General features: G+C 72.1%; 46 protein-coding genes. 19 read left to right on the top strand and 27 right to left on the bottom strand.

The genetic code is table 11. The features are described from left to right. Positions 1 to 159 precede the first annotated feature (159 nt). The 4 genes from P4R38_RS17575 to P4R38_RS17560 all read right to left on the bottom strand — a co-directional run bounded on the left by P4R38_RS17575 (position 160) and on the right by P4R38_RS17560 (position 3,975). Complete coding sequence (locus P4R38_RS17575) at positions 160 to 765, bottom strand: FMN reductase (protein ID WP_277193294.1); 606 nt, start codon at positions 763 to 765, stop codon at positions 160 to 162. Next, a complete protein-coding gene (locus tag P4R38_RS17570; RefSeq protein WP_277193295.1) occupies positions 762 to 1,910 on the bottom strand; it encodes an LLM class flavin-dependent oxidoreductase in 1,149 nt (382 codons plus the stop codon). The genes P4R38_RS17575 and P4R38_RS17570 overlap by 4 nt, the downstream gene beginning before the upstream one ends. Before the next feature lie 239 nt (positions 1,911 to 2,149). Continuing rightward, the gene (locus P4R38_RS17565) at positions 2,150 to 3,124 is read right to left on the bottom strand and encodes a pirin family protein (protein WP_277193293.1); all 975 of its coding nucleotides are present in this window, start codon (positions 3,122 to 3,124) and stop codon (positions 2,150 to 2,152) included. Between the two features lie 41 nt (positions 3,125 to 3,165). Beyond that, complete coding sequence (locus tag P4R38_RS17560; protein WP_277193292.1) at positions 3,166 to 3,975, bottom strand: DUF4190 domain-containing protein; 810 nt, start codon at positions 3,973 to 3,975, stop codon at positions 3,166 to 3,168. A 124-nt stretch (positions 3,976 to 4,099) separates the two neighbouring features. On the opposite strand from P4R38_RS17560, the gene P4R38_RS17555 reads away from it, so the two are divergent. Beyond that, the gene (locus P4R38_RS17555) at positions 4,100 to 4,423 is read left to right on the top strand and encodes a GNAT family N-acetyltransferase (RefSeq protein ID WP_277193291.1); all 324 of its coding nucleotides are present in this window, start codon (positions 4,100 to 4,102) and stop codon (positions 4,421 to 4,423) included. 163 nt (positions 4,424 to 4,586) lie between these two features. Here the strand turns inward: P4R38_RS17555 and P4R38_RS17550 are convergent, their stop codons facing one another. The 8 genes from P4R38_RS17550 to P4R38_RS17515 form a co-directional block, all read right to left on the bottom strand. Further along, a complete protein-coding gene (locus P4R38_RS17550) occupies positions 4,587 to 5,870 on the bottom strand; it encodes an RNA polymerase sigma factor (RefSeq protein ID WP_277193290.1) in 1,284 nt (427 codons plus the stop codon). Continuing rightward, entirely contained in the window at positions 5,867 to 6,256 is a 390-nt protein-coding gene (locus tag P4R38_RS17545; protein ID WP_275239154.1) for a YciI family protein, read from the bottom strand. Before P4R38_RS17545 ends, P4R38_RS17550 begins: the two co-directional genes overlap by 4 nt. A 123-nt stretch (positions 6,257 to 6,379) precedes the next feature. Beyond that, entirely contained in the window at positions 6,380 to 7,702 is a 1,323-nt protein-coding gene (locus tag P4R38_RS17540) for a lipase family protein (protein WP_277193289.1), read from the bottom strand. 157 nt (positions 7,703 to 7,859) lie between these two features. Next, positions 7,860 to 9,350, bottom strand: coding sequence for an FtsX-like permease family protein (locus P4R38_RS17535; RefSeq protein ID WP_277193288.1), 1,491 nt, complete (start codon positions 9,348 to 9,350; stop codon positions 7,860 to 7,862). Then, entirely contained in the window at positions 9,347 to 10,063 is a 717-nt protein-coding gene (locus P4R38_RS17530) for an ABC transporter ATP-binding protein (RefSeq protein WP_275239157.1), read from the bottom strand. Before P4R38_RS17530 ends, P4R38_RS17535 begins: the two co-directional genes overlap by 4 nt. Next, positions 10,060 to 10,596 carry a PadR family transcriptional regulator gene (locus P4R38_RS17525; protein ID WP_277193287.1) on the bottom strand — a complete coding sequence of 179 codons (537 nt, stop codon included), beginning with the start codon at positions 10,594 to 10,596 and terminating at the stop codon, positions 10,060 to 10,062. Before P4R38_RS17525 ends, P4R38_RS17530 begins: the two co-directional genes overlap by 4 nt. Before the next feature lie 385 nt (positions 10,597 to 10,981). Next, positions 10,982 to 13,165: a 3-hydroxyacyl-CoA dehydrogenase NAD-binding domain-containing protein gene (locus P4R38_RS17520; RefSeq protein ID WP_277193286.1), complete on the bottom strand. Its 2,184-nt coding sequence runs from the start codon at positions 13,163 to 13,165 to the stop codon at positions 10,982 to 10,984. Between the two features lie 235 nt (positions 13,166 to 13,400). Continuing rightward, a complete protein-coding gene (locus P4R38_RS17515; RefSeq protein ID WP_277193285.1) occupies positions 13,401 to 14,612 on the bottom strand; it encodes an acetyl-CoA C-acetyltransferase in 1,212 nt (403 codons plus the stop codon). A gap of 104 nt (positions 14,613 to 14,716) precedes the next feature. Between P4R38_RS17515 and P4R38_RS17510 the strand changes: the two genes are divergently transcribed. From P4R38_RS17510 to P4R38_RS17500, 3 genes are read left to right on the top strand one after another with little or no spacing between them, the layout of a single operon-like run. Continuing rightward, the gene (locus P4R38_RS17510) at positions 14,717 to 15,424 is read left to right on the top strand and encodes a TetR/AcrR family transcriptional regulator (RefSeq protein WP_277193284.1); all 708 of its coding nucleotides are present in this window, start codon (positions 14,717 to 14,719) and stop codon (positions 15,422 to 15,424) included. Continuing rightward, the gene (locus P4R38_RS17505; protein WP_275236574.1) at positions 15,424 to 16,302 is read left to right on the top strand and encodes a CoA transferase; all 879 of its coding nucleotides are present in this window, start codon (positions 15,424 to 15,426) and stop codon (positions 16,300 to 16,302) included. Before P4R38_RS17510 ends, P4R38_RS17505 begins: the two co-directional genes overlap by 1 nt. 3 nt (positions 16,303 to 16,305) lie before the next feature. After that, positions 16,306 to 17,463 carry an acyl-CoA dehydrogenase family protein gene (locus P4R38_RS17500; protein WP_277193283.1) on the top strand — a complete coding sequence of 386 codons (1,158 nt, stop codon included), beginning with the start codon at positions 16,306 to 16,308 and terminating at the stop codon, positions 17,461 to 17,463. Positions 17,464 to 17,475: 12 nt separating this feature from the next. Here the strand turns inward: P4R38_RS17500 and P4R38_RS17495 are convergent, their stop codons facing one another. Further along, positions 17,476 to 17,805, bottom strand: coding sequence for a nucleoside triphosphate pyrophosphohydrolase family protein (locus P4R38_RS17495; RefSeq protein WP_275236572.1), 330 nt, complete (start codon positions 17,803 to 17,805; stop codon positions 17,476 to 17,478). A gap of 92 nt (positions 17,806 to 17,897) precedes the next feature. On the opposite strand from P4R38_RS17495, the gene P4R38_RS17490 reads away from it, so the two are divergent. Beyond that, the gene (locus P4R38_RS17490) at positions 17,898 to 18,299 is read left to right on the top strand and encodes an MmcQ/YjbR family DNA-binding protein (protein ID WP_275236571.1); all 402 of its coding nucleotides are present in this window, start codon (positions 17,898 to 17,900) and stop codon (positions 18,297 to 18,299) included. Here the strand turns inward: P4R38_RS17490 and P4R38_RS17485 are convergent. Further along, positions 18,271 to 19,362 carry a lysylphosphatidylglycerol synthase domain-containing protein gene (locus P4R38_RS17485; protein ID WP_277193282.1) on the bottom strand — a complete coding sequence of 364 codons (1,092 nt, stop codon included), beginning with the start codon at positions 19,360 to 19,362 and terminating at the stop codon, positions 18,271 to 18,273. The genes P4R38_RS17490 and P4R38_RS17485 overlap by 29 nt on opposite strands. A 259-nt stretch (positions 19,363 to 19,621) precedes the next feature. Between P4R38_RS17485 and P4R38_RS17480 the strand changes: the two genes are divergently transcribed. Then, positions 19,622 to 20,029 (top strand): hypothetical protein, encoded by a 408-nt coding sequence (locus P4R38_RS17480; protein ID WP_277193281.1) that lies wholly within the window; start codon positions 19,622 to 19,624, stop codon positions 20,027 to 20,029. Between the two features lie 165 nt (positions 20,030 to 20,194). Here P4R38_RS17480 and P4R38_RS17475 read toward each other — a convergent pair whose 3' ends face one another. Further along, complete coding sequence (locus P4R38_RS17475; RefSeq protein ID WP_277193280.1) at positions 20,195 to 21,355, bottom strand: lysylphosphatidylglycerol synthase transmembrane domain-containing protein; 1,161 nt, start codon at positions 21,353 to 21,355, stop codon at positions 20,195 to 20,197. Between the two features lie 327 nt (positions 21,356 to 21,682). Between P4R38_RS17475 and P4R38_RS17470 the strand changes: the two genes are divergently transcribed. Beyond that, positions 21,683 to 23,143, top strand: a complete 1,461-nt coding sequence (locus P4R38_RS17470) for a UDP-N-acetylmuramoyl-L-alanyl-D-glutamate--2,6-diaminopimelate ligase (RefSeq protein ID WP_277193279.1) — start codon at positions 21,683 to 21,685, stop codon at positions 23,141 to 23,143. Between the two features lie 236 nt (positions 23,144 to 23,379). Here the strand turns inward: P4R38_RS17470 and P4R38_RS17465 are convergent, their stop codons facing one another. From P4R38_RS17465 to P4R38_RS17450, 4 genes are all read right to left on the bottom strand, one after another. After that, positions 23,380 to 23,913 carry a GNAT family N-acetyltransferase gene (locus P4R38_RS17465; RefSeq protein ID WP_277193278.1) on the bottom strand — a complete coding sequence of 178 codons (534 nt, stop codon included), beginning with the start codon at positions 23,911 to 23,913 and terminating at the stop codon, positions 23,380 to 23,382. 238 nt (positions 23,914 to 24,151) lie between these two features. Continuing rightward, the gene (locus P4R38_RS17460) at positions 24,152 to 25,147 is read right to left on the bottom strand and encodes an aldo/keto reductase (RefSeq protein ID WP_277193277.1); all 996 of its coding nucleotides are present in this window, start codon (positions 25,145 to 25,147) and stop codon (positions 24,152 to 24,154) included. A gap of 22 nt (positions 25,148 to 25,169) precedes the next feature. Further along, complete coding sequence (locus tag P4R38_RS17455) at positions 25,170 to 25,634, bottom strand: MerR family transcriptional regulator (protein WP_275239088.1); 465 nt, start codon at positions 25,632 to 25,634, stop codon at positions 25,170 to 25,172. A gap of 42 nt (positions 25,635 to 25,676) precedes the next feature. Next, the gene (locus P4R38_RS17450) at positions 25,677 to 26,687 is read right to left on the bottom strand and encodes an enoyl-CoA hydratase/isomerase family protein (protein WP_277193276.1); all 1,011 of its coding nucleotides are present in this window, start codon (positions 26,685 to 26,687) and stop codon (positions 25,677 to 25,679) included. A 40-nt stretch (positions 26,688 to 26,727) separates the two neighbouring features. Between P4R38_RS17450 and P4R38_RS17445 the strand changes: the two genes are divergently transcribed. The 5 genes from P4R38_RS17445 (at position 26,728) to P4R38_RS17425 (ending at position 31,370) form a co-directional block, all read left to right on the top strand. Beyond that, the gene (locus P4R38_RS17445) at positions 26,728 to 27,501 is read left to right on the top strand and encodes a glycerophosphodiester phosphodiesterase (RefSeq protein WP_277193275.1); all 774 of its coding nucleotides are present in this window, start codon (positions 26,728 to 26,730) and stop codon (positions 27,499 to 27,501) included. Between the two features lie 82 nt (positions 27,502 to 27,583). Beyond that, a complete protein-coding gene (locus tag P4R38_RS17440) occupies positions 27,584 to 28,021 on the top strand; it encodes an ATP-binding protein (protein WP_275239091.1) in 438 nt (145 codons plus the stop codon). 223 nt (positions 28,022 to 28,244) lie between these two features. After that, positions 28,245 to 29,120 carry a DUF5926 family protein gene (locus tag P4R38_RS17435; protein WP_277193274.1) on the top strand — a complete coding sequence of 292 codons (876 nt, stop codon included), beginning with the start codon at positions 28,245 to 28,247 and terminating at the stop codon, positions 29,118 to 29,120. A 1-nt stretch (position 29,121) separates the two neighbouring features. Then, the gene (locus tag P4R38_RS17430) at positions 29,122 to 29,811 is read left to right on the top strand and encodes a glycosyltransferase (protein WP_277193273.1); all 690 of its coding nucleotides are present in this window, start codon (positions 29,122 to 29,124) and stop codon (positions 29,809 to 29,811) included. After that, entirely contained in the window at positions 29,808 to 31,370 is a 1,563-nt protein-coding gene (locus P4R38_RS17425; protein WP_277193272.1) for a putative hexosyltransferase, read from the top strand. The genes P4R38_RS17430 and P4R38_RS17425 overlap by 4 nt, the downstream gene beginning before the upstream one ends. 216 nt (positions 31,371 to 31,586) lie before the next feature. Here P4R38_RS17425 and P4R38_RS17420 read toward each other — a convergent pair whose 3' ends face one another. Then, on the bottom strand, positions 31,587 to 33,635 hold the full coding sequence (locus P4R38_RS17420) for a hypothetical protein (RefSeq protein ID WP_277193271.1): 2,049 nt from the start codon (positions 33,633 to 33,635) through the stop codon (positions 31,587 to 31,589). Positions 33,636 to 33,934: 299 nt separating this feature from the next. On the opposite strand from P4R38_RS17420, the gene P4R38_RS17415 reads away from it, so the two are divergent. Beyond that, positions 33,935 to 35,218 (top strand): glycosyltransferase 87 family protein, encoded by a 1,284-nt coding sequence (locus P4R38_RS17415; protein WP_277193270.1) that lies wholly within the window; start codon positions 33,935 to 33,937, stop codon positions 35,216 to 35,218. On the opposite strand, the gene P4R38_RS17410 is transcribed toward P4R38_RS17415, so the two are convergent. Next, positions 35,106 to 37,232 (bottom strand): hypothetical protein, encoded by a 2,127-nt coding sequence (locus P4R38_RS17410; protein ID WP_277193269.1) that lies wholly within the window; start codon positions 37,230 to 37,232, stop codon positions 35,106 to 35,108. The genes P4R38_RS17415 and P4R38_RS17410 overlap by 113 nt on opposite strands. Positions 37,233 to 37,349: 117 nt before the next feature. Here P4R38_RS17410 and pheA point away from each other — a divergent pair, with 117 nt between their 5' ends. After that, complete coding sequence (gene pheA / locus P4R38_RS17405; protein WP_277193268.1) at positions 37,350 to 38,306, top strand: prephenate dehydratase; 957 nt, start codon at positions 37,350 to 37,352, stop codon at positions 38,304 to 38,306. Between the two features lie 27 nt (positions 38,307 to 38,333). Here the strand turns inward: pheA and P4R38_RS17400 are convergent, their stop codons facing one another. The 4 genes from P4R38_RS17400 to P4R38_RS17385 form a co-directional block, all read right to left on the bottom strand. Beyond that, complete coding sequence (locus tag P4R38_RS17400; RefSeq protein ID WP_277193267.1) at positions 38,334 to 39,020, bottom strand: FAD:protein FMN transferase; 687 nt, start codon at positions 39,018 to 39,020, stop codon at positions 38,334 to 38,336. A gap of 32 nt (positions 39,021 to 39,052) precedes the next feature. Then, positions 39,053 to 39,622 carry an FMN-binding protein gene (locus P4R38_RS17395; protein WP_277193266.1) on the bottom strand — a complete coding sequence of 190 codons (570 nt, stop codon included), beginning with the start codon at positions 39,620 to 39,622 and terminating at the stop codon, positions 39,053 to 39,055. Positions 39,623 to 39,657: 35 nt separating this feature from the next. Beyond that, positions 39,658 to 41,085, bottom strand: coding sequence for a ferredoxin reductase family protein (locus tag P4R38_RS17390; RefSeq protein ID WP_275237947.1), 1,428 nt, complete (start codon positions 41,083 to 41,085; stop codon positions 39,658 to 39,660). Between the two features lie 72 nt (positions 41,086 to 41,157). Continuing rightward, positions 41,158 to 41,958, bottom strand: coding sequence for a PIG-L deacetylase family protein (locus P4R38_RS17385; RefSeq protein WP_275237945.1), 801 nt, complete (start codon positions 41,956 to 41,958; stop codon positions 41,158 to 41,160). 135 nt (positions 41,959 to 42,093) lie between these two features. Between P4R38_RS17385 and P4R38_RS17380 the strand changes: the two genes are divergently transcribed. From P4R38_RS17380 to P4R38_RS17365, 4 genes are all read left to right on the top strand, one after another. After that, on the top strand, positions 42,094 to 44,004 hold the full coding sequence (locus P4R38_RS17380) for a S9 family peptidase (protein WP_277193265.1): 1,911 nt from the start codon (positions 42,094 to 42,096) through the stop codon (positions 44,002 to 44,004). Positions 44,005 to 44,012: 8 nt separating this feature from the next. Continuing rightward, entirely contained in the window at positions 44,013 to 44,849 is an 837-nt protein-coding gene (locus P4R38_RS17375) for a uracil-DNA glycosylase (protein ID WP_277193264.1), read from the top strand. A gap of 201 nt (positions 44,850 to 45,050) precedes the next feature. Next, on the top strand, positions 45,051 to 45,308 hold the full coding sequence (locus P4R38_RS17370; RefSeq protein WP_275237942.1) for a type II toxin-antitoxin system Phd/YefM family antitoxin: 258 nt from the start codon (positions 45,051 to 45,053) through the stop codon (positions 45,306 to 45,308). Between the two features lies 1 nt (position 45,309). Continuing rightward, positions 45,310 to 45,567: a Txe/YoeB family addiction module toxin gene (locus P4R38_RS17365; RefSeq protein ID WP_275237941.1), complete on the top strand. Its 258-nt coding sequence runs from the start codon at positions 45,310 to 45,312 to the stop codon at positions 45,565 to 45,567. Positions 45,568 to 45,676: 109 nt separating this feature from the next. Here P4R38_RS17365 and P4R38_RS17360 read toward each other — a convergent pair whose 3' ends face one another. After that, positions 45,677 to 46,591, bottom strand: a complete 915-nt coding sequence (locus P4R38_RS17360; protein WP_275237940.1) for a diacylglycerol/lipid kinase family protein — start codon at positions 46,589 to 46,591, stop codon at positions 45,677 to 45,679. Positions 46,592 to 46,676: 85 nt separating this feature from the next. Further along, a complete protein-coding gene (locus P4R38_RS17355) occupies positions 46,677 to 46,844 on the bottom strand; it encodes a hypothetical protein (RefSeq protein ID WP_275237939.1) in 168 nt (55 codons plus the stop codon). Positions 46,845 to 46,947: 103 nt separating this feature from the next. Between P4R38_RS17355 and serS the strand changes: the two genes are divergently transcribed. Next, entirely contained in the window at positions 46,948 to 48,252 is a 1,305-nt protein-coding gene (serS, locus tag P4R38_RS17350; RefSeq protein WP_275237938.1) for a serine--tRNA ligase, read from the top strand. Positions 48,253 to 48,421 lie beyond the last annotated feature (169 nt).

Genomic DNA, 48,421 nt, shown 5'->3' with positions numbered 1-48,421 from the left:
GCGGAGGCTGGGGCGCTCGCTCGGCTCAACCAGCGGAGGCTGGGGCGCTCGCTCGGCTCAACCAGCGGAGGCTGGGGCGCTCGCTCGGCTCAACCAGCGGAGGCTGGGGCGCTCGCTCGGCTCAACCAGCGGAGGCTGGGGTGCTCGCTCGGGTCGTGGTCAGCCGCCGAGCAGCTTCTCCATCGACGACAGCTGCTCGCTGAAGGTGTCACGGCGCTGGTGCTCACCGCACGCCCCGAGCAGCCGCGCGAAGCCGGCTGCCGCCTTGTCGACGCGCTGTCCCAGCGCCGCCTGGCCGGTCGCGCCGAAGTCCTCGGTCGCCGCGTACACCGCGGTCGGGGCGACGAGCGCGTGCAGGTAGGAGAACATCGGCCGCAGCGCATGGTCGAGGACGAGCGAATGACGCTCGGTGCCGCCGGTCGCGCCGATGAGCACCGGCATGCCGGACAGCGTCTCCTCGGGCAGCACGTCGAAGAAGGACTTGAACAGTCCGGCGAACGACGCGTTGAACGCGGGTGTCACGGCGATCACGCCGTCGGCGTTCGCGACCGTCTCGAACGCCGACTCCAGTGCAGCGGAGGGGAATCCGGTCAGCATGGCGTCCATGATCGGGTGCGCGAGCGGGCGCAGCTCGACGACCTCGGAGGTCGCCTGGTCGCCGCGAACCCCGAGCTCGGCGCGTACCGCGGCGTCCAGGCGGTCGGCGAGCTGACGGGTGGAGGACGGCTCCCGTAGCCCCGCACTGATGACGGCGAGTTTCGTCATGACGTCACCGGGTTTCGACTCGAGCTCGCGCTGGGGCGCTCGCTCGGCTCAACCGGCGAGGTCGGCTCGGCCGGCGAGGTCGGCTTGATGAGCGAGGCGTGCGTCGGGGCGTCGGGGACGTCGGCCGGGCGGCCCTCGGCGAAGCCCTTGCGCAGGTCCGGCAGGATCTCGCCGAGCAGGTCCAGCTGCTCGAGCACGGTCTTCAGCGGCAGGCCCGCGTGGTCGAGCAGGAACAGCTGGCGCTGGTAGTCGCCGGCGTACTCGCGGAAGCCGAGCGTCTTCTCGAGGACCTCCTGCGGCGAGCCGACGGTGAGCGGCGTCGCGGAGGTGAACTCCTCCATCGACGGGCCGTGGCCGTACACCGGCGCGTTGTCGAAGTACGGGCGGAACTCGCGGACGGCGTCCTGGCTGTTCCTGCGCATGAAGAACTGACCGCCGAGGCCGACGATCGCCTGCGCGGCGGTGCCGTGGCCGTAGTGCTCGAACCGCTGCCGGTACAGCTGGACCATCTGCCGGGTGTGCGACGCGGGCCAGAAGATGTGGTTGGAGAAGAAGCCGTCGCCGTAGTACGCGGCCAGCTCGGCGATCTCGGGCGTGCGGATCGAGCCGTGCCAGACGAACGGGGGTATGCCGTCCAGCGGGCGCGGGGTCGAGGTGAAGTCCGTCAGCGGCGTGCGGAACTTGCCCTCCCAGTCGACGCTCTCCTCGCGCCACAGGCGACGCAGCAGGCCGTACTTCTCGACGGTCAGCGGCACGCCCTGGCGGATGTCCTCGCCGAACCACGGGTAGACGGGGCCGGTGTTGCCGCGGCCGAGCATGAGGTCCGTGCGTCCGTCGGACAGGTGCTGCAGGTAGGCGTAGTCCTCCGCCAGCCGCACCGGGTCGTTGGTGGTGATCAGCGTGGTGGACGTCGTGAGCAGAAGGCGCTCGGTCTGTGCCGCGATGTGGGCCAGCAGGACCGGCGGACCGGCCGGCGCGACGAACGGCGGGTTGTGGTGCTCGCCGGTCGCGAACACGTCCAGCCCGACGTCCTCGGCCTTCTTGGCGATCTCGACGGTGGCCTTGATGCGCTCGTGCTCGGTCGGCGTACGACCGGTGGTCGGGTCGGTGGTGACGTCACCGACCGTGAAGATCCCGAACTGCATCCCGCTCATCTGGCTGCCTCTCTCATCGGCTCCCAAGTAGTTGCATTTTCAACAACATATCGCCTCGCCGTCCCATTCCCCTCTCCGCCATACCGCCGGTCGAGCAGGGCGAACGCAGTGATGCCCGTATCGAGACCCCGCGACCGCGTGCGGCTGGTCTCGATACGCCTCCGCAAGCTCCGGCTACTCGACCGGCGGGTGCGAGCGTTCCGGCGACTCGACCGGCGGTGGGGGACATGTCAGCCGCGCAGCTTGAGGCGGACGGTGGGCATCGGGGGTGCGGGGATCGTCTCCTCCCACTCGGTCGGGAGCGCGCCGTACCGGACGGTCCCGCCCTGCCCGCCCCTGCGCTCGCGCTCCCACTCCTCGCGGTAGGCGGCGACCTCCTCCTGGCCGCGGCCGACGAAGTTCCACCACATCAGGATCTGCTCGCCGAACGGCTCGCCGCCCAGCACGAGCACCCGGGTCGCCTCGTCGTCCGAACCGCGTAGGCGCAGCGTCGAGCCGCCCGTCGGCTGGTAGACCAGCTCGCTGCGCTTGGCGTCGATCCCGCCGACGGTCGCCGATCCGGTGTCGACCAGGACGCCGTGCTCGTACGCCGGGTCGACCGGGACGTCGAGCGTCTGCCCGGGTCGCAGGGTGATCTCGGCACCGACCAGCGGCGTGAACATGGTCACCGGCGAGGTCGAGCCCAGCAGCGACCCGAGGAAGACCACGACCCGCGCGCCGTCGACGTCCACGGCCGGCGGCTCGTAGTGCTCGAACGCCGGGGCGGTGTCGCGGGACCTCTCCGGGAGCGCGACCCACAGCTGGACGCCGTGCAGGGTGGTCGTGCTCGCCGTCGAGTACTCCGAGTGCGCGATGCCGTGACCCGCGGTCATGAGGTTCATCTGCCCCGGCCGGACGAAGGCGTGCGAGCCGATGCTGTCGCGGTGCTCGATCTCGCCGCTGAACAGCCAGGACACCGTCTGCAGGCCGGTGTGCGGATGCCCGGCGACGTTCATGCCGCCGGTGACCGACACGTCGTCCGGGCCGTAGTGGTCGGCGAAGCACCAGGCGCCGATCAGCGAGCGGGACCGCTGGGGGAGCGTCCGGCGGACGGACATCGCGCGGACGCCGCCCAGCGGAACGTCGCGCGCCGTCAGCAGCTCGGCCGCTGGAGCGGACTCGGAGGCGCAGACCTCCACCTGCGGTGAGTTCTCAGGGTTGCTCATGGCGCGTCCTCTCCATGACCCATCGTACGAAGTCGCGCAGATCAGCGAGCGGCTCCGCGCAGGGTGGTCAGCGTCGTGCGGCCGCTCGGCTCCCCGACCAGGCACGTCACGTCGTGATCCCCGAGCGCCCAGGACCGACGCGTCGGGTGGAAGTACTGGACGGCCAGGTCACTGTCGGCCATGTCGGTGCCGACGAATGCGGTGAACCGGTCCGTGCAGGCGCGCTCGGCCGCCGCGGTGACTTCCGTGTCGCCCGGATAGCCCGTGTAGGTGAGCGCTGACTCTGCGTACGCCTCCAGGTCGTGCGGCTCGGTGCAGGGCACGGCCTGGACCGAGCTGATCTGGACCGACTCGGTGCCCTTCGGCGGATCGGGCTGGTTGATGCAGTCACCGACGCGAATGTCGTCGGCCGTCAGGTCGCCGCGGTGGACGACGGAGCCGTTGCTGTCGCGATCCGCCTCGGTCACGATCGCCCACACGCCGACGCCGGCCACGGCCACGGTCCACGCGATGCTGAGGCAGAGGCCGGCGATGGCGAGGCCGCGCCCCCGGCCGCCGCGCTTCTTGATCTGGACCAGGCCGATGATCGAGAAGATCAGCCCGAGCAGGCAGCCGCCGATGAGGCCCAGCACGAACCCGGCGATCGCGAAGCCGTTCGTCCCTTGCGGCGCCTGCGGGGCGTACGGACCGTACGGCGCGTAGGCACCGCCGTACGTCGGTGCCGCAGGTGGCCGACCGTACGGTCCCGACTGCGGCGCGGGTCCGTTGGCGGGCGGGCCAGACGGCGTGCTGTACGGGTCGGTCGGGTGCTGCGGTCCGGGCGGCGGGCCCCAGGACGGTGGCTGCGTCAACGTGCGCTCCTGCTCGAGTCGCCGAGCGCCCCTGACGTCGCGCGGTCGACGCCGGAGCGTATCGGGACACGCGGCGCGGGTCCCGGGGGTTTCGCCAGGATGGCCGCCGCCGTACGTTCGGGGCATGGCCGACGACAACGTGAGCATCGCGCGCAGCGCCACCGGCGACCACTACGTCATCAGCGTGGACGGCGCCGAGGCGGGAGTGGCGCGCTACGTCAACCACGGCAAGCAGCGGGTCTTCTTCCACACCGAGGTCGACCAGGCGTACTCCGGCCAGGGGCTCGCGAGCCGGCTGGTGACGTACGCGCTCGACGACACCCGCGGCGACGGGCTGCGCGTCGTACCGGTCTGCCCGTACGTGAAGTCCTTCGTCGAGAAGCACGGCGAGTACGCCGACCTGGTCGACCCCGTCACCCCCGCCGCCCTCGAAGCCATCCCGGGCTAGCCGCAGCACCCCCCGCCGGTTGAGCCGCAGCACCCCCCCCCGCCGGTTGAGCCGGGTCGAGGCGCCAGCCGAGAGCCGTGTCGAAACCCGGTGAGACGCGGGGAGACTCTCCCGGCGGCGCACGGGGTTTCGACTCGGGCTCGCGCCTGGGCGCTCGCCCGGCTCAACCAGCGGGTGGGTCCAGCGCGTCTCGGCGGAGGGTGAGGAAGGCGATCTGCGCGGGGTTGGACGCGAGCTCGATGGCCCGGTCGTACGCGGCCCGCGCCTCGTTCGCGCGCCCGAGTCGCCGCAGCAGGTCGGCGCGCGTCGCGTGGAACGGGTGGTAGCCGTCGAGGACGAGCCCGTCGACGATGGCCAGCCCCGCTTCGGCGCCCTCCAGCTCCGCCACGACGACCGCGCGGTTGAGGGCGACGACCGGCGTGGGCGTGGCCGCGTACATCTGGTCGTACAGCGCGAGGACCTGCCCCCAGTCGGTGTCCGACACCGAATCCGCATCGGTATGAACGGCATTCACCGCCGCCATCAGCTGGTACGGGCCGGGCCGGTTGCGGCGCAGGCACCACCGGACGAGGTCGTGCCCCTCGTCGATCAGCGCGCGGTCCCACAGCGTCCGGTCCTGCTCGTCCAGGGGTACGAGCACGCCGTCGCCGCCGACGCGAGCCGGACGCCGCGCCTCGGTCAGCACCATCAGCGCGAGCAGGCCGGTCACCTCGGGCTCGTCCGGCATCAGACCGCGCAGCACGCGCCCGAGCCGGATCGCCTCGTGGCACAGGTCCGTCCGGATCGCGTGCTCACCCGACTGCGGGAGGTACCCCTCGTTGAAGACCAGGAAGATCGTGCCGAGCACGCCGCGCAGCCGGTCGGGCAGATCGGCGTCCCGGGGCACCCGGAAGGGGATGTTCGCGGCCTTGATCTTCCGCTTCGCGCGCGTGATGCGTTGTGCCATCGTCCTTTCCGGCACCAGGAACGCGTCGGCGACCTCCGGCACGGTGAGCCCGCCGAGCAGCCGCAGGGTGAGCGCGACCTGCGCGTCCGCCGCGAGCGCAGGGTGGCAGCAGGTGAAGAGCAGCCGGAGCCGCTCGTCGGTCACGGACGTCACGGGCGCGCTCGGCACGCTCTCCTCCTCCCCGTACAGGTGGTACGCAGCCTGCTGCTTGGCGTCGCGGTGCGACTCCCGCCGCAGCCGGTCGATGCCGCGGTTGCGGGCGGTCGTGGTGAGCCAGGCGCCGGGGTTCGGGGGTACGCCGTCGCGCGGCCACCGCTGCATCGCCTCGACGAACGCCTCCTGCGCCATCTCCTCCGCCAAATCGATGTCTCCGAACCGCTTGACCAGCGTGGCGACGACCCGGCCGAACTCCTCCCGGAAGACCGTCTCGACCTCGGGAGCCCCCGCGGGCCGCGGGCGCGAGGCGCGCCCACGGTCCGCGGCAGGAGTCGTACGGCTCACGCTCGGGCGTCCGCCTCGCGGACCATGTCCTCGATGTCGGCCTCGTCGTGGAACGGCCGCACTTCGACCTTGCCGCCGCACGCCTTGGAGCCCTCGGCGGCGAGCCTGAGCGCCGCGTCCAGGTCGGTGGCCTCGATCACCCAGAAGCCGCCGATGTACTCCTTGGACTCACTGAACGGTCCGTCCGTCGTGACGACGTCCGTGCCGGTGCCGTCGACGACGGTCGCGGTGCTCGGCTCGTGCATGCCGCCGGCGAAGACCCAGTGGCCGTTCTTGCGCAGCTTCTCGTTGAAGGTCTCGACGTCGCGGAACGACCGCTGCATCTCCGCGCCGCTGGGCTGCGGCTCGCCCTCGGTCGCCATCACCGAGATCATGTACTGCGTCATGGTGTGCTCCTTCGTCGGTGGGACGTGCCGTTCTGCTCGTCCTCATCATGTCCACGAATGAGCCCTGGCGGGTGCGACGTCGCCCGGGACGCAACTTTCGACGGTCGGCCGCGACCGCGTACGTCAGGACGTCGGCGTCTCCGGGGTCAACGGGTTGCCGGCGGGGATGCGGCCGCAGTCCGAGGGTGCGGCCTTCGTCGTGAACCGGTCGTCCAGGTAGCGGATCGCACCGGGCGCCCAGAGTGCAGCGGTCGGGATGTGGCTGGTCAGGTCGAACTGGGTGTACTTGATGCGGCTGTTGCCCGAGGCGCAGTACTGCCGGGCGAGCGTACGGACGTCCCCGGCGATCATCACCCCGTCGCCGCGGCCGATGCCCGGCTTGGTGCCCGAGGTGCCCTCCAGCTCACCGGCCGCACCCTGCCCGATGTAGCCGGGGATGGTCGGGGTCGGCGCCGAGCCGAGGTTGATCTTGTTGACCGCCTTCACGTACTCGGGGACGGACCTGGGGTAGGCGTACTGGGGCTTGACCATCTTCTGCCAGGTCAGGTCGGGGTACTGGTACAGGACGTTGACGATGGACGCCTTCTGCAGCTTGGCGGACAGCGAGCGTCCGTAGTCGCTGAGGTACGGCGTGAAGTCGATGTCGTAGGAGCGGCCGACCCCGACGATGGCCATGCCGGCGATCCCGGCCCAGCCGACGCTCCTGGACACGTAGTTGAGGTTGTGTGCCGGGGCGACGAGGAGCCCGCCCTCGGCGAAGCCGACGAGGTTCTTGTTCACGTCCGGCGCGTACGAGGGCGCCAGCGCGGCCGCCCAGTTGGTGGCGATCGCGCCGCCGGAGTAGCCGAACAACCCGGTGCGGGTGCGTTCGTCCAGCCCGGTCGCGGAGGAGTGGGTGACGGCCCGCAGCGAGTCCAGGGTGTTGTAGCCGTACTCGGGTCCTGCGGCGAAGTCGGCCTGCTGGCCCTGCGTGTCGGGGACGACGACGGTGTAGCCCTTGAGCAGCAGAGGGGCGATGAAGATCGACTCGATGTTGTTGATGACCCCACCGAGGGTGACGTCGCCGGCGATGGACCGGGACGGGCTGTCGGCAGGGTCGAGGGAGTCGTAGAACGACTGGTACGAGATGGCCTTGGTCGGGTCCTGTCGGGCCGGCTTGAGCACCGAGGTCACGTTGGCCGCAGGACGACCCTGGGCGTCGGTGCTGCGGTAGAGCAGCTGCACCGCGGTGACCGGCGTCGGGATGCCGGCGACGTGATAGGTCGAGGTGCGGGTGTCCAGCACCTCACCCGGGGCGTAGGACGAGAGCGGCCGGTCGCCGTCGTAGGTGTAGAAGGGATCGTCCTCGGCGGCCTGCGCCCCCGTCGGGACCACCGCGCCGGCCGTGGCGAGCAGCAGCGCACCGACCGCGACGCGTGCTGAGAACGTGCGAGTACTTCCCTGCATGGCAACCTCCGGAGCCCGATCGCGGACCGGCTTTCGGTCCTGAGGCCGAGGTTACTTACGCGTAAGTAAGTTTGTGACCTGGATCACCTCCCATCTCGCGGGCTGATACGGGGTCCGGGGGCCCGGTGAGCCGGTGCTGTCTCCTCACCCACCTCGGTCAGGCAGCGGCGCGCAGCTCGCGGATGTCGGTGCTGCTGCGCAGGAACGCCAGCGACCCGACCGTCATCACCAGCGCGAGCGCGAGAGTGGTGCCGACCAGCGTCGCCGAGGGGCTCCAGGGAATCGGGACGTCGACGGTGAGTCGGGGGAGCGACCCGTTCGGCTGGACAGGCCCGTTCACCTCAACGGTGGATCCGTACACGCCGCGCGCGCCGAGCACACCCGTTACCGCGGCGACCAGGACAGTCGGTACGAGCGGCAGGACCGTCTCGAGCACGATGGCGGTGGCGAGGGTGCGACGCGGCACGCCGGTCGCCGTCATCGCCGCGAGCGTGCGACGTCGGGTCACCACTCCCTCGGCCGCCACGACCAGCAGTCCGGCCGCAGCGATCGCCAGGCCGATGAGCACCGCGATGTTCACGACCTCGAACGAGCGCGTGAAGAAGAGCTCGGTCTCGAGCGGATCACGGTACGGGCCCGTCTCGCCGCTTGCGAGGGCGAAGTTCTCCCGGAGGCCGCAGGCGCCACACCCGAGCAGCACGGCCAGCACGACTGCGGTCGACACCCGACTCGCGGTAAAGGGGGCGTCCGTCATCCGACGCGCCGCGATCAGCAGCGCCGGTCGCCGGGTGCGCGGCGCGAGGAGTCGCCCCAGGGCGTACGCACCCGAGGCGGCCCCGAGCATCAGGCCGACCGCCGTGATGAGGACCAGGACCGGAACGGTCAGGACGAACCACGGTCGCTCGACGAGCGAATCGGGCAGTGCGCGGCCGAGCGCCGACCAGAAGACGAGGGCCAGGCCGCCGCCGACGAACAGCAGCGCGGGGACGAGCGTGGGCGGCCGGCGCCGTGCCCGACGCACCACCGCGAAAGGCGTGATCGCGGTGCGCCGCAGGGCGAGCCGGGCCCCGAGCGCCGCGCCGAGTGGTACGCCGATCAAGCAGACGACCAGCAGCCACCAGTGGGGGACGACGTCGGTCGGGAACAGTAGTCCTGTGCTGGAGGACCCGAAGTCGACGACGCGGCGGCCGTCCGGGGCAGTCACGCCCGGCACGTCGGAGAACCAGACGTGCGCGACGACGTACGCGGCAGCGCCGAGGATGGCCCCGACACCGGCCGCGAGCCCGGTCTCCCAGGCGACCACCCGGCGCACCTCCGACGGCGTGGCGCCCGCCATCCGCAACGCGGCGAGCCGCCGGTCGCGTGCCGGGGCGCCGATCCGGGAGCACTGCCCCGCGAAGGTGAGCACCGGGATGCACATCAGGAGCAGCGCGGCGATGACGCCGGGGCGCAGCCCGGCGTCGGCGACCAGGTTGAGCCGGTACGGCCCGTCGCCCGGACCGATCGACGCGACCGCTGCGGCCAGCAGCAGCGCGAAGGTCGCGGCGGCCGACCCGACGGCGGTGAGAGCGATCCGGAGGCGATCCGCCCGGCCGCCGACGGCTGCGACCCGCAGCAGCGTCGTGGTCCGTGGGGTTCCGGTGCTCATGACACGCCCGCGTCGAGGAGGTCGGCTGGGTGCGGGTCGAGCTCGCCGTCGCGCAGGTGGATCTCGCGGTCGCCGTACGCCGACACCCGCGCGTCGTGAGTGACCAGGACGACCGTCGTACCGGCCTCGCGAACGACGCGGACGAGCTGGTTCATGACGAGCTCGCCGGACAGTGAGTCGAGGGCGCCGGTCGGCTCGTCGGCGAGGACGACCTCGGGCTCGGTCACCATGGCCCGCGCGATCGCGACGCGCTGCGACTGACCGCCCGACATGCCCGGTGGCCGCGCGTCCGCGAGGCCGCCGACCTCGAACCGCTCGAGCCAGGTCCGCGCTGCCGTCTCGGCGGCAGAGCGGCGTGCGCCGCCGAGCAGGAGCGGCAGGGCGACGTTCTCCAGTGCGGTGAGCTCCGGGACGAGCTGCCCGAACTGGAAGACCACCCCGACCTGCGAGCGCCGCAGCCGCGAGCGCTCGCTCTCCGACTCGGCGCTGATGATCCGGTCACCGAGGCGGACCTCGCCGGCGTCCGGGGCGAGCACCCCGGCCAGGCAGAGCAGGAGGGTCGACTTCCCCGACCCGGAGGCGCCCGTGATGGACAGGATCTCGCCGCGGGCCACCTCCAGGCTGACGCCCTTCACTGCCGGTGCGGCGCCGTACGAGTAGACGAGCGACCGCGCTGACAGCGCGACGGCCTTCTCCCCAGAGGCTGTACTCATGACGTGATCTCCTTGGTGAGGGCACCGACCCGTTGCAGGGCGGTGTCGATCCAGCGCAGGTCCGCGTCCAGGTGGGCCAGCGCGTAGTCGGCGGCGAGCACCTGCGGCAATGAGGAGCTGGGCTCGGTCTTGGTCCGCGTGTAGTCGCGCATCCGGTCGAGGTGAGCAGCCCGCTGCCGGCGCAGGTACGTGTGCGCCTCCTGCTCGCCCGCCGCCAGGATGGTGAGCGTCACCTTCACGGCCAGCGGGTTGCTGACGTACGGCGACGGCGGCTCCGGCGAGTCCAGCCAGTCCGCCAGCTCGGTCCGCCCGGCGTCGGTGAGCGCGTAGACCGTCCGGTCCGGACCGTCCACGCGCTCCACCGTCACCGGCTCGACCAGTCCCTGCTTCTCCAGGCGCTGGAGTGTGGCGTACACCTGCCCGTACGCCAGCGGCCTGGCCGCGGGGAACTGCTCGTCGTGCGCACGCTTGAGGTCGTAACCGTGCTGCTGCCCCCGTGACAGCAGCCCCAGCATGACGTGTGCGTTCGACATGCCCGCATCTATTCACACAATGAATAGCCCGGTCAAGAGTCGAGACCAGGTGCGCGCGGTCACTTGGTCTCGATACGGGCCCTCCTCGACCGGCGGGTGGGTCTCCCGATGTCGCTTGTTGAGCCGGGCCGAGGCGCTGGCCGAGGGCCGTGTCGAAACCACGGTGCGGTGCGGGGAGAGTCTCCCTGTGTGGCACCGGGTTTCGACTCGGGCTCGCGCTGGGGCGCTCGCCCGGCTCAACCAGCGAGAAGGGCGGCGTTCGCCCGGCTCAACGGGCGGTGGGGGCGGACTCGTCGGTCGAGTGGCCGGAGCGTTAGCGGAGGCGTATCGAGACCGGGTGCGCGCGGTCACCTGGTCTCGATACGGGCCCTCCCGTCGTTCGGCCTTACTCGACCGGCGGGGGTGTTCGGCCCTCCTCGACCGGCGGGTGGGCTCGCTCGACGAGGGACGTCGGCGGGGTGAATCGGTCGCCGTACGCCTCGGCGAGCTCGCGGGCGCGGGCCACGAAGCCGGCCACGCCGCCGTCGTACTGCTCGACGTACTGCGCAACGCCGCCCGTCCAGGCGGGAAAGCCGATGCCCATGATCGAGCCGATGTTGGCGTCCTCGACGGAACGCAGCACGCCCTCGTCGAAGCACTTCACCGTCTCGATCGCCTCGGCGAACAGCATCCGCTCCTGCATGTCCCGGAACGGGATCTCGTTCGTGCCGCCGAAGTTTTCGACCAGCCCGGGCCACAGACCGGTCCGCGTGCCGTCGGCGTACTCGTAGAAGCCCGCGCCGCCGAGCCTGCCCTGGCGCCCGTCGGCGATGAGCTTGTCGAGGACGTCGTAGGCGGGGTGGTGGCGGTAGGTGTCGCCCTTGCCGTCCGCCTCGAGCCCGGCCTTGGTCTCCTTCTGGATCTTGCTCATCAGCGTCAGGTTGAGCTCGTCCGCGAGCTGCAGCGGGGGCGCCGGGTAACCCGCCTGGAGCCCGGCCTGCTCGACGGACGCCGGGTGCACGCCCTCGCCGACCATCGCGATCGCCTCGTTGAGGAACGTCCCGATGACGCGGCTGGTGAAGAAGCCGCGGCTGTCGTCGACGACGATCGGGGTCTTCTTGATCTGCTGCGCGATGTCGAACGCCTTGGCCAGCGTCGCGTCCGAGGTCCGCTCGCCGGCGATGATCTCCAGCAGCGGCATCTTGTCCACCGGCGAGAAGAAGTGCAGGCCGATGAAGTTCTCCTGCCGGCGGACGCCCTCGGCGAGACCGGTGATCGGCAGCGTCGAGGTGTTGGACCCGAACACCGCGTCCGCATCGACGACGTCCTCGATCTCCTGGAACACCCGGTGCTTCAGCTCGGCGCTCTCGAACACCGCCTCGATGACCAGGTCGCAGCCGGCGAGGTCGGCCGGGTCCGCGGTCGGGGTGATCTTCGCGAGCAGCGCGTCAGCCTGTTCCTGGGTGGACTTCCCGCGTGAGACCGCTTTGTCCACAATGCCTTTCGAGTACGCCTTGCCACGCTCGGCGTTGTCCTGGGACACGTCCTTGAGGACGACGTCCATGCCGCCGCGCGCACAGACGTACGCGATCCCGGCGCCCATCATCCCGGCGCCGAGGACGCCGACCTTCTTCGCGACGTACCGCTCGTACCCTGTCGGTCGGCTGCCGCCGGCGTTGATGTGGTTGAGGTCGAAGAAGAACGCCTGGGTCATGTTCTTGGCGACCTGACCGGTGGCCAGCTCCACGAAGTAGCGCGACTCGATGAGGTGGGCGGTGTCGACGTCGACCTGCGAGCCCTCGACCGCGGCGGCCAGGATCGCCCGCGGCGCCGGGTAGTTCGCGCCCTTGAGCTGCTTGCGCAGGTTGGCGGGGAACGCCGGCAGGTTGGCCGCGAACGACGGGTTGCTCGGCGTACCGCCCGGGATCTTGTAACCCTCGACGTCCCAGGGCTGTACGGCCTCCGGGTTCGCCGCGATCCATGCCTTGGCTGCGGGCAGCAGGTCCTCGACCGAGCCGACGACCTCGTCGACGATGCCGATCTCCTTCGCCTGCTGCGGCTTGTACCGCTTGCCCTCCAGCAGCACCTTCAGCAGCGCGTCGGCCACACCGAGCATGCGGACGGTCCGTACGACACCACCGCCACCGGGCAGCAGGCCGAGCGTGACCTCGGGGACGCCGAGCTGGACGCCCTTGACGTCCGCGACGATCCGGTGGTGGCAGGCGAGCGCGATCTCCAGGCCGCCACCGAGCGCTGCCCCGTTGACGGCCGCGACGACGGGCCTGCCCAGCGTCTCGAGCGTGCGCAGCTGGGCCTTCAGCTCCAGGACGCCGTCGTAGAACTCCTGCGCCCGGTCCGGGGTGACCGCGATCAGGTCGTTCAGGTCGCCACCGGCGAAGAACGTCTTCTTGGCCGATGTGATGACGACGCCGGTGATCGCGTCCTTCTCGGCGACCAGGCGGTCGACCGTCGCGCGCATCGAGGCGACGTACGCCGCGTTCATCGTGTTGGCGGACTGGTTCGGGTCGTCCAGGGTGAGGACGACGACCCCGTCCGAATCCTTCTCGTACCGAATGGTGCTGTCGCTCATGGCGTGAGTTCCTTTGATTCAGAGATCGTTTCGATCTTCGCTGGTTGAGCCGGGCGGAGCGCAACGGAGCCCGAGTCGAAACCAGGTGACGGACGGGGAGGCTTGGCGTCCGCGGCTACGGAGGTTTCGACACGGTCTCGCCTAGCGGCTCAACCAGCGGCTCGACCGGCTCAACCAGCGGCTCGACCGGCTCAACCAGCGGATGCACGGCTCGACCAGCGGGGTGGCGGGATGGTCAGATGCGCTCGACGAGGGTGGCGACGCCCATGCCGCCGCCGATGCAGAGCGTGACGACGGCGCGTCGGGCGTCGCGACGCTCCAGCTCGTCCACGACGGTGCCCACGAGCATCGCGCCGGTCGCGCCGAGCGGGTGACCCATCGCGATCGCGCCGCCGTTGACGTTGAGCTTCTCGTCCGGGATGCCGGTGTCGCGCTGGTACTTCAGCACCACCGACGCGAACGCCTCGTTGATCTCGAAAAGGTCGACGTCGTCGGCGGTGATGCCGGCCGTCGTGAACAGCTTCCGCGTCGCCGGCGTGGGACCCGTCAGCATGATCGTCGAGTCGGCGCCGCTGGTCGCGGTGGCCACGATCCGAGCCCGGGGCGTGAGGCCGAGGTCCGTACCGACCTGCTCCGAACCCACCAGCACCAGCGAGGCGCCGTCCACGATGCCGGACGAGTTCCCTGCGTGGTGAACGTGATTGATGCGTTCGACCGCGTGATACTTCTGCAGCGCCACGGCGTCGAAGCCGCCGACGTCGCCGATGGTCGCGAACGACGGTTTCAGGGCCGACAGCGACTCGACGCTCGACTCGGGCCGCATGTGCTCGTCGTGGTCCAGGATCGTCAGGCCGCTCCGGTCGCGGACCGGGACGACCGACTTCTCGAAGTGGCCGTTCGCCCACGCCTTTGCGGCCGCCTGCTGGGACCGTACGGCGTACGCGTCGACGGCCTCGCGGCTGAACCCCTCGATGGTGGCGATCAGGTCGGCGCCGATGCCCTGGGGGACGAAGGAGGTGTCGTAGTTGGTGGCCGGGTCCATCGCCCAGGCGCCGCCGTCGGAGCCGATCGGCACCCGGGACATCGACTCGACGCCGCCGGCGATGATGAGCTGGTCCCAGCCGGAGCGGACCTTCTGCGCCGCGGTGTTGACCGCCTCCAGCCCCGAGGCGCAGAAGCGGTTGAGCTGCACGCCCGCGACGGTGTCCGGCAGGCCGGCCGCCAGGGCCGCGCTGCGCGAGATGACCGAGCCCTGGTCGCCGACGGGGGACACCACGCCGAGGACGACGTCGTCGATCAGGTCGGTGTCGAGGGTGGGGTTGCGCCGACGCATCTCCTCGATCAGGCCGACGACCAGGTCGATGGGCTTCACGCCGTGCAGCGACCCCTTCTTGCCGCGCCCGCGGGGGGTGCGGATCGCGTCGTACACGAAGGCTTCCGTGCTCATCACGGTCCTCTCGGGTGGTCTTACCCACGAGTATCCAAGTGCTATTGACAGGGTGTCAACAGGGCTCCGATGATGTGTTCGACCACCGGACGAAGGGCGAGGGCATGGACGACGGACGCGGTGCACGGCTCGCCGAGCCGGACCCAACCGCGCCCCTGGCCGCCGTCGGGCAGACCTCGGCGCGGGTGCGGCTGGAGCCGGACGTACGCCGCCAGCAGATCCTGCGGTGCGCGCTGCAGATCTTCGGTGAGCGGCCCTACGCGGAGGTGTCGACCCAGGACCTGGCGTCGGCCGCGGGCGTCACGCGCGGACTGATCCACCACTACTTCGGCACCAAGCGCGGCCTCTACCTGGAGGTCGTCCGCGCCATCGCCCTCATCCCCGAGGACGACGTCGCCGACGCGCCCAGCGGGCCGATGCGCGCACGGGTCGAGGCCGGCGTCGACTGGTTCCTCGACATCGTCGCGCGTCACCCGCGGACCTGGGTGGCGGCGACCGGGGCCGAGGGCGTCGCGGGCGATCCCGAGGTCGAGCGCATCCTCGCCGAGGCCGACGACCGCGCCGCCCGGCGGGTGCTGCAGGTGCTGGGCCGCCCCGCCGACGACCCGCGCGAACGTTCCCTGCTGCGCGCGTACGTCCAGCTGGGCAAGGGGGCCGCCCGCGAGTGGGTGCGCGACGGCGACCTCGGCCGGACCCAGGTCCGGCTGCTGCTGGTCGAGTCACTGATGGCGATCGTGCGGGACGTGCTTCCCGTGCTGGACGACGCGGGCCCGCACCGGGCCGCCGGCGAGGACGAGGAGAAGAACCCCTGATGCCCGACGACGTACGCTCCACCGGCCCGCTCGCCGGCACCCGGGTGGTCAGCCTGGCGATCAACCTGCCCGGCCCGGCGGCCGCTGCACGGCTGGGTGCGCTGGGCGCCGACGTCACCAAGGTCGAGCCGCCGAGCGGTGACCCGCTGGCGGCAGCGTCGCCCGCCTACTACGAGCAGCTCGTCGCCGGCCAGGAGGTCGTCACGCTCGACCTGAAGGACCCGAGCGAGCGCGACGTGCTCTGGGGGCTGCTCTCCGACGCGGACCTGCTGCTGACCTCTTCCCGCCCGTCGGCGCTGGCGCGGCTGGGGCTCGATCCGGAGACGCTGCACGCGCGGCTGCCAGGGCTGTGCCAGGTGGCGATCGTCGGCCATCCGGGCGCGGGTGCCGAGGTCGCCGGCCACGACCTGACGTACCAGGCCGCGGTCGGGACGCTCCAGCCTCCGCACCTGCCCACCGTGCTCGTCGCCGACCTGGCCGGCGCCGAGCGGGCGGTCGCGGACGGCCTGGCCGCGCTGCTCGAGCGCGCTCGTACCGGGGTCGGCGTCCACCGCGAGGTCGCCCTGAGCGATGTCGCGCAGGCCATGGCGCAGCCGGCGGTGCACGGTCTGACCGGCTCCGACGGCTTCCTCGGGGGAGCGCTCGCGGCGTACGGGATCTACGCCGCCGCAACCGGATTCGTCGCGGTGGCCGCCCTGGAGGGTCACTTCTGGACGGCGCTCACCGAGCAGCTCGGCGTCGAGGGCAGCCGCGGTGACCTGGAGGCCGCGTTCAGCACGCGTACGGCGCAGGAGTGGGAGGCGTGGGGTCGTGAGCACGGCCTGCCCGTCGCCGCCGTACGCACACCCGTCCCTGTACCCGCACGGAGTGAGGACTGACCCATGCAGCTGACCAGCACCTACCGCTCGCCGTGGATGACCGAGGAGCTCGACGAGGTCCGCACGCTCGCGCGCACCTTCTTCCAGAAGGAGTCGGTCCCGAACCAGGAGCGGTGGGCCGAGCAGCACCACGTCGACCGCGAGTACTGGAACGCGGCCGGCGCGGCCGGGCTGCTGTGCATCGCGATCCCGGAGGAGTACGGCGGAGGCGGCGGCACCTTCGCCCACGAGGCCGTGGTGATGGAGGAGCAGTCCGCGGCCGGCGACGACGCGTTCGGCTACAGCGTGCACTCCACCATCGTGGCGCCGTACATCGCCCGGTACGGGACAAAGGAGCAGAAGCAGCGCTGGCTGCCGCGCCTGGCGACCGGTGAGCTCGTCGGCGCCATCGCGATGACCGAGCCCGGTGCCGGCTCGGACCTGCAGAGCCTGCGGACCTCCGGCCGGCTCGACGGTGACGCCTACGTCGTCAACGGGTCCAAGACGTTCATCACCAACGGCACCCACGCCGAGCTGGTCATCATCGTCACCCGCACCGGCGAGGAGGAGGGGGGCAAGGGCTTGTCTCTGCTGGTCGCCGAGACCGACGGGCTGGACGGCTTCGAGCGTGGGCGGGTCCTGAAGAAGATCGGCATGCCCGGGCAGGACACCCGCGAGCTGTTCTTCTCCGACATGCGGATCCCGCGGGAGAACCTGCTCGGCGGCGTCGAGGGTCAGGCGTTCACGCAGCTGATGGAGCAGCTGCCGCAGGAGCGGCTCATCATCGCCGTCGGGGCCGTCCGCACCGCCGAGCTGGCCGTCGAGCAGACGGTCGCGTACGCCAAGGAGCGGCAGGCGTTCGGGCGGGACCTGATGACGTTCCAGAACACCCGGTTCGTGCTGGCCGAGTGCGCGACCGAGGTACGGGTGCTCCGGGCCTTCGTCGACCAGTGCGTCGAGGCGCACGTCCGCGGTGAGCTCGACGCGCAGAACGCCTCGATGGCCAAGTGGTACGCCACCGAGAAGCAGTGCGAGGTCGTCGACCGGTGCCTGCAGGTGTTCGGCGGGTACGGCTACATGCTGGAGTACCCGATCGCCCGCGCGTACGCGGCCGCGCGCGTGCAGAAGATCTACGGCGGGACGAACGAGATCATGAAGGAGCTCATCGCCCGCACGCTCTGAGCCGAGCCCGCCTCAGCGGCGGTCGCCTGATCCTCCGAGGACGGCGCGACGCTGCCGGTCGGCGAGCTTGGCGACGTTGCGCTGGGCGACGTCGTCGAGCGAGAGGTCGAGGTAGTTCGCGAGGACGGCGGTGTACCAGAGCACGTCGCCGAGCTCGGCAGCCATGTCGTCGCGGTCCAGCCGGGCCAGGTCGCTGTTCTGGTCGCGGACCAGCTTCTTGACCTTCTCGGCGATCTCACCCGCCTCGCCCACCAGGCCGAGGACCAGATGCATGAACTCGTCCGGGGCGTCCTTGTCGCGGGCCGTGCGCAGCGCTGCGCGCTGGTAGTCGTCGCAGTCCATGGCGCGATGCTAGGGCGGCGCCGGCGGTCCGGGACGGGGTGTCCGGTTCGTGACGCCGTACGCCGCGGCCGGCATCGTCGTACGGTCGACCCATGGCGCACCCTCGGCGGTACCGCGACGACGACCCGTACCTCGCTCGGCTGCGCGGTCTCGCGCTGGCGCTGCCCGGCGCCCAGGAGAAGGAGTCGCACGGGCACCCGAACTTCTTCACCACGAAGGTGTTCGCGGTCTTCGGCGGGATGCTCAAGGGCGACCACCACTCCGACACGTACGCGCAGTCGGTGCTGGTGCTGCCCGACGAGGACGAGCGGGCGGCGCTGCTGGAGGACGAGCGATGCTTCCTGCCCGCGTACTACGGCCCGTCCGGCTGGGTCGGCCTGAACTTCCGCGCGACCGAGCCCGACTGGGACGAGGTCGCCGACCTGCTGGACATGTCGTACCGCAACACCGCCCCGAAGCGGCTCGTCACCGAGCTCGACGGTCGGTCCGGCTGACGGCGAGCCAGCTGGCCAGCAGGGCTCCGCCGACCGGGATCTCCATCAGGAACACGAACCCGCGGTAGAGCAGGATCGCCGCCGCGGCACCCGCTGCCGGAGCGCCCATCGCCACCAGCACGCCCGCCATGCCGACCTCGACGAACCCGGCTGCTCCTGGCGTGAGCACGAGCAGCGTGAGGACGTTCTGCACCGCGTACGCCGCGAACACGATCGCCGGGTGGACGGACAGGCCGACCACCTCCAGGCACGTCCACAGCAGGACCGCCTGCATCGCGGCGTACGCGAGCTTGCCGACGGTCAGTCGGAACCAGCCGGTGGCGACCAACCCGGCGGTGTCGCGACGCATCTCCACCGCGCCGGCACCCCAGTCGCTCGGTTCGACCGGGCGGCGCAGACGCCGAGCCGCGCGTCCCGCCGTACGGCCGAGGCCGCGGGCGAGCCGGTCGCTGCGGAAGAGGGCGACCACCAGGGCGGCCGTCAGCGCCAGTCCGAGCGCGCTGACCAGGGCGACGGCCCGGAGCGTGTCGCTGCCGTGCGCCGCCGCGGCCAACCACCCGACGGCGACGGCTGGGAGAGCGAGCTTCACGAGCGTGTCCCACACATTGGTGACCAGCGCCCAGCGCGCGAACTCCACCCGCCCGAAGCCCCATCTCCGGGCCATCGAGTAGTTCGCCACCGTGCCGGCCGCGCCACCGAGCGGCAGCAGGTTGGAGACGAAGCTGCCGGTGATGTTGAGCAGGAACGAGCGCCGGTGCGACAGGCCGGGCAGCGCGGCGGAGAGCGCGAGGGTATGGACCGCCAGCCCGAGGAGCCACAGGGCAGCCAGGACGCCGAGCTGCCACGGGCGTACGGCGGCGACGGTGCTGCCGATCTCCGACCAGGACGCGCCCACCGCCCGGGGGAGCGCCCACGCCAGCAGCGCCGCGGTGAGCCCGACGCCCAGGCCGGCCTTCAGCGCGACAGGCCACCACCGCCTGGCCCGTCCCGGCTTTCCCGGCCCTTCCGGACCTCCCGGCCGAGTGCGCGTGTCCTGCTGGTTCGGGGTGTCCGAACCTCGCACGACGCGCGCACTCGGCCGGGAAGGGGGTGGGGTCGGGAAGCCGGTCGGCCGGGGGGCTGGCGAGGTGGACGGAGCGGGCAGGCGAGTGACGGCGGGAGCGGTCATGGTGTGGATGCTCGCCGCGCGCGGCCCGTGGCGTCGTCACCCCGATGGGTCGCTCTCGACGGCGGCATCACTCCTGAGGGCTACCCCTGTTGACATGGGAACCTGAACTATCCAATAGTTAGATAGTTCAAGTTCCTAGATCGAGGTGGCGACGATGATGCTCTCCGACGAGTCCCGGGTGCTGGCCGGCATCCTGCTGCTGTCGCTGGTGACGGTCGAGACCGGCGGGCTGTACCTGCTGCGCATCGTCCGCGGTGGCGAACGGGTGACGGCGTTCCAGGAGAAGTTCGCCCGCGCGGGCCACGCGCACGCCGGCGTCCTTCTGCTGCTGGCCCTGATCTGCCAACTGCTCGCCGACTCCACGACGCAGACCGGTTTCTTCGACTGGCTCTCCCGCGCGGGCGTCGCGGTCGCCGCGCTGCTGATGCCCGGCGGGTTCTTCTTCTCCTCGATCGGCGCGGGCCGGGAGAAGCCGAACCGTCTCATCGCGATGGTCTTCGCCGGTGGCGCGCTGCTGGCGGCGAGCCTGATCAGTCTCGGCGTCGGACTGCTCACGGCCTGACCGGTCTGCACCGGGCCCTGCGCACAGGCCACCCGCGTGCCCGGGGGCGTCCAGACAACTGAGTCGCTCGAATCTGACGCACTAGCAAGCCAGTCGCACTCGAATGTCTCAGTTGCCCAGGCGGCGGTGGACGCGTCCGGCGACGGACCCGTACGGCGGGTGGGGTCAGTCGACGGCGTACGCGGGCGTGGGCAGGACGTACGGCGGGTGCGTGACGTGCGTCGGCGCGGGCTCGACGTCCGCGGAGGCGGGCACGGGGCGGGCGCTGACGGCGCGGTGCCGGCCGCGGACCAGCCACCACACCAGCGCGGAGCCGCCGACCGGGATCTCCAGCGCGAAGGTGAAGCCGCGGTAGACCAGGATCCCGGCGGCGGCCGCGGGGGCGGGGACGCCGAGAGCGACGAGCACGCCCGCCATGCCGACCTCGACCACCCCGGCGGCGCCCGGCGTCAGCGAGGCGAGGCTGAGCACCTGCTGCGCGGCGTACGCGGCGAACACGACGGCCGGGTCCACGGACGCCCCCACCGCGAGCAGGCAGCCCCCGAGCAGCGCGGTCTGCAGGACGACGTACAGCACGTTGCCGGCGGTGAGCCGGGGCCAGGCGCGGGCGACGAGCCCGGCGGTGTCCCAGCGCATCTCCCCGGCCCGGCGGGCCCAGGCGGCGGGGTCGACCTCGCGGCCGGCACGTACGGCGAGGCGGCCGGCGCGGTGCCCGGCGGCGTGGGCCAGGCGGTCACTGCGCAGCAGCACCCCGGCTCCGGCCACCACGGCGGCCAGCAGGAGCAGGCTCCACATCGCGGTCCAGAACAGGGCGTTCTCACCCGGCGAGGTCGCTCCGAGCCAGGTGACGGCGAGGACAGGCAGGCCGAGCTTGAACAGCGTGTCCCACAGGTTGGTGACCATGGCGTAGCGAGCGAAGTCGACGCCGGTGAACCCCCAGCGCCGGACCATCGAGAAGTTCACGGCGGTGCCGGCCGCTCCGCCGAGGGGCAGCGTGTTGGCGACGGCGGCACCGGTCTGGCTCATCAGCAGCGACTGGCGGTGCCGGAGACCGGGCATCGCGGCGGCCAGCATGATCGTGTGGCTGCAGATGCCGATCGCCCACAGCAGTGCCAGCGCGACCAGCCCCCAGGTCGGGATGCCGGCGATCGTGGCGCCGATCTGGGACCAGGACGCGCCGACCGCTCGGGGCAGGCCCCACACGAGTGCGGCGGCGGTCAGGGTGAGGCCGAGCAGGGCCTTGACGGTGGCGGCGACACGGCAGCGGACACGGCTCGGCGGGGCGCACGAGGGCACGGTCGGCTCGGGGGAGGAGCTGATCGGCATGCTGAGCACGGTGCCACGCCAACCCTGTGGCTCCGCACAGACAACGCGTGAACGTCCGGCGACGACCTCGCGGGCGGGGTCTGCCGGCGCGGTCGTCGCTCGGGCGGGACGCCTGTCATCCCGGGACGATCTGGCCCCCCGGCCCGCTGCGACCGGCGGACGAGAGGAGGCCGGCCGGAGCGATGACCATTCACAGAGACGGACGTCCACATGGTGGACACCCCTGGTTCGCGCGGCCCGAGCGCCGCTGGTGCGTCCCGCGACATCGCGGGACAACCTGGCCGTCACCTCGCGTTCGCGCCGTCGTGCCGTTGTTACAGTCCTCCGGTGCTTCTTGACCACGCGGCCGTGACCGAGGCTCTCGGTGTCGCCATCCCCGAGTCGGTGACCTCGGTCAGCGCCGTCACCCACGACTCCCGCGACGTCGTGCCCGGCGGCGCGTTCGTCGCCATCCCCGGCTTCCTCGCCGACGGCGTCGACTTCGTGCCGCAGGCCATGGAGCGCGGCGCTGCCCTCGTGATCGCCGAGCGCGACGTGCCCGGTGCACCGGTCGCGGTCGTCCCGGACGCCCGCCGCGCGCTCGCCCGCCTCGCGGTCGAGGTGACCGGCCGTCCGTCCGAGAAGCTCACCGTCTACGGCATCACCGGTACGAACGGCAAGACGACCAGCTCGTACGTCCTGCACGCGATCCTCTCGGCCGCGTACGGCGCCGAGCACACCGGCCTGATGACCACCGCCGAGATCGTCGTCGGGGCAGAGCGCGAGGCCGCGGTCCGGACGACCGGTGAGGCGCCGCTGGTCCAGGGCACCCTGTCCCGGATGGTCGAGGCGGGCGTGCAGCACGTCGTCCTCGAGACGTCCTCGCACGGCATCCACCTGGACCGGGTTCTCGGAACCCGTTACGCCGCAGCGCTTTTCACCAACCTCACGCGTGACCACATCGACCTGCACGGGACGATGGAGGACTACTACCTCACCAAGCGCAAGCTGTTCGAATGGTGCAAGGGTCCGCGGCTCAGCAACGTCGACGACGGGTACGGCCGCCGCCTCGCCGAGGAGATCCCCGGCACCCTGACGTTCGGCCTGGCCGAGGGTGCGGACTACCGCATCGTCAACGAGCGGGTCGAGGGCGCGGGCACGACGTTCGAGCTGCACACGCCGTCCGGCGCGCTGGACCTGCGGACCCCGCTGCTCGGCGACTACAACGTGCACAACGTTGCCGGCGCCTCCGCGATCGCCCTGGAGATGGGGATGGACACCGACGTGCTCGTCCGTGCCGTCGAGGCGATGGGACAGGTGCCGGGCCGGTTCGAGCGGGTCCCGGCGGCGCTGGAGCGCGGTCTCGAGGTCGTCGTCGACTACGCCCACACCGACATCGGGCTGGAGGCCGTGCTCGACGTCGCCCGCGAGGTCGCCGGCTCCCGCAGCGCGAACGCCCGTGTCATCTGCGTGTACGGCGCGGCCGGCGACCGGGACAAGGCCAAGCGGCCGCTGATGGGTCAGGTCGCCTCGCGCCTGGCCGACATCGGCATCATCACCACCGACGACGCCTACTCCGAGGACCCGCAGGCGATCGCCGACGAGGTCGCCACCGGCGCCGACCTGTCGCGGACGGCCATCGTGCTGGATCGTCGCAAGGCCATCGAGCACGCGCTCGCGCAGGCAGGGCCGGGTGACGTGGTCGTGGTCGCGGGCAAGGGCCACGAGCGCGTCCAGCACCTGCCCGACGGGGACGTGGAGTTCCACGACGCCACCGTCGTGACCGAGATCCTGGTCGCCCGCGGCTGACCGGCGGGGTCGTACGGCGCGATGTCGCGGCAGGTGGCCCCGGAGCGGGACGCAGGGGGGCACGTACGGCGCGATGTCGCGGCCAGTGGCCCTCGTCGCTCGCGCGGCTCCGAGACGCCCCCGGCAAAAGCTGGTGATGAGCACATGCATGCGTGTGCTGACGGCCCACTTTTGCCGGGAGGATGCGCGGGCTTCCTGCGGCCGGCGCGTGCGGCAGTGGGCGCGGGCGGGCCGGGTCAGGGGAGGGGCTTGACCAGCAGCTCGAACTCGAGGTCGTCGCGCTGCGGGATCCCGAACCGTTCGTCGCCGTACGGGAAGGGTGACATCTCGCCGGTACGCCGGTAGCCGCGCCGCTCGTACCAGCGGATCAGGTCCTCGCGCTGCCGGATGACGGTCATGTGCAGGTCGGCGGCACCCCAGTCGGTGCGCGCACGCCGCTCGGCCTCGGCGATGACCGCTCGTCCGACACCGCCGCCCTGCAGCGTGGGGCGTACGGCGAACATCCCGAAGTAGGCGTGATCGCCACGGTGCTCCAGCTGGCAGCAGGCAACGAGGACGCCGTCCCGCTCGGCGAGCAGCAGCCGGCTGCGGTCACGGGCGATGACGTCTGCGACGCCGTCCGGGTCGGTGCGCCGGCCCTCGAGCAGGTCGGCCTCGGTGGTCCACCCGGCCCGGCTGGCCTCGCCGCGGTAGGCGGACTCGACGAGCGCCACGACGTCGGGCACGTCGTCGGCGGTCGCGTCGCGATAGGTCAGTACGGCCTGCGTCATGCCGGCAGTCTCCCCGACGGCCGCCTCGCCGGTTGAGCCGGGACGATCCCGCCGGTCGAGCCGGGACGATCCACCGGTCGAGCCGGGCGAGCGCCCTGGCGCGAGCCCGTGTCGAGATCCGGTACGGCGCGGGGAGAGTCTCCCCGGGCGTCGGGTGGTTTCGACACGGCCCTCGGCTGGCGCCTCGGACCGGCTCAACCGGCGGGGGTGGCTCAACCGGCGGGGGTGTGGCGCCCGGTCAGCCGGTGGCGACGGTGTCGCGCTCGATCCAGCTCGCGTCGGGTGTGCGGTCGCCGGCCGGCTCCATCGTGCCGAGCTCCGCGACCACCTCGTCCGGCAGCTGCAGGGTGGTGGCGCCGATGTTCTCCTCCAGGTACGTCCGGCGCTTGGTGCCCGGGATGGGTACGACGTCCTCACCCTGCGCGAGCAACCACGCGAGTGCGACCTGGCCGGGCGTGGCGTCCAGGTCGGCGGCGATCTGGCGGATCCGGTCGACCAGGGCGATGTTCTTCGCCAGGTTGTCGCCCTGCCAGCGCGGCAGCGTCGAACGGAAGTCGTCCGAGCCGGGCTTCGTCGCAGCGGCCGAACCCGTCAGCAGCCCACGGCCGAGCGGCGAGTACGGCACCAGCGCCGTGCCGAGTGCCCGCGCCTCCGGGACCACCGCGCGTTCGATGTCCCGGCTGAAGATCGACCACTCCGTCTGGACGGCCGCGATCGGGAACACCTCGCTCGCGCGGCGCAGCGTGTCCGCGGACGCCTCGGACAGGCCGATCTGGCGGATCTTGCCCGCGTCGACCAGCTGCGCCATCGCGCCGACGGACTCCTCGATCGGCACCTGCGGGTCGGGCCGGTGCAGGTAGTACAGGTCGATGCGGTCCACCCCGAGGCGGGACAGCGAGGCGTCGACCGCCTTCGCCGCGTGCCCGGCCGAGCCGTCGACCTGACCGGTGGGCATCGACGTGTCGGGATCGGTGATCAGGCCGAACTTGGTGGCCAGCACGACCTCGTCGCGCCGCGTCCGCAGCACCTCGGCGAGCAGCTCCTCGTTGTGCCCGTTGCCGTACGCGTCCGCGGTGTCGAGGAAGTTCACACCGAGGTCGAGTGCGCGGTTCAGGGTGGCGAGCGCCTCGGTGCGGTCGGGCGTGCCGTACGCGAACGACATGCCCATGCAGCCGAGGCCGAGCGCGGACACCTCCAGGTCGGCGATGCGGCGGCGGGGGATCTGGGTTCTCATCGGCGTACTCCTTCGGGGGAAGTCATGGGGTGCAGGCGCCGCCGTACGTCGCGATCTTGTGGTCGGTCACGGCCAGCGAGACCTGCAGCTCGGCGATCTGCCGGGCGATCTGCGCCCGGTGCGCCTGCATCAGCGCGAGGCGTTCGGGGACGGTCGACTCGCCCTGGTCGACGAGCTCGACGTACCTCGTCAGGTCGCGGATGGACATCCCGGACAGCCGCATCCGGGTGAGGAAGGTGATGCGCCGGACCGAGTCGGCGTCGTACATCCGGTGGCCGGACGCGGCGCGCGGCACCGACACGAGGCCGATGCGCTCGTAGTAGCGCAGGGTGTGCGGGCTGAGGTCGAGCAGCGCGGCGACCTGGGCAACGGTCAGCGGGTCGGTGATCTCGTCGTCGGTGAGGAGGGCGTTGACCTGGTCGATGCTGATGGGCTCGTCACCGTGCCGTGCGGCGAGCGCCCGGTCGATGATCGTCGAGGTGGTCATACCTTCGACCGTAGAAGTTGGACCACGCTCGAAGGCAAGCCCTCAGCGGAAGAACTTCTGCACGATGCTCGGTGAGACGTCGTCCAGGGAGGTGTGCTGCCAGGTCGGCTTGCGGTCCTTGTCGACCAGCTGGGCCCGGACGCCCTCGGCGAAGTCGCCGTCCGCGACCAGGTTGCCGGCGACGACGAGGTCCTGGTCCAGCACCTCGCGGACCGTCCGCATCGTCGCGGCACGGCGCAGCGCCTCCAGGGTCACCGCGACCGACAGCGGCGAGCGCCCGGCGAGGATGTCGCCCGCGTGCTGGGCGGCGGGGTCGTCGTGCTCCCGCAGCCGGCGCAGGATCGTCGCGGCGTCGTTGCCGGCGTAGCACTCGTCGATCCAGGACCGCGCGGCGAGCAGGTCCGCGGACGGCGTCCGGTCGCCGAGGTCGGTGGGGACGGGGGCGCCGTGAGCGAGGCGCGCCAGCAGGTCGGGCCACCGCTCGGCCGGGATCAGCGCGTCCGCCAGCCCAGCGGCGATCGCGCCGGGGCCGTCCACGGGCGTACCGGTCAGCGCGAGGTGGGTGCCGATCTCGCCGGGGGTACGGGCGAGGAGGTAGAGCGCGCCCACGTCCGGGAAGAGCCCGATGCCCGTCTCCGGCATCGCCACGGTCGAGCGCTCGGTGACCAGCCGCAGCCGCGTGTACGCCGACACGCCGACGCCGCCGCCCATCACGACACCGTCCTGGAACGCCACGACCGGCTTCGGGTAGGTCGCGAGCAGGGCGTTCATGGCGTACTCGGCGCGGAAGAACGCCGTACGGTCGCCACCCGCGAGCCACGTCCGGCGTACGGCGACGACGTCACCTCCCGCGCACAGGCCGCGCTCGCCGGCGCCCTCGATGGACACGGTGACCACGCTGGGGTCGTCGGCCCAGGCGCGCAGGGCGCCGGCGACGGCAGTGACCATCGGCTGGGTCAGGGCGTTGATGGCGCGGGGGCGGTCGAGCACGATCCGGCCGAGGGCGCCGTCGCGGCTGACCCGGACCTCGTCGGTGGAAGCGGTGGCAGACACGGCCGACCACTGTAAACGGCGCCACGCCTACAGTGACGGCGTGGGGCGGACACTGACCGGACGCGCGCCGCTCGTCGTCGCCCACCGCGGGGCCAGCGCGGCCGAGCCCGAGCACACCCTGCGGGCGTACGAGCGCGCCATCCACGACGGCGCCGACGCGGTCGAGTGCGACGTCCGGCTGACCGCCGACGACGAGCTCGTGTGCGTCCACGACCGCCGCGTGGACCGGACGTCCGACGGCCGCGGGGTGGTCTCGGACATGCGGCTCGCGGACCTGCTGGAGCTGGACTTCGGCGGTCCGGGTGGTCCGGGCTCGACGATCCTGCTGCTGCGCGACCTGCTCGACCTGCTGGACCGGGCGCCACGACGGGTCGACCTCGCGGTCGAGACCAAGCACCCGGCCAAGTACGGCGGACGGCTGGAGTCGCGCCTCGCCCGGCTGCTGCACGAGACCGGGTACGCCACGCCGACCCCGGACCGGCCGAACGTGCGGATGATGTCGTTCTCGGTGCTGGCGGTTCGCAGGTTCGGGCGGCTCTGCCCCCAGCTGCCGCGAGTGCTCCTGGCCGAGCTCGGCATCGTCCCGTCCGTCCGTGCCGGTCGCCTCCCGTACGACGTGGGCGCCATCGGGATCGGCGCGAGCCTGCTGCGGCGTGACCCCGAGATCGTCGACCGGCACCACGCCCGCGGGCACGAGGTGTACGTCTACACCGTCGACCACGATGCGGACCTGCAGCGGTGCCTCCGTTCCGGAGTGGACGCCATCATCACCAACCGCCCCGCATGGGTGATCTCGGTGCTCGGCACGCGGTGAGCGGGTGGGGGCGATTGCCCCGCTTGCTTGAGTTTGCAATGATCGCCGCTGGCCCCATCGTCGAGTGTGCAAGGTTTCTGGGATGGCGACACAGACCAACAAGAAGCAGATGGACGCCAGGGTGCGCACCGTCCGGCTCGCGTGGAGCCTGGAGTCGGTGCCCGAGATCCGTCGGGTCCTGGTCGAGGACCTCTCCGACGGCACCGTCCCCGAGGAGATCATCCACGAGGCCGAGACCGTGGTGTGCGAGCTGGTCGCCAACGCCGTACGGCACGCGAAGCCTCTCCCGGACGGGAGCGTCCGGGTGCACTGGAAGGTACGAGCGCCGCGCGTCGAGCTCGAGGTGACCGACGGTGGTGGCGGCAAGATCCCCACGCCGAAGCCGCCGACCACCTGGGCGCCCGCCGGCCGTGGCCTGCGAATCGTGCGCAGCATGGCCCACGAGTGGGGCGTGAGCGAGGAGCGGCAGGGCCGCACCGTGTGGGCCGCCCTCGGTGGCCCCTCCCGCCGCCGCGCCTGACCCGGACGCCGCCACCGCTGGTTGAGCCGGTGAGCCGCTAGGCGAGCCGTGTCGAAACCCGGTGACTCGTGGGGAGAGTCTCCCCCGGCCGCACCGGGTTTCGACTCGGTCCTCGGCTGGCGCCTCGGACCGGCTCAACCAGCGGTGGCTCGGACCGGCTCAACCAGCGGTGGCTCGGACCGGCTCGACCGGCGTGCCCGGGCCGCCGATAGGCTGCCCGACCATGGGCAAGGCTTCCAGGCGCAAGGGCAAGGACCCGAAGGCGCCGCGCGATCCGAGCACGCTACCGGCACCGTTCGTCGGGCGGCCGTTCGAAGGGCTCCCCGCGGAGACCGAGTGGGTCGCGATGCGCGAGATCGTCCCCGCCGCCACCGCGACGATCCGCTACACCGTCGACGGGTCGAGCGCGCAGGCGACCGTGGCGACGGTGCTGCCGATGGCGTGGCCCGCGCTGCACCGCGACACCGGTGAGGTGCTCATCGCCCTCCAGGCCGGTGGCGGCAGCGGTGACGCCAGCCGGGACCTCGCGCAGGCGCTGCTCGCTGCCGCAGACCTCGCCGAGGGCGAGCCGCTGACCACCGCGCCGCGCGCGACCGCCGGCTCCCCTCGGCTGCAGGACCTGCTGGACGCCGACCAGCCGTTCGAGGCCGACCTGCACGAGGGTTTCGACTTCTGGGTGGCCGGCGCCGATCTGGACGCCGAGGGCCAGGCGTCCCTGGAGCGCGCCAACGAGGCCGCCGCGCCGACCCGCCGCCTCGCCGGGGCGACCTCCGCGTACTGGTGCCGCATCGGTGACCGGACGTACGTGCGCTGGGTGCTCCCGCACGACGAGGACAAGGCCACGGACGCGCTGGCCCGGTTGCACGCGGCCGACCACAGCCGCCTCGGGGACGGCCGGCTGCTCGGGGCGTTCCGCGCGTCCGGGCTGCTGGTGCCCGTCTGGGAGGTCGACGCCGGTACCGACCCCGCCGCCCTCGATGAGCCGATGACCGCGCTGGCGGCCGCGTTCGGCGAGGCGTTGGAGTCGTCGGCGCCCCTCACCCCTGACGAGCGTCGCGCCCGCAACGGGATCGTGAGCCGTCAGGTGACCCTGCGCTGACATGCAGCCGTTCGTCGCCGTGATCCCGGCCAAGGACGAGGCCGAGCGGATCGCGGCGACCGTCCAGGCGGTGCGATCCATCCCGGATGTCGCCGCGGTGGTCGTCGTCGACGACGGATCCAGCGACGCCACAGGCGATCTCGCGCGTACAGCCGGGGCCGACGTGGTCCGCCACCCGCGCAACCGTGGCAAGGCGGCCGCGCTGACCACGGGCGCCGCGTACGCCATGGAGCGAGGCCACGGCGACCTGCCGCTGCTCTTCGTGGACGCCGACCTCGAGGCGTCGGCCGCGCGGCTCGGGGTGCTCGTCCCCCCGGTCGCCGACGGTCGGGCCGACCTGACGATCGCCACGCTGCCCCCGCAGAAGACCGCCGGCGGCGGACGAGGTTTCGTGGTTCGGTTGGCGCGCAACGGGATTCAGCGCCTCACCGGGTTCGAGGCACAGCAGCCGCTCTCGGGGATGCGCTGCCTGGATCGTGCCGCGTACGACGCCGCACAGCCCCTCGCCCGCGGCTGGGGCGTCGAGACCGCGATGACGATCGACGTCCTGCGCGCCGGGCTGACCGTGCTGGAGGTGCCGTGCGAGCTGCACCACCGGGTGACCGGCTCGGACTGGCGCGGCCAGGTCCACCGCGCCAAGCAGTACCGGGACGTCTGGCTCGCCCTGGCCCGACGGCGGCTGCGACGATGAGCCAGGTGGTCGAACGGCTCCGAGTTCCGTTGCTGCTGCTGGCTTTCGGGCTTCTGTTCCTGGTCGCGGGGTCCGAGCCGTCTGCCGCGAAACCGCCGCTAGGCAGCCCGGGCTGGGCGCCCGGTGACCTCGGCCTCCACTTCGGCTCCAAGGCGGCCACGACCGTCCTGTTCATCGCGTACATCAGCGGCGCGCTCGCCGTGCTGATCGGCCTGTGGCGGCCGCGGCTCGGACACCGCTGGATCGTGTGGGTCGTGGTGCTGGCGGGCCTGGCCTTGCTGACCGCCCCGATCGGCAGCGGCGACCACACCAACTACGCCGCGTACGGGCGGATCGCGATGCAGGGTGGTGACCCGTACGTCGCCTCACCGCACGACTGGCGCGGCGGGCTCGACCCGATCACCGCCTCGGTGCAGCCGCCGTGGCAGGACACGCCGAGCATCTACGGGCCGTTCGCGACCTCGCTGATGGCCGTCTCGTCCTGGATCGGCGGCGACAACCTCCGGCAGACGGTCTGGATCTGGCAGCTGATCGTCGTGGTCGCGTGGCTGGCGATGCGGGTCGTGCTGCTGCGCCTCGCGCAGGGCGACCGGGCCCGGGGGCGTGTGGACGTGCTCTGGACGTTCAACCCGCTGGTGTTCGGCGTGCTCGTCCTCGGCGCCCACGTGGACGTGATCGCCGGTCTGTTCGCCTGCGCCGCGCTGCTGCTCGCGCGCCGGGACCCGTTCGTCGCCGGCCTGTTCGTCGGAGCGGCGTTCAGCACGAAGGTCACGTACGGCGTGGTCGCAGCCGGGATCCTGTGGGCGTGGCGGGCGGCCGTCCTGCGTCGTCCGGCGTGGGACGGGTTCGCCCCGGCCCGCGGCCTGGCCGGACGCTGGCGGTGGCTGTCCCGACCGCTGGTCGCCGAGACCGGGGCGCGCCGTGAGGTCGTCCGCCTGCTGCTCGGCGCGCTGGTGATCGTCGTGCCCTGCTACGTGGTCGGCGGCCCGCACGTCCTCAAGCAGCTGGGCGCGGCCGGCGGGTCGTTCTCGTACGCGACACCCGCCGCACCCCTGTGGCGCGGCCTGCGTCACGTGCTGCCCGAGTGGGCGGTGACCGTCGTCGTACTCACGCTCGCGGTCGTCGCGATGATCGGGCTCGCGTGGCTGCTGATCCGGGTCGCGACGCTGCGGGGTCTGGGCCGCCGCATCCCCGACGCCACGACGCGCCAGGCGATCGTGGTCACCTGGGCCCTCTCGACCGCGTACGTCCTGTGCGCGCCGTACTCGCTGCCCTGGTACGACACGCTGACCTGGGCGCTGCTGCCGCTGCTGGTCGAGCTGGCGTGGGACGGCGTGCTGCTGTTCCGGTACCTGTTCATGGCGCTCGCGTACGTGCCGGGCCGGGTGCTCGAGCTGACCCCGGGCGTACGGGACTGGACACTCGGGTTCCGGTCGAACGTCGCCCCCTGGGCCGGCTGGATCGCCCTGATCGCGCTGCTCCTGCTGGCCCGGAGCCGGCTTCGTGCGGGACCGGTCCGCCCGGTCACGGCGCGCTCGTCCGCGTCGTCCTCCGGCTGAGCCCGCCCCGCCCCCGCGGCAGGGGAGCCTGTCGCCGGCACCTAGCGGCACCCACTCACCCGTCCGGTCGAGTGCGCGTGTCGTGTCACTCTCGGGCCGGAAATCCAGCAGGACGCGCTCACTCGGCCGAGCGGCACCGGCAAAGGTTGGTGATCCGCACAGCCACGCGTGTGCCGGCGACCAACCTTTGCCGGGTGGGGCAGTGCACAGCGGCGGTCAGGCGCCCTGTTCCTCGGGCCGCCGCATGGACGCGGCGATCGCCACGAGCAGCGGGACCGCCAGCTGCGCGCCGGTCGCGGGGACGCCGACGCCGGAGTCGTTGAGCAGGAACGCGACCGACCAGCAGGCGAGCACTGCCCCGACGATCTCTCGCAGCAGCGGCACCTGCTCCCACAGCGGCACCAGCGGCCGACCGACCGGGGAGTCCGGACGCACGACCGCCCAGATCGCGGCGACCATCGCGACGGGCACGAGCACGGTCAACGGCGAGGAGGTGAGCAGCTCCCAGTTCTGCGACAGCTTGCTGCCCACGACGCCGAACCCCTCGCCGTCGACGACCTGCTGCACGAACCGGCCGAGGTGGGTCCGGGAGGACGCGGGCCGAAGCCAGTCCAGGACCGCGAGGGCCGCCGCGATCAGTACCACGGCACCCGCGATCAGCAAGGCCCGCCGCCAGGTGATCCGCAGCCCGAGCACGAGGCAGGCCAGCAGCGCCGTACCCACGACGAGCGCGGGCGGCCCGCCGAAGTCGGCTCCCCATGACGGCCAGCCGTCCACGAGGACCGCCGCGAACCCGACCAGCACGACGGTCGCGACCGCGAGCCGTCGGTCGGTGTCGTCGGCGTCGTCCCACCACAGCAGCCGGGCCGCGAGCAGGCCGCCGAGCAGCAGCACCGCCGTCGCGAACACGCCGAACCCGGCGTTGCCCATCCCGTAGTAGCGCCCGCCGTACAGCGGCTGAAGACCCTGCAGGGCGAGCAGCTGCAGGTGGCTGCCGGAGATGACGTCCAGCGCCAGGACCGCCGCGGTGACGCCCGCGACCACGACGGCCGGCCCGGCGGACCAACGCCGCCACGGGCCGAGCAGGGCCACGAGGGACACCGCGCCGGCGAACGCGAACGTCCCGAGCGCGTACCAGAGGAGCACCGGACCGCCGGTCCACCAGGGGACGAGCGACACCAGGTACGTCGCGACGGGGAGGGCCCCCAGGAGCACAGCGCCCGGACGCAGCCACGCGGATGGACGGCGGGTGCGGCGCCGGGTGAGGTACACGACGGCGGCCGCGCCGACGTACAGGACGGCAAGGCCGACGAAGAACGGGGTGAGCGCGTGGTTGCTCTCGTTGATCGAGCGTTCGAGGGTGCGGTTGCGGTCGACCAGCGTGCCGACCGGTGCCGTGGACGGGATGACCGCGAGCTCCTGACCGGCGACGCCCTCGGGGGTCAGGTCGAACCGGGCGAGCGCGGTCGCGGTCAGGTCGGCGGCCTGTGCGAAGCCTTCCTGGTGGGTGGAGGGCGACCAGATCGTGCCGCGGGCCACGCGCGGGCCCACCAACGTGAGCGAGCGGAGCGCGGGGCGGTCCTCTCGGCCGTCGGAGAGCCCGGTGATCGCCACCGTCGCGTTGCCCGGCACGCTGTCGAAGACCCGCGCGAGCGCCGCGTCGGCGTCCGGGCGCGCCGCACCGGTCGGGGTACCGAGGTCGACGAACGTGACCGCGCAGGCGGCGAGGTCGGCGCCGGCCGTGGACGGCCAGTAGCGGGCGACCCGCCCGGAGCGGTCGGCGGCGGCGAGAGCGGCGCCGGGACCCACGGCCGCGACGCACTGCCGCCGAGCCGCGAGCTCCGAGGCGAGCAGACCGAGGTCGGGCGGGGAGCGCAGGTCGTCGTTGTCCCGGCGCCAGTCGGCCCAGCGCGGCCAGGTCGCACCCGCGCCGCTGACCTGCGGCGACGGCGTCGGGCCGCACCCAACCCGGGCGCCGTCCCCCGCGCCGAGGGAGAGCCAGGCGTCGGGCGTACAGGTCGGTGTCGAGGTGGCGCGTACGGACGACGAGCCGGTGGCGGCGACGTCGAGCAGCGGCCAGAGGGCCGGGTTCGACCGCTCCGACAGGTTCTCCCAGGACTGCCCGGGTACGCCGATCACGACGAGCGGGCCTGGCTGGGTGATGGGGACGCGCTCATCGGTGGCGGTCAGGCGGACCAGCGCGAACGCGACGAGCACGAAGGAGAAGAGGCTCACCACGACGGCGATGACCCAGCGGCGAACCATGCGCCACAGGGTATGGGGCGCGGCTCACCCACCACGCACACCCTCGCCGGTCGAGCCCCGTGGCCGCGGTCACCTGGTCTCGACACGGGCCTCACTTCGTTCGCCCTACTCGACCGGCGTCAAACCCCGCCGGTCGAGTAGGCGAGCCCCCAGGGCGAGCCGTATCGAGACCAGGTGAGGACGTGGGGGGCTCTCCCCGTACGTCACCCGGTTTCGACACGGGCCTGCGCTAACGCTCCGGCCCGGCTCAACCAGCGGTCTGGCCGCAGCCGCGGCCGGCGGCTTGGCAGAATGCTGCGGTGAGAGACGGCCGGCGACTGACCCGATCGCAGTGGGCGGTCGCGCTCGCCATCACCGTCGTCGGTGCGCTGCCGCTGGCCCGGGCGTACCTCATCGCCCAGCAGCCGAAGAGCTGGCAGATCGACGTGCAGGTCTACCGGGACGCGGGCGTGTCCCTGCTGCAGGGCCGCCCGGTGTACGAGTGGCTCACGCAAGCGCCGCAGTACCTCCCGTTCACGTACCCGCCGTTCGCCGCGATCCTGGCGATCCCGTTGGCGCTGCTGCCGTTCGGCGTGGTCGGGTGGCTCTGGTCCGTGCTGCAGCTGCTCGCCGACCTGCTGATCGTCCGGTACGCCGGTCGCGCGCTGCTCGCCCGCTCGGGTCGCCGCGCGGGCTGGCTGCTCGGGCTGCTGACGGTGGCGGTGCTGTACCTGCTGCCGGTCTCGGACGGCTTCCGCTTCGGGCAGGTCAACGCGTTCCTGGTGCTCGGCTGTCTGCTGGACCTGATGCGGCCTCGCCTGAGGTGGCTGGACCGGGTCCCGCAGGGCGTCCTCGTCGGCGTGGCCACCGCGATCAAGCTGACGCCCGGAGTCTTCATCGTGCACTTCCTGGTGTCCCGGCAGTGGCGGGCGGCGGCGGTCAGCGCCGGGACGGCGGCCGGCGTCACGCTGGGCTCGTTCGTGCTGCTGCCGCAGGCGTCGTTCGCGTTCTGGGGCGGCGCCCTGCAGGACCCCACGCGGCTCGGCGCGAACGACGGCACGTCCAACCAGTCGATCCGCGGCATCCTGATGCGCCTCGGCCTGGACGGCACCCCGCTCAGCGCGGTGTGGCTGCTGCTCGCCGCGGCGACGGCCGTGCTCGGGTTCGGGCTGGCGAAGCGGGCGCACGACCGGGGCAACGAGGTGGCCGCGGCCGCCCTGGTCGGCATGATGGCCGTGCTGCTGTCGCCGGTGTCGTGGATCCACCACTTCCACTGGCTGGTGCTCGCCCTGTTCGCGCTGCTCGGGTCGGACCCGCTGCGGCACCCGCGCCGGATCGCGGCGGCCGTCGGTCTGTACGTGGTCCTGCTGCTGCACCTGCCGTGGTGGGGCCAGTGGCACCTGGTGAGCGCGAACGAGCCGTTCCCGGCGGCCAGCAGCGGCGACCCGTTCTGGACGCTGCTCAACAACAGCTACGGCCTGGCGGCGCTGCTCAGCCTGCTCGTACTGGCGTGGCGCGAGGCGCGTCGTCGCCGTGGTCGGCAGCGACCTCGGCCTCCGGTACGTCAGCCGGAGTCGGACGCCCTGTCGACGCCGCGATCATGATGACCAGCGGCGCGACGATGATCATGCCGCTGGGCGGGATCGCCGTGCCGGAGTCGTTGGAGACGAAGCCGAGCAGCCAGCAGATCGCGATCGCGGCGAGGCCGTGCCCGAGGAAGAGGACCCGGTCGGTGACCCGGCTCAGCGGTCGGCCGATCCAGGACCGCCGGGCGATCAGCGCGTAGATCGTGAGCAGCAGGAGCACCGGCACGAACGCGTTGATCCAGACGCTCGTCAGCATCGTCCAGTTGGCCCGCACGTTGCGCTGGAGCGAGGTGAGCTGGCCGTTCTCGATGAGGGAGGCCATGAAGTCACCGAGGTGGGTGCGGTACGCGGGGGGCCGCAGGTAGTCCAGGAACCCGAGCCCGCCGACGAGGACCACGGTGATGCCGCCGACGACCAGGATCCGCTTCCAGGTGACGGCCAGGCCGGCGGCGTTGAGGGCGAGGTAGGCGTACGCGGGCAGTAGGGCGAGCGGGCCTCCGGCGTCGGCGCCCCAGGCGGGGTAGCCGTCGATGATGATCGTGGCGACCCCGATGACCAGGATGGTCGCCACGGCCAGGTCGCGTCGTCCGCGCAGCATCCAGCGGCCGGCGAGCAGCGCGGCCACGAGGATCGAGGTGCTCGCGAGCAGGGCGTACCCGACGTTGCCGGTCCCGTAGTAGCGGCCGCCGTACACCGGTTGCAGGCCCATGATCGAGATGAACTGCAGCGGCGAGGTGTGGACGACGTCGATCGCGATGACGGTGGCGGTCAGGGCGGCGAGGAACGCCGCAGGCCCGGCGACCCAGCGCCGCCACGGCCCGAGGACGGCGACGGCGGCGATGACGACCGCGATCGCCATGATCGACAGGCTGAGGTACGTCCCCGGCCGCGAGGTGTTCCACCAGGGGATCACGCCGACGAGGAACGTCGAGACCGGTACGGCGCCACAGACGGCGCCGACCGCGACGAGCCACCGCCGTCCCCAGCGGCGCAGCCGGGTGGAGGCGAGCATGGCCAGGCCGATCAGGCCGGCGAGCACGGCGCCGAGCACGAACCGGACGAAGAACGGCGCGACGACCCGGTGCTCGACGAACAGCGCCCGACTGACGTCGCGGACCTGCTCGATGGAGCGGTTCGCGTTCGACTTCGGCTCGACACCGGGCTTGCGGCCCTCGAGCAGGGCGGGCGGGTTGGTCTCGCTGCGGGAGAGCGCGAGGGCGGTCAGGTCGGAGTTCTGCAGCAGGCCGGGCTGGCGGGTGGCCGGCGAGCGCAGCAGCCCCTGGGGTACGCGGGGGCCGGCGACGATCACCGCGCGCATCGACTCGATCGTCTGGTCGTCGGCGTGACCGGTGACCACGACGGTGGAGTCGGCGGGGAGGCGGGACAGCAGGTCGGCCAGCCCGGCGTCGTCGGTGCTGCTGAGGGACACCAGGTTCACGGGGCACTCGGTGAAGCTCGCCGCGGCCACCGTCGGCGAGTAGCGAGCGACGAAGCCGTTCGTGTCGGCTGCGCCGATGGCTCCGCCGCGTCCCACCGCCGCGACGCAGCTGCCCTGGCTGCGCAACCGGGTGGCGAGCAGGCCGAGGTCGGCCGGGATGGGACGGCCGAGCGAGATGGTGCGCCACCGCTTCCAGTTCGGGAACCGGGCGCCCTTGCCGACCTGGACCGGGGCGGGCATCCCCTTGCACGGCTGTACCTGCTCGCCGCGTCCAGTCTCTCCGGGACCCTTGCCGAGGGTGGCGCGGGCGCCGGCCGACAGGGTCATCCAGGCGTGCAGGGAGCAGGAGTGCGCGGAGATCGCGCGGGTGACGATGTTGCCGACCGCACCCTGCTGGGCGAGCGCCCACACCGTGGGGGTCTTCTCCGCCGAGATGTCGCTCCAGGACAGGGACGGCATCGACACGATGACGAGCGGGCCGGGCTGGCCGATGGCGCGGTGCGCGGGTCGGGCGAGCGCCGCGGAGACGGCCATCGACGCCAGCAGGAACGCCACGACCGCCACCGCGGTCGACAGGATCCACCGGCGCGTCACCGGTTCAGATTACGGGCAGGTTCCTGACAACGGCCTGGGCGAACCTGGTATAGCGCTTCCCCCGGAGCCGGTGAGACACCGCCGCCCTGACGACCGGCGCTCGTTACCCTGCCGAGGGTGACGGACCCGCACGCCCCTGCCCTGCGGCACGGCTACTTCGGCCCGCAGGGCACGTTCACCCAGATGGCGCTCGCGTCGTGGCTCACGGCGGACGACGCCACTCTCGCCGCCGCGCGCCCGTTCGGCACGGTGGCGCTCGCGCTGGACGCCGTCCGCGCGGGCGAGGTCGACCGGGTGATGGTGCCGATCGAGAACTCCGTCGAGGGTGGCGTGTCCGCGACGCTGGACGCGCTGAACTCCGACGACCCGCTCGTGATCCAGGGCGAGGTGCTCGTCCCCATCACGTTCGTGCTCGCCGCGCCGCGCGGCACCGACCGGGCGGCGATCCGCGGCGTCGGCTCGCACTCGCACGCCTGGCCGCAGGTGCGCGGCTGGATGGCCGCGAACCTGCCGTCCGCGTCGTACGTCCCGACGCTCTCGACCGCCGCTGCTGCCGAGGCGCTGGCCGGGCTCGGTGAGAAGCGTCCGCCGTACGAGGCGGCGGTCTGTGCGCCGATGGCGGCCGAGGTGTTCGGGCTGGAGGTCTTGGCGGACGACATCGGAGACAACCGGTCGGCGGTCACCCGGTTCGTGGTGGTGTCGCGGCCCGGAACCGTTCCGCCGCCGTCGGGCGCGGACAAGACGACGGTCGTCATCTACCAGCACGACGACCACCCGGGCGGTCTGCTGGAGCTGCTCGAGCAGTTCGCGGCGCGTGGCATCAACATGACCCGGCTGGAGTCGCGGCCGACCGGCCAGGCGATGGGGTCGTACTGCTTCTCCATCGACTTCGAGGGGCACGTCGCCGACGAGCGGGTCGGCGAGACGCTGATGGGCCTACGGCGAGTCTGCGCGGACGTCCGTTTCCTGGGCTCCTACCGCCGCGCCGACGGTCGCCCGGTCGAGGCGACCCGGACCACCACGGACGAGGCGTACGCCGATGCCCGCGCCTGGCTGCAGTCGCTGCGCGACTGAGCCGCTCGCTCCCCGCGAGTCCCCTCCTCAGAGGCGGACGACCTCGTAGCCGGCGGGCAGCCGGTCGGTCAGCTCGGGAGGCCCGACGTACAGGGCGGTCGCCCACACGTCCGCCCACAGCACGCTCGGGCCGACCACGCTGACCGAGCCGGACCGGTCGACGTACGCGCGGCGCGTCGGGTCGTAGAGGTGGGCGCCGCGCGCGGCCGTACCGGACGTGGCGACGCCGCCGGCGGCGAGCTCGACGACGCGGGCGATGCTGCTGCGGTCGCGCGGGTCCTCGATGCCGACGCGCCACGGCGTCCCCTCCAGCACCGCCGTCGACCCGCCGACCGACACGTCCCCGCCGGCGTTGAGGCAGTACGCGTGGTCGGTGAGGGCGGCCAGGTGCGTGGCCGCCTGCTCGACGGCCCAGCCCTTCACCAGGCCCGTCGGATCGAACCGCACCCGGCCGTCGGCGTCCGGCAGCCGCGCGGTGAACGTCCCACCGGTCTCCTCCTCGGCGTGGTGGCACAGCGCGACCACCTGCCAGACGAGCGGGTCGGCGTCGGCGACGTCGAGCTCGCCCGACCGGATCCGGCTGATCTCGCTGTCGGCGCGGTACGTGCTGAATAGGCGGTCTACCTCGCGCAACCAGGCGTACGCGGACGCCACGGCGGCCTCGACCTGCGGTGCGTCCAGGTCCGGCCCGCGCAGGTGGATGCTGATGGGCATGCCCATGATCTGCTCGACCCAGGCGCGGCGGTTCACAGGTGCGCCTGGTCGATCGCGGACTGCAGCGAGGTGACGTACCCGTCGCTGGTGACCGTCGCTCCGGAGACGGTGTCGATCTGGGAGCTCTGCTGCTGCACGGCCTCGTCGTTGAGCACCGGCAGCGCCTGCGCGTTGATCTCCTCGTCGCGGTGGTTGCCGTTGGGGTACTGCACCGCCTCGGCGCCGGTGATCTTGCCGCCGGAGACCGTGATCCGCACCTGGACCGGCCCCCACCGGGTGTCGACGACGTCTCCGGTGTAGCTCTTGGTGGAGCTCGTGGACGACGCGCTGCTGCCGGAGCCGGACGCCGACCCGGAGCCCGACGCCGACCCCGAGCTCGATGCCGACCCGGAGCCCGACGCCGATCCCGAGCTCGAGCCCGACGTCCCCGGGTCGGGGGACGCGCCGGAGGCCGACGGCGACGAGGCCGACTGGTCCACGGCGCCCTGGTTGATCGGACCGGACGAGCCGGCGGCCATCGAGCTGTCGAGGCTGGTGCGGTAGCTGAGCAGCAGGACCAGCACCGTGATCGTGGTCAGCACGGCGAAGACGATGCGTCGCATGCCTCCTCCTTCGGGGTGTGGAGCGTCGGGGTGGGTCAGTAGCTGAAGCGTTCGAGGTGGATCTGCCGGCGGGGCACCCCGGCGTCGTGCGCCGCGCCGCGCACCATCTCCATCCAGGCGGGGCTGCCGCAGACGAAGACGTCGGCGTCGGCGACGTCCGGCGCGAGGTACCGCAGCGCGTCCGCGTCGCTCAAGTGGGCCCAGCTGTCGGGCAGCCAGCTGTCCCGATGCGACGGGCGGTGGCCGGGCATCAGCACCAGCTGCGCACCGCGCTCGGCCGCGAGCCGCTGCAGCTCGTCGACCATGATGAGGTCCTCAGGAGTTCCGGCGCGGTAGATCAGCGTCACGTCGCCGGGCAGCTGCGGCAGCGCCTCCAGCAGCGCCCGCATTGGGGTCACGCCGATCCCGGACGCCATCAGTACGACCCGCCGCCGCGTGCGTACGCCGTCGTGCAGCCGCCCGTACGGACCCTCCAGGAGCACCTTCGTGCCGGGGCGCAGCGTGGCCAGCCGGGACGAGCCGGCGCCCAGGTGAGCGGCGGTGATGCGCAGCGTCCGGCCGTCGGGCGCTGCCGACAGGGAGAACGGTTTCGCGCGGGTCCAGCCGGGGCCGTCGAGGAAGCGCCAGCCGAAGTACTGACCCGCGCGGACGGGCAGCCGGTCCAGCCGGCGGCCGCTCATCAGCACGGTGGTGACGGTGTCGTTCTCGGCGCGGACGCCAACCACCATGAGGCGGTGCCGCGCGCTCAACCAGAGCGGGACACCCACGCGGTAGGTGAGGATGGCGGCGGCGGCAAGCGCCCACAGGCCCCACCAGTAGACGGTCGCAGCCGGCGAGGACGTGAACTCCTGGCCGGTCCACAGCTGATGTGGCAGCGCGAGGCCGACGCCGAGGTAGGCGTACAGGTGCAGCAGGTGCCACGACTCGTACCGCAGTCGTCGTCGCGCGGCGCGCACCGACGTCACGACGACCAGGCACAGAGCGACGGTGCCGGCGATGGCCAGCAGCATGGCCGGGTAGTTCAGCGTGAGGTCCACGGCCGTCGACCACAGGGCGTCCGGCTCGGCGCCGGCGTACCCGAGGGTGATCGTCACGATATGCACCAGCATCAGGTCGAACGAGGCGAACCCCACCCACCGGTGCCAGCGGGCGAGCTCGTCCTGGCCGTACGTCCGCTCGATCAGCGGGACGCGCGCCATCAGCAGCACCTGGACGAGCAGGAGGTCGGAGGCGAGCAAGCCGGTGAGGCGCCCGAGGCTGGTCAGCCCCGAGGCCCAGCCGGACAGGTCCTCGACCCCGCCGCCGCGCACCCACAGGGCGACCACGACGAGCAGGGACACCCACACCGACCCGGCCCACCCGTCGCGCCACCAGGTCGACCGGGTCCGCAGTGCGGCACGATGCTGCGCCCTCGTCCGGCGGAATGTGCCGACCGCCCCCACGAGCTCCGTCGCATTGGTCATGCGACCAGGGTCGCGACGCTTCCTTGGCGGTTTCTTTGACGTCCCCAGCAGTCTGCTGTGGGGGCTGTGGGCTCAGCCGTCGAGGAACCAGCCCTCCACCATGCCCGCCGGTCGGCCGGGCTCGATGTAGAACTCGGCCCCGAACGCGGCATCGAACATCTCACGAGGCATGGCCATGAACATGCCGATGTCGGTGACCTGGCTCGCGTGCGCCTGCATGGACGCGCGGCGCTGCTCGATGAACTCCGACACGTCCACCTGCCAGTGGATCTCGGCCTCCGGCGTGCCCATCGGGTTGCCGTCGTCCATCGGCCCGTCCGGGTCGAACGCCTCCTCACCGGCGGCCTTCATCGCATCGGCCCAGATACGCATCCGGTCGCGGTTCATGGTGACCTCGAGCATCCGCGGCCGGCGGGCGGCGAGCTCGGCCGCGCGGTGCGCGACGTGGTGGACCTTGACGTGGTCGGGGTGGCCGTAGCCGCCGTGCCAGTCGTAGCCGACCAGGACGTCGGCGTCCTCGTCGTCGAGGACCGCGACGAGCCGGCGCGCGGCCTCGTCGACGTCGGCCCGGTGGAAGGAGCCAGGTGCGTCGTTCTGCTCCCAGCCCGTCATGCCGGAGTCGACGTACCCGAGCCACTCGACCCGCTGCGTCCCGGTGACCCGGGCGGACGCCTCCGCCTCCGTGTGCCGCCGGTCCACCAGCGTCTCGCCAGGCGCGAGGTCATCAGGTACTTCGCCGTGGTCGCCGTTGGTGCCGTAGACGACCACCACACGGTGGCCCTCCTTGGCGGCTCTGGCCATGGAGCCGGAGGTCCCGGAGCTCTCGTCGTCGGGGTGGGCGTGGAGGAAGACGATCGTCGTCACTCCATCCATCCTGCCTGACCCCGGTGACAGCCGCCCCTCTGGCGCGGCGTGGTGGTCAGAAGGGGAGCCATGTCTCACGTCCGGACCACCACGACGAGCGGTTGGTCGGGTTGCCGGCGCCGGGGCTGCGGTAGAACGGACGCCGTGACCACTGCTCCGTACGGCTCCTGGGCCTCCCCGATCGGCATCGACCTGCTCACCACGTCCTCGGTGAGCCTGTCCTCGGCTCGTGCCGACGGCGACGACGCGTACTGGCTTGAGTCGCGACCTGAGGAGCAGGGCCGCGCGGTGCTGGTCCGGCTGCGCGGCGGGTCGACCGAGGACGTCACCCCACCGCCGTTCAACGTGCGCTCGCGGGTCCACGAGTACGGCGGCGGTGCGTACGACGTCCGTGACGGCGTGGTCGTCTTCTCCCACTTCGCCGACGGCCGGGTGTACGTCCTGGACGGCGGCGAGCCGCGACCGGTCACGCCCGACGTCCCCGGCAACGTGCTGCGATACGGCGACCTGCGGCTCGACCCGCCGCGGCGCCGCATCCTGTGCGTGCGCGAGGACCACCGCGACGGCGGTGAGGCGCGCAACGAGATCGTCGCGCTGCCGCTGGACGGCGAGTCCGAGGGCGAGGTCCTGGTCACCGGGCACGACTTCGTCAGCTCACCCCGTCTGTCGCCCGACGGCGAGCGGCTCGCCTGGCTGACCTGGGAGCACCCGAGCATGCCGTGGGACAGCACCGAGGTCTGGACCGGCGACGCGGACGCCGGGCAGGCTCGGGTCATCGACGGCGGCGAGGGCGTGTCCGTCTGCGACATCGGCTGGCTCGCCGACGGACACCTGATGTACGCCTCCGACCGCTCCGGCTTCTGGAACCTCACGGTCGATCGGCAGCCGGTCCATCAGGTCGACCGCGACTGCACCGACCCCGCCTGGCAGCTCGGTGGCTCGCAGTGGTGCCAGCTCGCCGACGGACGGGTCCTGATGCGCGAGTGGCAGGACGCGACGGCCCGGCTCGTCGTCCTGGACCTCGACGGCGGTGGGCAGCCACTGGAGGTCGAGGGCCTCGTCGTGACGTCCGGCATGGTCGCGGCGGGCGACGGCGCGCTCGCCGTGGCGTCGTACGCCGACCGGCCCGCCGCCGTCGTCCGTCTCGATCCGAGCGGTGTGGCGACGGTCCTGAAGGTGTCGAGGGAGCTGCCGTTCGATCTCGGCTACCTGCCCGTGGGCGAGCCGGTCACTTGGACCAACGTGTCGGGTGCCGACGTCCACGGCTTCCTCTACCTCCCGCGCAGCCCCGAGTACGCCGGACCCGATGGCGACCGTCCGCCGCTGATCGTCCAGTCCCACGGCGGCCCCACCGGTCACACCACGCCCGCGCTCGACCTGTCGTACGCCTTCTGGACGAGCCGCGGGTTCGCCGTCCTCGACGTCAACTACGGCGGCAGCACCGCGTACGGCCGCGCGTATCGCGAGCGCCTGCACGGCAATTGGGGTGTCGTGGACGTCGATGACTGCGTCTCGGGGGCGCGCGCGATGGCCGAGCGAGGACTGGTCGACGCTGGTCGACTGGCGATCTCCGGTGCCAGCGCAGGCGGGTACACCACGTTGGCCGCGCTCGCCTTCACGGACGTGTTCAGTGCCGGTGTGAGTCACTTCGGCATCGGCGACCTGGAGACGCTCGCGCGGGACACGCACAAGTTCGAGTCACGCTACGCGGAAAGCCTGATCGGGCCGTACCCGCAGCAGCAGCAGACGTACCGGGAGCGGTCGCCCATCCACGCCGTCGACCGGATCGACTGCGCGATGCTCCTGCTCCAGGGCGAGGACGACAAGGTCGTGCCGCCCAACCAGGCGCTCGCCATCGCCGAGGCCGTGCGGGCCAAGGGCCGGCCGGTGGCACTGGTGATGTTCCCGGGCGAGGGCCACGGGTTCCGCAGGGCCGACAGCATCAAGGACTCGGTTCGGGCCGAGCTGTCCTACTACGCACAGGTTTTCGACTTCACACCCGCCGACGACGTACCGGTCCTGGCGATCGACAACCTCGCCGCGCCCGTGGGGTAGGAGCGCCGATGACGGATGAGCCGCTCGAGCCGCACCCGATCACCGGGCAGCTGTTCGCCTCGCCCGTACCGCCGGGCACCGGGTGGCCGGGTGATCCTGCGACGTCCCGTACGCCGGTGGCCGAGACCGCCGACGCCGTACGACGGGTGGCCGCGTCATCGGACGACGTGGCGGTGCTCGACGCCCGGGTGTCGGTGTGCCGGGCGTGCCCGCGACTGGTGGCGTGGCGGGAGTCGGTCGCGCGCGAGGGTCGTCGGGCATCGTTCGCTGACCAGCCGTACTGGGGTCGGCCGGGTCCCGGCTTCGGCGACCCGGACGCGCCGGCGCTGATCGTCGGGCTCGCGCCGGCGGCCAACGGCACCAACCGGACCGGGCGGATGTTCACCGGCGACCGTTCGGGCGACTGGATCTACGCGGCGCTGCACCGGACGGGGTTCGCGAACCAGCCGACGTCCGAGCACGCCGGCGACGGGCTGGAGCTCACCGGCGTCCGCATCGTGGCCGCCGTCCGCTGTGCGCCACCGGAGAACAAGCCGACGCCGCAGGAACGCGCGACCTGCGGCGCCTGGCTGGACCGCGACCTGCAGCTGGCGGAGCCGCACCTGCGCTCGATCATGACGCTCGGCGCGATCGGGTGGGACGCCGTGCTGGCGGCGGCGCGGCGCATCGGCTGGGAGGTGCCTCGCCCGAAGCCGCGGTTCGGGCACGGTGTCGAGGTCGAGCTGGCGACGGGTTCAGGGACGGTCGTCCGGCTCCTCGGCTGCTACCACGTGAGCCCGCACAACACCTTCACCGGACGGCTCACCGAGCCCATGCTCGACGACGTCCTCCGCCGCCTCCGCTGAACGGCCGCATCGGTGCCACCGCCCAACGCCCCCATCGGTCCCTCACGTCGCCACCTCCGGCGAATAATGACTGTGCGGCCATCCATGCATGGCCGGACAGTCAGCATTCGCCGAACGGTGAGCCGAGAGGCGGGGGCTGTCGCGCGGAAGCCGCACCGTGGCGGGTCCGCTCATGTACAATTTTCTGTACAGGAGGTCAGTATGAAGACGATGAGCTATACGGAGTCCCGAGCGCGCTACGCAGAGGTCCTGGACGGTGTGGTCGACGACCGCGAAGAAGTCGTCATCACCCGCGCCGGCCATGAGCCCGTCGTCATCGTGTCCCTTGCCGACTACGAGTCGTTGCGGGAGACGGCGTACCTGATGCGTTCCCCGGCCAACGCTCGCCGTCTGCTCGACGCCATGGAACACCTCGAAGCCGGCGGTGGTGAGCCGCACGATCTGATCGAGACTGACTGAGGTGCTGCTCGTCTGGAGCGAGAACGCCTGGGAGGACTATCTGTGGTGGCAGGCGCAGGACCGCAAGGTCCTTAAGCGAGTCAACACTCTTCTCTCCCACATCCAGCGTCATGGCAACGACGGCATCGGCAAGCCGGAGGCGCTCAAGCACGACTTCGCGGGCTATTGGTCCAGGCGCATCACGGATGAGCATCGCCTCGTCTACAAGATCTCCGACGACGAGATCCGCATCGCCGCCTGCCGGTACCACTACGGCTAGCGATGCGCCGGCCGTCGCATTCCGCACCACCGCCGGCGAAAAATGACTGCCCGCCATCCATGCGTAGCCGGGCAGGCGATTTCGCCGGGGGGGGGGGGGAGGCGCCCGGTCAGGGGACGCGGATGGCGAGGGAGCGGCGGTCGATGCCGATCGTCATGCCGACGGTCTCGCCCAGCAGGTCGCCGTCCAGCTCGACGCTGCGAGGCTCCGCGGCCTGCACCGTGAACTCCTGACCGATCAGGTGGCTGACCTCCATGCTGTCGGTCATCTTCGTGCTCAGCACGTGCATGACCAGCCGGGTCCACTCGCTCGGGCGGCCGGCGGACAGGACCACGCCGTTCAGCAGGCCGTCGTCGACGCGGGCCTGGGGCATCAGCCGTACGCCGCCGGTCAGCTGGCCGCAGTTGCCGACCATCACCGTGGTGGCCGGTCCGCTGCGGGAGAGATGACCGTCGACGTACACCTCGGTGGCGACCGGCTGCGCTCGCAGGTGCTTGGCGCCGGCGACGACGTACGCCATCCAGCCGATCTTCGTCTTGAGCGGCTCGGGGGTGCCGCCGAGCATGTCGGCGTCCAGGCCGTGGCCGGCCATGACCAGGAAGCAGTGGTCCTCGACGTGCTCGCCCGAGCCGTCGCGGTCCAGGCGGACGGTGCCGACGTCGATGAGGAAGTCGCGGCCGCTCAGGGCCACACGCAGCCCGTCGGTGTAGCGGCGGAACGGCAGGCCCAGGTTGCGGGCGAGCAGGTTGCCGGTGCCGCCGGCGAGCAGACCCATCGGGACGCCGCTGCCGCGCAGCGCGGTGGCCACGCACCGGACGGTCCCGTCGCCGCCGAGCGGGCAGACCAGGTCGGCACCCTCGGCGAGCGCCTGGTGCCCCTGGGAGATGCCGGGGTCCTCGACCGTGGTCTCGAGCCACAGCGGCTCGGCCCAGCCGTACGCGGCGAACACGGCGGTCAGGTCGTGGCGCAGCCGGTCGACGTCCCGGGTCTTCGTCGGGTTGACGATGAGCGCACCGCGCTTCACCTGATCACCTGCTCAACGTCATCGTCGCCGTCGGAAACGCGAGTCAACCTACCTGAGGCCGACGCGGCCGGGATGGGGAAGTGGATCAGTGCGGGTCGGAGCCGACGTGCGGCTCGGAGGTGCTCGCGTCGTACGTCGTCGGCGCGGACTTCGGTCCCTTGCCGACCAGCAGGGAGGACAGGAAGCCGGGCACCGCGAGAATCACGATGCCGAACGCCAGGCAGAGCACGAGCTCGCAGATCAGATCGACCACGAGCGAAGCCTACCGCCCGCCCGAGGCGCACGAGGACGCCGCGGTGCGCCCGGCGGGAAAGCGCGTCGTCCTGCGAGTCGGCACGTCGTTACCCTTACGTCTCGTGATCGACATCAAGCTGCTCCGTGACAACCCCGACCTGGTCCGCGCCAGCCAGCGTTCCCGCGGGGCGGACGAGAGCCTCGTGGACTCGGTGCTCGCCGCGGACGAGAAGCGACGCACCTCCCTGCAGGAGTTCGAGGCGCTGCGCGGCCAGCAGAAGTCGGTCAGCAAGAACGTCGGCGCCGCGATGGGCGCGCTCAACGCCGCCAAGAAGAAGGGCGAGCCGACCGAGGACCTCGAGCGCGCCGCCCAGCAGGCCCGCGACGACGCGACCACGCTGAGCGCCCGGGTCAAGGAGCTCGAGCAGGGCGCGGCCGAGGCGGGTCGCGACTTCGAGAGCCGGCTGAAGCAGCTGGACAACGTCGTGCTCGACGGGGTCCCGCCGGGCGGCGAGGACGACTTCGTCGAGCTGGAGAAGGTCGGCGAGCCCACCCGGTTCGACTTCGAGCCGCTGGACCACCTGGCCCTCGGCGAGCGTCTCGGCGCGATCGACATGGAGCGCGGCGCCAAGGTCGGCGGCGCCCGGTTCTACTTCCTCACCGGCGTCGGCGCCCGCCTCGAGCTCGCGATGCTGAACATGGCGGTCGCGCAGGCCGTCGAGTACGGCTTCACCCCGATGATCACGCCGACGCTGGTGCGCCCCGAGATCATGGACGGCACCGGCTACCTCGACGCCCACGAGGACGTCTACCACCTCCCCGCCGACGACCTGTACCTCACCGGCACCTCCGAGGTCGCGCTCGCCGGCTACCACAAGGACGAGATCATCGATCTCGCCGACGGCCCGCGTCGGTACGCCGGGTGGTCGACCTGCTACCGCCGCGAGGCGGGCTCGCACGGCAAGGACACCCGCGGCATCATCCGCGTCCACCAGTTCCAGAAGGTGGAGATGTTCGTCTACTGCAAGCCCGAGGACGCGGTCGCGGAGCACCAGCGGCTGCTGGCCTGGGAGCGGGAGATGCTCGGCAAGATGGAGCTGCCGTACCGCATCATCGACACCGCGGCCGGCGACCTCGGCGGCTCGGCGGCGCGCAAGTTCGACTGCGAGGCGTGGGTTCCGACGCAGGGCCGCTACCGCGAGCTGACGTCCACCTCGAACTGCACGACCTACCAGGCGCGCCGGCTGAACACCCGGTTCCGCACCGAGGAGGGTCGTACGGAGCCCGTCGCGACGCTGAACGGCACGCTCGCCACGACCCGTTGGCTGGTCGCGATCCTGGAGAACCACCAGCAGGCGGACGGCTCTGTCGTCGTCCCGAAGGCGCTGCAGCCCTTCCTCGGCCTGGACGTCCTCAAGCCCCTCTGAGCCTGTCCGCCCGGCTACTCGCCGGTCGTGTAGGCGAGCCGTATCGAGACCAGGGGCGCGCGGTTGCGGGGGTCTCGATACGGGCCATCACTGCGTTCGGCCCTACTCGACCGGCGTGGGTGTTCGCCGGTCGAGTAGGCGAGCCCCCAGGGCGAGCCGTATCGAGACC

Origin of the sequence: Luteipulveratus flavus, from assembly GCF_029439465.1 — a bacterium.
In the GTDB taxonomy this organism is placed as follows: domain Bacteria; phylum Actinomycetota; class Actinomycetes; order Actinomycetales; family Dermatophilaceae; genus Luteipulveratus; species Luteipulveratus flavus.
Note: the sequence above shows the minus strand (reverse complement) of the source record. Positions and strands in the feature narration are given on the sequence as shown.

Bases quoted from the DNA above. Each gene is read 5' to 3' on its own strand.
- P4R38_RS17575 (WP_277193294.1), bottom strand. From the start codon at position 765: ATGACGAAACTCGCCGTCATCAGTGCGGGGCTACGGGAGCCGTCCTCC.
- P4R38_RS17570 (WP_277193295.1), bottom strand. From the start codon at position 1,910: ATGCAGTTCGGGATCTTCACGGTCGGTGACGTCACCACCGACCCGACC.
- P4R38_RS17565 (WP_277193293.1), bottom strand. From the start codon at position 3,124: ATGAGCAACCCTGAGAACTCACCGCAGGTGGAGGTCTGCGCCTCCGAG.
- P4R38_RS17555 (WP_277193291.1), top strand. From the start codon at position 4,100: ATGGCCGACGACAACGTGAGCATCGCGCGCAGCGCCACCGGCGACCAC.
- P4R38_RS17545 (WP_275239154.1), bottom strand. From the start codon at position 6,256: ATGACGCAGTACATGATCTCGGTGATGGCGACCGAGGGCGAGCCGCAG.
- P4R38_RS17540 (WP_277193289.1), bottom strand. From the start codon at position 7,702: ATGCAGGGAAGTACTCGCACGTTCTCAGCACGCGTCGCGGTCGGTGCG.
- P4R38_RS17535 (WP_277193288.1), bottom strand. From the start codon at position 9,350: ATGAGCACCGGAACCCCACGGACCACGACGCTGCTGCGGGTCGCAGCC.
- P4R38_RS17530 (WP_275239157.1), bottom strand. From the start codon at position 10,063: ATGAGTACAGCCTCTGGGGAGAAGGCCGTCGCGCTGTCAGCGCGGTCG.
- P4R38_RS17525 (WP_277193287.1), bottom strand. From the start codon at position 10,596: ATGTCGAACGCACACGTCATGCTGGGGCTGCTGTCACGGGGGCAGCAG.
- P4R38_RS17520 (WP_277193286.1), bottom strand. From the start codon at position 13,165: ATGAGCGACAGCACCATTCGGTACGAGAAGGATTCGGACGGGGTCGTC.
- P4R38_RS17515 (WP_277193285.1), bottom strand. From the start codon at position 14,612: ATGAGCACGGAAGCCTTCGTGTACGACGCGATCCGCACCCCCCGCGGG.
- P4R38_RS17510 (WP_277193284.1), top strand. From the start codon at position 14,717: ATGGACGACGGACGCGGTGCACGGCTCGCCGAGCCGGACCCAACCGCG.
- P4R38_RS17505 (WP_275236574.1), top strand. From the start codon at position 15,424: ATGCCCGACGACGTACGCTCCACCGGCCCGCTCGCCGGCACCCGGGTG.
- P4R38_RS17500 (WP_277193283.1), top strand. From the start codon at position 16,306: ATGCAGCTGACCAGCACCTACCGCTCGCCGTGGATGACCGAGGAGCTC.
- P4R38_RS17495 (WP_275236572.1), bottom strand. From the start codon at position 17,805: ATGGACTGCGACGACTACCAGCGCGCAGCGCTGCGCACGGCCCGCGAC.
- P4R38_RS17490 (WP_275236571.1), top strand. From the start codon at position 17,898: ATGGCGCACCCTCGGCGGTACCGCGACGACGACCCGTACCTCGCTCGG.
- P4R38_RS17480 (WP_277193281.1), top strand. From the start codon at position 19,622: ATGATGCTCTCCGACGAGTCCCGGGTGCTGGCCGGCATCCTGCTGCTG.
- P4R38_RS17475 (WP_277193280.1), bottom strand. From the start codon at position 21,355: ATGCCGATCAGCTCCTCCCCCGAGCCGACCGTGCCCTCGTGCGCCCCG.
- P4R38_RS17465 (WP_277193278.1), bottom strand. From the start codon at position 23,913: ATGACGCAGGCCGTACTGACCTATCGCGACGCGACCGCCGACGACGTG.
- P4R38_RS17460 (WP_277193277.1), bottom strand. From the start codon at position 25,147: ATGAGAACCCAGATCCCCCGCCGCCGCATCGCCGACCTGGAGGTGTCC.
- P4R38_RS17455 (WP_275239088.1), bottom strand. From the start codon at position 25,634: ATGACCACCTCGACGATCATCGACCGGGCGCTCGCCGCACGGCACGGT.
- P4R38_RS17440 (WP_275239091.1), top strand. From the start codon at position 27,584: ATGGCGACACAGACCAACAAGAAGCAGATGGACGCCAGGGTGCGCACC.
- P4R38_RS17435 (WP_277193274.1), top strand. From the start codon at position 28,245: ATGGGCAAGGCTTCCAGGCGCAAGGGCAAGGACCCGAAGGCGCCGCGC.
- P4R38_RS17430 (WP_277193273.1), top strand. From the start codon at position 29,122: ATGCAGCCGTTCGTCGCCGTGATCCCGGCCAAGGACGAGGCCGAGCGG.
- P4R38_RS17425 (WP_277193272.1), top strand. From the start codon at position 29,808: ATGAGCCAGGTGGTCGAACGGCTCCGAGTTCCGTTGCTGCTGCTGGCT.
- P4R38_RS17420 (WP_277193271.1), bottom strand. From the start codon at position 33,635: ATGGTTCGCCGCTGGGTCATCGCCGTCGTGGTGAGCCTCTTCTCCTTC.
- P4R38_RS17400 (WP_277193267.1), bottom strand. From the start codon at position 39,020: ATGCCCATCAGCATCCACCTGCGCGGGCCGGACCTGGACGCACCGCAG.
- P4R38_RS17395 (WP_277193266.1), bottom strand. From the start codon at position 39,622: ATGCGACGCATCGTCTTCGCCGTGCTGACCACGATCACGGTGCTGGTC.
- P4R38_RS17390 (WP_275237947.1), bottom strand. From the start codon at position 41,085: ATGACCAATGCGACGGAGCTCGTGGGGGCGGTCGGCACATTCCGCCGG.
- P4R38_RS17385 (WP_275237945.1), bottom strand. From the start codon at position 41,958: ATGGATGGAGTGACGACGATCGTCTTCCTCCACGCCCACCCCGACGAC.
- P4R38_RS17375 (WP_277193264.1), top strand. From the start codon at position 44,013: ATGACGGATGAGCCGCTCGAGCCGCACCCGATCACCGGGCAGCTGTTC.
- P4R38_RS17370 (WP_275237942.1), top strand. From the start codon at position 45,051: ATGAAGACGATGAGCTATACGGAGTCCCGAGCGCGCTACGCAGAGGTC.